Below are 56959 nucleotides of genomic sequence, written 5' to 3'. Positions count from 1 at the left end.
CCGGCCCGAACGCCGTGCCTAGCACCAGCTTGTGCCCACTGGCGGACTCGCCAACAAAAGTGCGCTCCTCCACCCATTTGACCCTTGCTTTCACTTGATACGTCCTTTCACCGCTCAAACGCACAACGTCCCGAAAATCCAAGACAGATTTTCGGGACGCCATTTCGTGGCCAAGGTGCTGGCGCTTGTCGCCGCAAGGGCAGTCCGCCCCGAGAAATCAGAACGGGATTTCGTCGTCCAGCTCGCGCGATGAACCACCGCCGCCGCCCTTGTTGGCGCCACCCCGATTGAAACTTTCGCCCGGGCCGGACTGGCCGAAATCGGAACCGCGGCTCGCACCGCCACCGGCATAGTTGCCGACCTGGCCGCCGCCCTCGCCCCGTGCGTCGAGCATCTGCAGCTCGCCGCGGAATTTCTGCAACACGACCTCAGTCGTATAGCGGTCATTGCCGGTCTGGTCCTGCCATTTGCGCGTCTGCAGCTGGCCCTCGACATAGACCTTCATGCCTTTCTTCAGATACTGCTCGGCCACCTTGGCGATCTGGTCGTTGAAAATCACGACATTGTGCCACTCGGTCTTTTCCTTGCGCTCTCCAGATGTCTTGTCGCGCCAGCTTTCCGACGTCGCGATGCGGATATTGACGACCGGGTCACCCGAATTCAGGCGGCGGATTTCAGGGTCCGCCCCGAGGTTGCCCACCAGAATGACCTTGTTGACGCTACCCGCCATGACACTTCTCCGCGCTCATCCGAAACCAAATTCCTTGTCGCTGCACCTTACAGGCTATGGATAATCCCTGCCTGCTGTGGCTGCCTTTTCCCACAAGGTTTTTTGTTCTCTTTTCGTTCTAGGTTAAAGGTCCTGCACTGTCAATAGATGTCAGTAACAAGTAGTGTCTTGGCGTCGAATTTTCCACGAACCATGAGATCGAGGCGAACTCAATGAAGATGGTCGAGCATGACGATCAGCCGCAAGAAGAATGGCGGACGGGAGTAAAGACCCGCATGCATGTCTCGGACTGCAACGGCGCAACTCAACTTTGCATATTTGAACAATGGGTCGAACCCGCGGTTGGCGCCCCGACACATTGGCACCCGGTCGAGGAAGTGCTTACCGTCATCGCTGGCAGGGCCGAGATGTGGATCGATGACGAGCATCTCGTCTTGACTGCCGGACAGTCGCTTGTTGTTGCCGCGCACAGGCAACATGGCTTCCGAAACGTCGGCTCCGAACTGCTTCATATCCATGCCGTGCTCGCGTCACCAGTTTTTGAGGCAACGTTTAACGGATCTCCAGACATGGTGAGACGCTGGCTTCCGACGCGTTTGTAAAATCTCGCCCGTCGTAAAAAACACCGCTTGTCTTAAAACGCGACTTGCCAAACCGATAAGTATCGACTTATGCTTCTGGAATGATCGAAGCAGAGATTTTTCGGGCACTGGCCGATCCAACGCGTCGCGCCGTCTATGAGCGGCTCGCCGACGGCGAGATGACGGTATCGGAACTCCGCGATGGCATGCCAGTTTCGCAGCCGGCGGTATCGCAGCATCTCGCGGTGCTGCGCGGTGCCGGCCTCGTGGTCGAACGCCGGGCCGGCCGCAATGCCTATTACCGCGTCGATCCGAAGGGGCTTGCGCCGCTGCTCGGCTGGATCGAACGCTACCGCGCGTTCTGGCCAGAGCGCATCGAAAGGCTCAAGACGGTTTTGAAGGACATGGACCAATGACCAGCCGAGGCAAAGAACGCGCGGAAATGGCGGCAGACAAGATCGAGTTCGAGTGCGAGCTGCCCGAACCGCCGGAAAAAGTGTGGCGGGCGCTGACAGTGCCGGACCTGCTCGCGGCCTGGATGATGCCAAACGACATTGAACCAAAGGTCGGCAACCGCTTTGCCTTTAAAGCGCCGGATGCGCCGATCGAGTGCGAAATCCTCGACGCGGATCCCGGACGGTTGCTGCGCTATTCCTGGCGGGAGCGGCCGGCGCCCGGCGATACGCGGGTGCCGCCCGACAGCCCGGTGGACAGCCCAATGAACGATAGCCCAGTGGACAGCATCGTCACCTTTACGCTCGACCGCACCGTTTCCGGCGGCACACATCTGCGCATCGTCCATGATGGTTTTGCTCGGGCAGCAGTGCCGGAGATCGCGATGGCAGGCGCCGGTTGCCGACTTTCGTTTGAAGCGCGTACTCCCAAGTACAAGCAGATCGCCGCAAACACCCCGCGCCTCTTTATGCGCGCGGCCTGAACGACGACAGTCAAAGGAGATAACGATGAGCGGCCTTGCCAATTTGGTGCCGATGGTGATCGAGCAATCGAGTCGCGGCGAACGTGCCTTCGATATATTTTCGCGGCTGCTGCGCGAGCGCATCGTCTTCATCAACGGGCCGATCGACGACGGCACCTCGGCGCTGGTCTGCGCCCAGCTTCTGTCGCTGGAATCCGACAATCCCGACAAGGAGGTCTCGCTCTACATCAACTCGCCGGGTGGCGTGGTGACCAGCGGTTTCGCCATCTACGATACGATGCAGTATATCAGCTGCCCGGTCTCCACCGTTTGTATGGGCTTCGCCGCCTCGATGGCCTCGTTTCTCCTGATGGCGGGCACGCCAGGGCGGCGTATCGCGCTACCCAACACCAGCATCGTGCTGCATCAGCCTCTCGGCGGTTTCCAAGGCCAAGCCTCCGATATCCAGCGCCATGCCGAGGGCATCCTTCGCACCAAGCGGCGCATGACCGATCTTTACGCCCATCATTGCGGCCGCACCTACGAAGAAGTGGAACGCACGCTCGACCGCGACTTTTTCATGACCGCCCAGGAGGCCAAGGATTGGGGACTCGTCGACCATGTTTTCGACACTCGCAAGCAGGCCGCATGAACGAGCCGGGCCGGCGGACGGAACCGAGGCGGTTGATCGCCCGCAATTTCAGCGCCATCGATCTGGTCTTGCCGCCATCACGGCACTATAGTGCGGCGATGACCGCCAGCCGTTCATCCAGCCTGTTATGCCTTGCTATCGCTACTGTGGCCGGCACCAACATGCTGGTGGACATGGCATTTGCCCAAGATAATTCGACGTCTTCGCAAAAGGGCGCCCTGCCCGGCGTGACCAGCGACTATCGCATCGCCGAGCCAGCGCCGCAGCCTGAGCCCGACGACGCGGTTCCAAGCAGCGGCAACGGCACGTTCAAGATCGGCGATACCGACGTTCGCATTTCCGGCAGCATAACCATCGATGTCGCTACCGGCGGGATCAGGCCCCCCAGCCGGTAAGTTCGCCTGGCATGCACCACAAATGTGCGCTTCAAACGAACAGCCCCGTCATTGCTTGTGCAATTGACGGGGCTTCTTGGATCTAAAATCCAAATTGCCGGGAGTGTACTGCCGGCTTTTTATTTCGGATGCTTCGCGGCGTTCAGCCGACGATCCGACTAGCAGTCTCTGATTGTTGTGGGGATCGGCAGGTCAACGTTGGCAGGTAGCGCAAAACGCCTGGCCTAGCCACTTATACCTGCCGCGGCTCCAGCGACACGTGGAGCCTCAAGGAACTGTCCGGTGGAGTCATGCCTCTGCTCTCCTTCTGTTCGTTGCGACTGTCGTCGTCGAAGCGCTCATCGCATAACCCGCGGCGTCTCGCAGGCTAGCCCCAGGCCGCGAGGCCATCGAAAGACGGCCGGCTTCGTTGACGTTTGGACTCTGCCCCCGTGACAGGTGGACGTCAACCTTGAATGGCCGATTACCGAAAAATGTGATCGCGAGACGCTTTGTGAACCCCGGGTGAACCCAGCCGCACGGGCAGCTTTTGTCAGGAGCGTGTTCGGCCTTTGTTCTTTCCGCTTGCCCGTTCGCGCGAAAGGCGGTTAAACGCTTTGGTCGAGAGTTGTGGCGTCTCTCGAAAAGGCGGCGAAATTACCTACATAGGGGATGGTCGGGAAAACCCGCCCATCCCACGAATTCCAGATTCTGAGGCGGCGACCGGCGATGGCCGACCATAAATATCTCTCCATTCGCGGGGCACGCGAACACAATCTGAAGAATGTCGATCTCGACCTGCCGCGTGACAGCCTGATCGTCATGACCGGCCTGTCGGGGTCAGGCAAGTCGTCGCTTGCCTTCGATACCATCTATGCCGAGGGCCAGCGCCGCTATGTCGAGAGCCTTTCGGCCTATGCACGACAATTCCTCGAAATGATGCAGAAGCCGGACGTCGACCAGATCGACGGCCTGTCGCCAGCCATCTCCATCGAGCAGAAGACCACCTCGAAGAATCCACGTTCGACTGTCGGCACCGTCACCGAGATCTACGATTATATGCGGCTTTTGTTCGCCCGCGTCGGTGTACCCTATTCGCCGGCCACCGGCCTGCCGATCGAGAGCCAGACGGTCTCGCAGATGGTCGACCGGGTGCTTGCAGTCGAGGAAGGCACCCGGCTGTTCATCCTGGCGCCGATGGTGCGCGGCCGCAAAGGCGAGTACCGCAAGGAACTGCTGGAGCTGCAGAAGAAGGGTTTTCAGCGCGTCAAGGTCGATGGCGTCTTCTACGAGATCGCCGACGTGCCGGCGCTGGACAAGAAGTACAAGCATGACATCGACGTTGTCGTCGACCGCATCGTCGTGCGCGGCGATCTGGCGACGCGGCTCGCCGATTCCATCGAGACCGCGCTGAAACTTGCAGACGGACTGGCGGTAGCGGAATTTGCCGACAGGCCGCTCGACGCCAGCCAGACCGGCGAGGATTCGGTCAACAAATCGAAGAACGAGACGCATGAACGCATGCTGTTCTCGGAAAAGTTCGCCTGCCCGGTATCCGGTTTCACCATTCCCGAGATCGAGCCCAGGCTATTCTCCTTCAACAATCCGTTCGGCGCCTGCCCGACCTGCGATGGGCTCGGCAGCCAACGCGCCATCGACGCCAGCCTGGTCGTGCCCGACGAGAATGTCTCGCTGCGCGCCGGCGCCGTCAGCCCTTGGGCGAAATCGACGTCGCCCTATTATGCGCAAACGCTGGAAGCGCTGGGCGTTGCCTACGGCTTCAAGCTCGGCGACAAGTTCAAGGATCTGAGCGAAGAGGCAAAGCAAGCCATCCTGCACGGCACCGGCGAGCGCGAAATCACCTTCCACTACGATGACGGCCTGCGCTCCTACAAGACGACCAAGACCTTCGAGGGCGTCATCCCCAACCTCGAGCGCCGCTGGAAGGAAACCGAATCCGCCTGGATGCGCGAGGAGATCGAGCGCTTCATGTCGGCCACGCCCTGCCCGGCCTGCCGCGGCTATCGGCTGAAGCCCGAGGCGCTCGCGGTCAAGATCGCCGGCAAGCACATTGGCGAGGTCACCGAGCTGTCGATCCGCAAGGCCGACCAGTGGTTCACCGATCTGCCCGCTTCGCTCAACGACAAGCAGAACGAGATTGCGGTGCGCGTGCTCAAGGAAATCCGCGAGCGGCTGCGCTTCCTCAACGATGTCGGGCTCGATTATCTGACGCTGTCGCGCAACTCCGGCACGCTGTCAGGCGGCGAGAGCCAGCGCATCCGTCTTGCCTCGCAGATCGGCTCCGGCCTGACCGGCGTACTTTACGTGCTGGACGAGCCGTCGATCGGTCTGCACCAGCGCGACAATGCCCGCCTGCTCGATACGCTGAAGCATCTGCGCGACATCGGCAACACAGTGATTGTCGTCGAGCATGACGAGGACGCCATCCTGCACGCCGACTATGTCGTCGATATCGGCCCGGCCGCCGGCATTCATGGCGGCCACATCATCGCTCAGGGCACGCCGCAGCAGATCATGGCGACGCCCGCTTCGATCACCGGCAAATATCTGTCGGGCGAGCTCGAAGTGGCGACGCCGGCAGTGCGGCGCGAGGCCAAGAAGAACCGCCGGCTGAAGGTCGTCGGCGCGCGCGGCAACAATCTGAAGAACGTCACCGCCGAAATCCCGCTCGGCACGTTTACCGCCGTCACCGGCGTGTCCGGCGGCGGCAAGTCGACCTTCCTGATCGAGACCCTGTTCAAGGCGGCGTCGCGCCGCATCATGGGCTCGCGCGAGCATCCGGCCGAGCACGACCGCATCGAGGGGCTGGAATTCCTCGACAAGGTCATCGACATCGACCAGTCGCCGATCGGGCGCACCCCGCGCTCCAACCCCGCCACCTATACCGGCGCCTTCACGCCGATCCGCGACTGGTTCGCCGGCTTGCCGGAGGCCAAGGCGCGCGGCTACCAGCCGGGCCGCTTCTCGTTCAACGTCAAGGGCGGCCGCTGCGAGGCCTGCCAGGGCGACGGCGTCATCAAAATCGAGATGCACTTCCTGCCCGACGTCTACGTCACCTGCGACGTCTGCCACGGCAAGCGTTACAACCGCGAAACACTGGACGTCCTTTTCAAGGGCAAGTCGATCGCCGACGTTCTCGACATGACGGTCGAGGAAGGCGTCGATTTCTTCGCCGCCGTGCCAGGCGTGCGCGACAAGCTGGAGACGCTGAAACGGGTCGGCCTCGGCTACATCCATGTTGGCCAGCAGGCAACGACCTTGTCGGGCGGCGAGGCGCAGCGCATCAAGCTTGCCAAGGAACTGTCGCGCAAGGCGACTGGCAAGACGCTCTACATTCTCGATGAGCCAACCACCGGCCTGCATTTCCACGACGTCGCCAAGTTGCTTGAAGTGCTGCACGAGCTGGTCGACCAGGGCAACACGGTCGTCGTCATCGAGCACAATCTAGAGGTGATCAAGACCGCTGACTGGGTTCTCGATCTTGGCCCCGAAGGTGGTGACGGCGGCGGCGAGCTGGTGGCGTCCGGCACGCCGGAGGACATCGTCCGCGAAAAACGCAGCTATACCGGGCAGTTCCTGAGGGAATTGCTGGAGCGGCGCCCCGGAGGCAAGCGCGAAGCGGCGGAGTGATGGCAAAGAACGGTCTCATCACGGTCCAAAGCCGCTTCGGCGTGACCGAAACCATCGATCGCCTGGTCGAAACTGTCGAACGTGCAGGATTGCTGGTCTTCGCCCGCATTGATCACGCCGCTGGTGCGCGCAGCGTCGAAACATCACTGCGTCCAACCCAGCTCCTGATTTTCGGCAATCCGAAAGGCGGTACGCCACTGATGCAGGACCGGCAGCTTGCCGGCATCGATCTGCCGGTCAAGGCACTGGCTTGGGAGGACGAGCAAGGCGAGGTCTGGCTCTCCTACAATGACGCGCACTGGCTCGCTGAGCGCCACGGCTTGGGCGACGCCAGTCGCAATGCCGTCGCTGCGATCGCCGACGGCATGGACAAGGTGATTGCGGCCGCTGCCGGCGCGGGCCAGTTTTGATGATGAGAGCCGCTCGGGCCGATGATCTCCCCACGGTGATTTCGCTCACCACCGACGCCTACGCGCCCTACACTGCCCTGTTCGGAGCGCCGCCGATCCCAGTCACCGAGGACTATGCGCCGCGCATCCAACGCGGCGAGGTCTGGCTTTTGGAGCAGAACGGACAGCCGGCCGGCTTGATCGTTCTCGAACGACATGCGGACCATACAATGATCTTCAGCGTTGCCGTTGCGCCAGCCTTTCAGGGCAAGGGTTTCGGCATCGGGCTGCTCGACTGGGCCGAGCAACAGACGCGCTTGTGGAGCTTGCCTGAGATCCGACTCTACACCAATGCCAGAATGGAACGGAACGTTTCGTTGTATAAGGCCTACGGCTTTCGCGAAACGGGTCGCCGGCCCAATCCATATCGGCCAGGATGGACGGTCGTCGACATGGCGAAAGCCGTCGAGACGACCGCCATCGCGTGATCCTTTTCTGCAAACCGGGAGGACGACCATGACTCAATCAGGAACAATCCGCGCCGGCATGGGCGGCTGGACCTTCGAGCCGTGGGACACGTCCTTCTACCCGGACAAATTGTCGAAGGCCAAGCAACTGCATTATGCCAGCCGGCAGGTGCCCACTATAGAGGTCAACGGCACCTATTATTCGAGCTTCAAGGAGCCGACCTTCGTCAAATGGGCCAACGAGGCGCCGGATGGTTTCGTCTATTCGCTGAAGGGCAACCGCTTCGTCACCAACCGCCGCGTGCTCGGCGAGGCCGGGGAATCGATCATGCGCTTCCTCGGGTCGGGCGTCGCGGCACTTGGCGACAAGCTCGGGCCGATCCTGTGGCAGTTCGCGCCGACCAAGAAATTCGACCCGGACGATTTCGAGGCCTTCCTCAAGCTGTTGCCGGAAAAGCAGGACGGCGTTGCGCTGCGCCACGCGGTCGAGGTGCGTAACGACAGCTTCGTCGTGCCGGAGTTCGCCGCCTTGGCGCGAAAGCACAAGGCCGCCATCGTCTATGCCGACCACGCCAAATATCCTGGGATTGCCGACGTTACCGGCGATTTCATCTATGCGCGGCTGCAGACCGGCAGCGACGACAATCCCGATTGCTACACGCCAAAGGCGCTCGACGAATGGGCGGCGCGCGCAAAAACCTGGGCGGAAGGCAAGGTGCCGGCCGACCTGTCGCGTGCCGATCCTTCAACCGACGCGCCGGTCAAGCCACGCGATGTGTTCGTCTACTTCATCACAGAGGGCAAGGTCCGCGCTCCATTCGGCGCCATCGCGCTGATGAAGCGGGTCGCAGGCTGACGCCCCGCTGTCGGTGGTCCGCGTGGCTTGGTCCTAAACTACCGGCTATGCGGCGCGTTCGTCCGGACGCCGATCAACCCTGACGATCTCGTTAAAGGCATCGAGATCGACATAGAAGACCTTGGTGATCTCCGCGATGAGTTCGTCGTGGTCATACCCCTGCGATTTCAGAATGTTGATGGCTGTCAGGATGTCGACGCGCTCCGTGAGCCGTCGTTTCTGGTAGTCCTCGACATAGCACTCCATTGACTGGCCCTGGCTCCCAAGCACCCGAAATGTTGGACGACAACAGATCGCTCGAAGGGAAGGGCTTGCGCGCAAGCGTGCCGACGCATCCGCGCCTTCCCCTGATCTGCCAAGTTGAAACTGGTACGGAAAGCGGCCGACTCACCAAGGCCAAGCAAAATCTAGCACGCAATCTGCAGCGCGCCAGAGTTGCAAAGTAATAGAATCAATAAGAATTCAGACGGTCAGGAATTTGCGGACGTCCGCCCGGTCGAGATCCTCGGCCGAGCCGGTATGAACGATCTGGCCACGGTCCATGATGTTGACCTCGTCGGCCAATTCCCGGCAGAAGTCGAGATACTGTTCGACCAGGAGCACGGCGATGCCGGCCTGGTCGCGCAGATAGCGGATGGCGCGGCCGATATCCTTGATGATCGACGGCTGGATGCCTTCGGTCGGCTCGTCGAGCACCAGCAGTTTAGGCCGCATCACCAGTGCCCTACCGATGGCAAGCTGCTGCTGCTGGCCGCCGGAAAGATCACCGCCTCGGCGCGCGAGCATCTGCTTCAGCACCGGAAACAATTCGAAGACGTGACCGGGAATGTTGCGGTCGGCGCGCTTCAGCGGCGCGAAGCCAGATTCGAGGTTTTCCCGCACCGTAAGCAGCGGAAATATCTCCCTGCCCTGCGGCACGAATGCGATGCCCGACCGGGCGCGATCATACGCCGCGCTCCGGTCGAGCGCCTTCCCCTCGAAGGCAACGCTTCCGCTCGTCAGCCGATGATGGCCGACGATCGATCTCATCAAACTGGTCTTGCCGACGCCGTTGCGACCGAGCACGCAGGTGATCTTGCCGGCGCGGGCTGTCAGCGAGACACCGCGCAGCGCCTGAGCGGCGCCGTAATGCAGCGTGGCATTGGAGACTTCGAGCATGGTCAGCGCTTTCTCCAACGCGTGAAGAACGAAAGGTCGAAATGATGGAACGGAACGCGCCAGACCATGATCATCTCCCCAGGTAGACTTCGACGACGCGCTCGTCGGCCGAAACGAAGTCGAGGCTGCCCTCGGAAAGCACCGAGCCTTCGTGCAGGCAGGTAACCTTGACGCCGAGCTCGCGCACGAAATGCATGTCGTGCTCGACGACGATGACCGAATGGTCGCGCGCGATATCCCTGAGCAGCCGCGCGGTTTCTTCGGTCTCGGCGTCGGTCATGCCGGCAACCGGTTCGTCGACCAGCAGCAGCAGCGGATCCTGCGCCAGAAGCATGCCGATCTCGAGCCATTGCTTTTGGCCGTGACTCAGATTGGCGGCGAGTTCGTCGCGCTTGTCGCCAAGCCGGATGATGCCGAGGATGTCGTCGATCTGCCGCACTTCCGCGGCCGAGCGACGATGGAACAGTGCCGGGAAGATCGAGCGCGGGCCATTCAGCGCCAGCATCAGATTGTCCTCGATCGTGTGGCTTTCGAAGACGGTCGGCTTCTGGAATTTACGGCCGATGCCCATCATGGCGATTTCGGCCTCGTCGTGTTTGGTCAGGTCGATCTCACCGTTGAAGAAAACCTCGCCCGCATCGGGCCGCGTCTTGCCGGTGACGATGTCCATCATCGTCGTCTTTCCGGCGCCGTTGGGGCCGATGATCGCCCGCATCTCGCCTTTGTCGAGCACCAGCGAAAGGTTGTTGATGGCGCGAAAGCCGTCAAAGGAAACCGAAACGCCGTCGAGATAGAGGATGGTGTTGCTCTTCGACATCAGACCATCACTCCGCCAGCTGCGGTTCGGCGCTGGAGGCCGACCAGTCGCCCGGCCTTCTCGCCGCCGAACGGTCGGTTTTCGGCGGCACCGGCGCATCGGGATCGATCCCGGCTTCCTCGGCAACCGAGGCCGCCCGCAACGCCTTGGCGTTGCCGCGCCAGGAATCCCACATGCCGATGATGCCCTTGGGCAGGAACAGCGTGACGGCGACAAACAGTCCGCCCAGCGCGAACAACCAGAATTCAGGCAGCACGCCGGTGAACCAGGATTTACCGGCATTGACCAAAAGCGCGCCGATGATCGGCCCGACGATGGTGCCGCGCCCGCCGACGGCCGCCCACACCACCACCTCGATCGAATTGGACGGCTCGAATTCGCCAGGGTTGATGATGCCGACCTGCGGTACGTAAAGCGCACCGGCGATGCCGGCCATCACCGCCGACACGGTGAAGGCGAACAGTTTGACGTTCTCCGCCCGCCAGCCGAGAAAGCGCGTGCGGCTTTCGGCGTCGCGCACCGCCATCAAAAGCTTGCCGTATTTGGAACCGACGATTGCCCAGGTGACGAAGACGGCAGACGCCAGCATGACGGCGCTAGCCGCGAACAGCGCCGAGCGTGTCATGTCGGCCTGCACGTTGAAGCCTAGAATATCCTTGAAGTCGGTCAGGCCGTTATTGCCGCCGAAACCCATGTCGTTTCGGAAAAAGGCAAGCAGCAGCGCATAGGTCATCGCTTGGGTGATGATCGACAGATAGACGCCGGTGACGCGACTGCGGAAGGCAAACCAGCCGAAGACGAAGGCGAGCAGGCCGGGTACTGCAAGCACCATGATTGCGGCAAACCAGAAATGGTCGAAACCGTACCAGAACCACGGCAGTTCCTTGTAGTTCAGGAACACCATGAAGTCCGGCAGCAGCGGATTGCCGTAGACGCCGCGCGAGCCGATCTGGCGCATCAGATACATGCCCATCGCATAGCCGCCGAGTGCGAAGAAGGCGCCGTGGCCGAGCGAGAGGATGCCGCAATAGCCCCAGACGAGATCGAGGGCCAAGGCGAGCAGCGCATAGCAGAGATATTTGCCGGTGAGCGCGACGATATAGGACGGCATGTAAAACGCACTTGTCGGCGAGACCGCAAGATTGAGCAGCGGCACGACGATTGCAACCGCCAGCAGGATGAAGATGATGATGGCGACGCGGCGGTCGGCGCCGGCGGCAAAGAAGCGTCCCGTGATCATGCTTCCACCGACCTGCCCTTGAGCGCGAACAGACCGCGCGGGCGTTTCTGGATGAACAGGATGATCAGCACCAGGACGACGATCTTGCCGAGCACCGCTCCGGCATAGGGTTCGAGGAATTTGTTGACAATGCCGAGCGAGAAGGCGCCGACCAGCGTGCCCCAGAGATTGCCGACGCCGCCGAAGACGACGACCATGAAGCTGTCGATGATGTAGCCGCGGCCGAGATTGGGCGAGACATTGTCGATCTGGCTGAGCGCGACACCGGCGATGCCGGCAATGCCGGACCCCAATGCAAAGGTCAGGGCATCGACCCACGGCGTCCTGATGCCCATAGAGGCGGCCATCCGGCGATTGGCGGTGACGGCACGCATCTGCAGCCCCCAGGGCGTGCGTTTCATCACGTAAAGCAACACCGCGAAGACGCCGAGCGCAAAAGCCAGGATCCAGAGCCGGTTCCAGGTGACCGAAAGCTGGCCGATCGCGAACGAACCTGACATCCAGGATGGGTTGCCGACCTCCTGGTTGGTCGGCCCGAAGATGGTGCGCACGGCCTGCTGCAGGATCAGCGAGACACCCCATGTCGCCAGCAGGGTCTCCAGCGGCCGGCCATAGAGGAAGCGGATCAGCCCGCGCTCGATGACAAGGCCGACGAGCGCCGCCACCAGGAAGGCGAGCGGCAGGGCGATGACCAGCGACCAGTCGAACAGGCCGGGAAAGGAATCGCGGATAACCTCCTGCACGACGAAGGTCGTGTAGGCGCCGAGCATGACCATCTCGCCATGCGCCATGTTGATGACGCCCATGACGCCGAAAGTGATGGCAAGGCCGATCGCCGCCAGCAGCAGCACCGACCCTAGCGATATGCCGTACCAGATGTTCTGGCCGGCATCCCACAGCGCCAGCGTCGAATTGATATTGGATATCGCCGCAGTCGCCCCGTCCTTCACAGCACCTTCGGAACTGGCCTCCACCGACGTGAGCAGCGACACCGCATCCCGATCGCCGCGCGCACCGATGAGCGCTATCGCCGCCAGTTTGTCGGCCTCCGGCCTGTCGGAAACGAGAACCGATGCGGCACGGGCCTGTTCGAGCAGCGCCTTGACGCTTGCCGCGCTCTCATTGGCGATCGCGGTGTCGAGCGGCTCGATGTTTGCCGCGTCCGGCGTCTTGAACATGGTGTCGGCGGCGGCAATGCGCACCGCCGGATCCTTAGAGCCCAGCGTCAGCGTGCCCAGCGCGTCGCGGATGACGCGGCGCAGCGTGTTGTTGACCTTGATCTTGGTGATGTCGGCCTTGGCTGCTTCGCCAGACTTTTCACCGGTGAGCACATCGAGCAGTTCGATGCTGTCGCCGCTCTCCTTGCCGACAAAGACTACTGAATCGGCCTTGCGGACGTAAAGGCTGCCCTCCGCAAGCGCGGCAAGCGGCCGTTCGACGGCTGTGTCGCCAGTTGCCGCAAGCTCGCGCACGATGGCTTCGATCGCTGAAAAATTGGAGGCGGTGGCGAGTTTGGCGACGACCGCGCGCAGATCGGATTCGCTGGCGTTCGACGGCAGCAGCATTCCCAGAAGGAGGAGCAGCATCAAGCCAATCGCGCGGATCAGGATCATCGGTTTCTGGTGGCTCTTGGAGGTTGAATGTCGCCTCCGGGCAGGCTGGAGGACGAGCCCGCCCGGAGGCTTTTGCGGTCTGGGAGGACAGACCGGGAGGATCAGTTGGTTCCCTTGCCGCCGCATTTGCCTGTGGCGACATTGAAGTTGCCGCAGGACAGAGGCGCGCGCCAATCGGAGATCAGGTCCTTGGAGTCAGGCAGGTAGTCGGACCACTCGTCGCCCATCACCAGGCCCGGCGTCTCCGAGACGGTTTCGAACTGGCCGTCGGCTTGGATTTCGCCGATCAGCACCGGCTTGGTGATGTGATGGTTCGGCATCATGGTCGAATAACCGCCGGTCAGGTTCGGCACCGAGACGCCGACCATGGCGTCGATGACCTTGTCCGGATCGGTGGTGCCGGCCTTCTCGACCGCCTTCACCCACATGTTGAAGCCGATATAGTGGGCTTCCATCGGATCGTTGGTGGTGCGCTTGTCGTTCTTGATGAACTTGTGCCAGTCGGCGATGAACTTCGCGTTCTCGGGCGTATCGACGCTTTCGAAATAGTTCCAGGCGGCGAGATGGCCGACCAGCGGCGCAGTGTCCAGACCGGCAAGCTCTTCCTCGCCGACCGAGAAGGCCATGACCGGGATGTCCTCGGCCTTGATGCCCTGGTTGCCGAGCTCCTTGTAGAACGGCACGTTGGCGTCGCCATTGACGGTCGAGACGACGGCGGTCTTCTTGCCGGCCGAGCCGAACTTCTTGATCGCCGAAACTTCGGTCTGCCAGTCGGAGAAGCCGAACGGCGTGTAGTTGACCATGATGTCTTCGGCGGCAACGCCCTTCGCCTTCAGATAGGCCTCGAGGATCTTGTTGGTGGTGCGTGGGTAGACGTAGTCGGTGCCTTCGAGCACCCAGCGCTTCACCGAACCGCCATCCTCGCTCATCAGATAGTCGACGGCCGGAATGGCCTGCTGGTTCGGCGCCGCACCGGTGTAGAACACGTTGCGCTCGCTTTCCTCACCCTCATACTGGACCGGGTAGAACAGGATGTTGTCGAGCTCGCTGAACACCGGCAGCACCGATTTGCGCGACACCGAGGTCCAGCAGCCGAACACCGCGGCGACCTTGTCCTTCGAGATCAGCTCGCGCGCCTTTTCGGCGAACAGCGGCCAGTTGGAAGCCGGATCGACGACCACCGCCTCGAGCTTCTTGCCGAGCAGGCCGCCCTTGGCATTCTGCTCTTCGATGAGCATCAGCATGGCGTCCTTCAGCGTTGTCTCCGAGATCGCCATGGTTCCCGACAGCGAATGGAGGATGCCGACCTTGATGGTGTCGTCGGCCGCCTTGGCGGGAACGCTCATCAGCAGGCTGGCGGTGACCACGCCGGCCGAAAACATTTTTGCTATTGTCGAGAAACTGCCCCTCATACTTTTAAACTCCCAAGCTGGTTAACTGCATCGGAACAGACCATGCAACGGCTGTGCCAATCACCGGAGCAAGGTCGGAGGATTTGAGATTTCCCAGCTCTGTCAGTCGGTTAATGTATTAGCTGCAGGAGATGAACCTCGCCTGCTATGTTCGAAACGAGAAAGGATCACCCATATCAGCCTAAGTTTTGCTCACATATAGGCCAATGCCTGAATTTTGAGCAGCATCATATGAGTGCTGGCGAGGATTGCAGCGCCGCGGCGAAATGGGCAAGTTTGAACCCCTTTAACGAGCGATCAAATGGCTTTCAGAGCTTCTTGCATTTTCACCGCCATGCTTCTGCTGGCGGCGACGACCGTAGCGCGCGCCGGCTTCAGCGACGGGAAGCTGCCGGACGGCTCCTATCATTGCGAAGTCTACCTGCTTGGCATGTTCCTCAGCCTCGGCGACATCACCATCAAGGGAAACGTCTATAGCGGTCCTGTGAGCTTCGGCATCGCGCCGCAGAGCTACAATTACCAGATGGATGCAGACGGCGTGATCACCTGGCTAGGTCCGCTGGGTGGCTATACCAGTGGCGGCAACTCGATCTCGCTTACGCAGGCGACGCTGGAAAGCGGAACCACCCCGTCCTTCGACATCATCATGAAGCAGCCAGACGGCGCCTTTACCGCCTCGACCTGCACGAAGCGTTGAAAAAAGTACGGAACCTGGCGAGGTTCCGTACTCCGAAGCACAAAGCCGCCTAGCTCTCCGCCGCCAGATCGAGCGCCAGCCGGGTCATATCGGTGAAAAGCCCCTGGCGTTCGGAATAGTCGGTCTGCTCGCCGGTTGCCACGTTGTCGACGACGGTCAGGATCGACAGCGCCCGAGCGCCGAAATCGGCCGCAATGCGGTAGAGTGCGCTGGTTTCCATGTCCACGGCGAGCGCGCCCTGTGCCTGTGCTTCGGCAAAGCGTTCGCGCCCCAGCGGATGATAGAAAATATCACTGCAAATGGTCAGCCCGGCCCGATGGTCGATGCCGAGTTCCGAAGCTCGGGCCAATGCCTGGGTCAACAATGCCGGATCGGGGCCGGCATCGGCACGATAGAGTCCAAAAACCTGGCCGCTCTCCGCATTTTCGCCACGCACCGATTGCGCGATCACCAGGCTGCGCAGCGCCATCTCGGCGGTCAGGCCACCGCAGGTACCAGTGCGGATCAGTGTTTTCGCACCATAGAAGTCCAGCAGCTCATGCACATAGACCAGGAACGAAGGGACGCCGATGCCGGTGGATTGGATGCTGACAGGTTTGCCGCGAAACAGCCCGGTAAAGCCGAGCGCGCCGCGGCGGCGGTTGACGCAGCACGGCGCTTCCAGAAAGGTTTCCGCCATCCATTCAGCGCGCTGCGGGTCGCCCGGCAGCAGCACCGTGCTTGCGTAGTCGCCTTTGCTAGCTTCGTTGTGTGGCGTCACGGCATGCTTTCCAAAACCCGTCGCCCGTTTCGCCTGCAATCATGGCAGTCTCACGACATTGCGCAAGCGGAGCGTTGGAAGGGTCAGGATTCCAGCATGTCCTTTACGATCGTGGCCAATTGCTTGAGCGAAAACGGCTTCGGCAAGAAGCCGAAATGCGCGTCGGCCGGCAAGTTCTTGGCGAACGCGTCTTCGGCATAGCCGGACACGAAGATAAACTTGATGTCGGGCTGCCGTTTGCGCAATTCGCCGAGCAGCGTCGGGCCGTCCATTTCCGGCATCACCACGTCCGACACCACGACGTCGACCTTGCCGCCGAGCGCTTCGTAGACCTCAAGCGCCTCGACGCCGGACGACGCCTCGTGGACGGTGTAGCCGCGCGATTTCAGCGCCCGCATGCCGCCCATGCGCACGGCGTCCTCGTCCTCGACCAGCAGCACCGTGGCCGAGCCCGACAGGTCCTTGGCTGAGTCGGCGATCTTGGCAGGTGCGGCCGGCGCCTCTCCAGCCTCGCCCGCCTTCCTTGCCTCCGCAATGTGCCGCGGCAGGAAGATACGGAACACGGATCCCTTGCCGACTTCGGAATCGCAGAAGATGAAGCCGCCTGTCTGCTTGATGATGCCATAGACCATGGACAGACCAAGGCCAGTTCCCTTGCCAACCTCCTTTGTCGTGAAGAAGGGCTCGAAGATCTTTTTCAGCACATCAGGCGCGATGCCGCTGCCGCTGTCCTCGACCTCGACCAGCACATAGTCGGCCGGTGTAAGTTCGCGATAGGAAAAGGTCTTGCATTCCCCGGCGCTGACGTTGCGGGTACGTACGGTGAGTTCGCCGCCGGCCGGCATCGCGTCGCGTGCATTGACCGCCAGATTGACCACCACTTGCTCGAACTGCCCGATATCGACCCTGACCGGCCACAGGTCGCGGCCATGGTCGATCTTGAGCTTGATGTCGTTGCCGACCAGCCGGGCAAGCAGCATCCTTAGATCGGCGAGCACGTCGGTCAGGTTGAGCACCTCCGGCCGCAGCGTCTGCTTGCGCGAGAAGGCCAGCAGCTGCCGCACCAGCGAGGCCGCCCGGTTGGCGTTCTGCTTGATGTTCATGATGTCCGGGAATGACGGATCGGACGGCCGGTGGTTGGTCAACAGCAGGTCCGAAGCCATGATGATGGCGGTCAGCACATTGTTGAAATCATGCGCGATGCCGCCGGCGAGTTGGCCGACCGCCTGCATTTTCTGGCTCTGCGCCATCTGGCCCTCGAGGGCCTTTTGCTCGGTGGTCTCCACGGCATAGACGATGGCCGATTCCTCGGCGCCCTCGCCGCCGGTGCCGTCAGCGACCGCATTGACGTAGAAGCGTATGTGGCGCTCCTCATTGCCGGGCAGCACCGTATCGATCGGCTCGATGTCAGCCTGTTGCTGACGTGCCTTTTCAAAGGCCGCGGCGAAAGCCGGCCGGTCGCGCTCGTGGATCACCGTATCCAGCCGCACACGCCGATCGACCGCGTCGCGATCGACGACCGAGGAAAACAGCGACAGGAACGGCGCATTGGTGCGCAGGATGCGGCCGGCATGATCGACGCCGGCTATCGCCATCGGCGTCGAGTTGAAGAACCGCGTGAAGCGTATTTCCGATGCACGGAGGTCGGCCGAAGCGTCCTCGCCTTGCGTCCGGTTGAGCACGATGGTGCGAGTCGGGCCGTTGAGCCCCTCTCGGCTGGCCGAGACACGATGCATGAAGCGCACCGGCAGCGCCTCGCCGGTCATCGTCGTCAGATCGAGGTCGATAACGGCATTGCGCGTGGTACCAGCGTCGGCCTTGACCGAACGGACCAGCGCCATGCCGTCGCCGGCGACGATCTCCGGCAGCGTGATGGCGCCGGGAGTGAAGCTGGCCAGGTCGATGCCCAGCCACTCCGCAAGGGTCGCGTTGATATAGGTGACGCGGCCTTCCTGGTCGGCCGAAAAGAAACCGGCCGGCGCGTGATCGAGGTGATCGATCGCCTTTTGCAGGTCGAGAAAGAACCGCTCCTGCTCGGCCCGTTCCTGCGAGATATCGGCAAGCTGCCAGGCAAGCATCGGCAGCCGCTGGCCTGGAACGCTGAACGCGCGGGCCCGGACGCGGTACCAGCGCGCGCCCGGTTCGGCGCCTGGCCGAATGGACTGCGCAAGCCGAAACTCGCCGTCGCCCGGCTGGCCGTCGCGCAGGCCGGACGCCAGCCGGTATATGGTCACCGAGGCCTCGGGAATGTCTGAAAGCAAACCTTCGACCGTCTTGATGTCGGCGGCCGACTCGGCACCCGTCATATCGGCATAGGTCCGGTTGGCGTAGATGATACGGCCTTTGGTGTCGGTGACCAGGAGACCTTGTGACATCGAATCGATGAAAGCTTTCGACAGTTCGTCGCTTGTCGAGCGCGGCGTGATATGCACGAAGCCGATCGCCGTGGCGAATAGAAAGCCGACACCGATCATCGCCAGCACGCCAAGCATGCCGAGCAGGAATGGATCGCCAAGTCGCTCGCGGAAAAGACCGAAGACGATCGCTGCCCCTGTCAGGACGACGATGAAAACGATGAGCCGGGTGACCGCGCCCGGTCGCGTGTTCTGGTCGACGATAGGTACCGGATAGAAATCGCCGCGCGCTTCCTTGGCCATGTGCCCCCTGCTCGTGAATTCCGGTGTCGGTTGAATCATATTCTCAGGGTCGGGAAAAGGCCCGGCGGCAGATGTCCGCTAAAAAGGCTCCCGGTTTCGAGCTGTTCACGAAGCGTGAAAGGCAACTTGCGGTGGCCTGCCGCAACAGTCTAGTGTCGCCTCTCTTCGAAAGCTGATTTTGGGGGAACCAATGCTGCAATGGCTGGATGGCGTGGCGGGTCCTGGTTATGCCGCAGCAATCCTATGGACGTTTGCAGTACTTGTCCTGCTGCTCATCATTCTTCTTATCATCAGGCTGGTCCGCAGCCTGACATTCGGAACATTCGTCGCCGGCGGCAGGAACCGCAAGACGCGGCTGGCTGTCATGGATGCCACAGCGGTCGACAGTCACCGGCGGCTGGTGCTGGTGCGCCGCGACGATATCGAGCACCTGCTCTTGATCGGTGGTCCGACCGACGTCGTCGTCGAGCGCGACATCAGGCTCTCGGCGCTGCGCCGCCCGGCATTGACCGGAGACAGCAGCCACCAGCCGGCAGCAAGGCCAGCTCAGACCACAGCCGCGCCGGCGAGGCAAGCGCCGCCGCAGCCGGCAAGCGCGGCCGCACCCCCTGTCCGAGCCCGCCAGACGGCGACGATGCCGGCAACAATGCCGGCGCCTACGCCGGCGCCGAAACCGGCATCGAACGTCACACCGTTGCCAAGTTATGGATCCGTCAATGCCAACGCCTCGCGGCATGCGCCGCAGCCGGCAAGACAGGACTCCCCGGCAAGATACGAGCCGCCGGCACAGCATGAGTCGATCGACGATGCGCTGATGAAGGAGCTGGAGGTTTCCCTCGACGAGCCACGCTTCAGCCAAACGGCGAGCAAGCCGGTGGCGAAGGTATCGCCCTCTCTCGACGACGAGATGACGAAGCTCCTCGGCGAGTTGTCCAATCAGAAAAGATAGGGCGATAGCGAACGGCCAATGAAAATGGCCGGAAAACCGGCCATTTCGAACGCTTTACCGATGCCGTGTTTTTCCCGCCGGCTCAGTCGTCGCGGTAGACCTTCTCGCGCCGCTCGTGGCGCTCCTGTGCCTCGATCGACAAGGTGGCGATCGGGCGCGCGTCGAGCCGCTTCAGCGCGATCGGCTCGCCCGTCTCCTCGCAGTAACCGTAAGTGCCTTCGTCAAGGCGCTGGAGGGCCGAATCGATCTTGGAGATGAGTTTTCGCTGGCGATCGCGGGCGCGAAGTTCGATGGCGCGGTCGGTTTCGGAGGAGGCGCGATCGGCGAGGTCAGGGTGGTTGGCGTTTTCCTGCTGCAGGATTTCGAGAGTTTCGCGCGCTTCGCGCAAGATGTCGTTCTTCCAGGTGACGAGCTTCATGCGAAAGTAGGATTTCTGCCGCTCGTTCATAAACGGCTCGTCTTCGGAGGGTACGTAATCGGCGGTAACGATGTCGTTCATTCGACTCACCCAACAAACCCCAAATTTGGCGCCTATATATTCGCGGACCGAAAACTGCACAAGCGCAATCGACGACAGTTTCACGCATTTGTTTATGTGGGACAAACCGACATTGGCGACATCATTCGCATGAACGGCACGCCCGAATTCGCGCATGATTCATTATGCTTGAGGGGGCATCGGCATTGCGCGCGAAGCGCTTCTGATGGCTAATTCCTGCGGCCGCATTTGACCGGTCGGTACCCGACATATCGGGGGTTTCGTGACCAAACTTTACCTGCTGAGGCATGCGAAGGCCGGCTGGGCGCTGCCTGGCGTGACTGACTTCGACCGCCCGCTCGATCCATCCGGCTTCGCCGACGCCGAAGCGATGGGCGTGCTGATGCGTTCCCGCAAATACGCACCGGCCCTCACCCTTTGCTCAAGCGCCAAGCGCGCCCGCCAGACGCTGGAAAGCTTGGCTGGCCATACCAACACGGGCCGGGTGCTGTTCTGTGACACCTTCTACAGCGACGATGCCGCGGCGTACCTCACTGCCATCCGGCAAAATGGCGGGCTGGATGCCTTGCTCGTCATCGGTCACAAGCCGATGATTGAGGATCTCGCCATGGCGCTGTCGGGCGACGGCAACGAGACCGCGCGGGCCATGCTGAACCACGGCTTCCCGACCTCCGCACTTGCCGTGGTCCGGTTCAACGGCGGACTTGCCGAGGCTGCGCCAGGCACCGGCTATCTCGAAGCCTTCCTGACGCCTGCGGATATCTGAGGCCATTTCAAAGCCGCGCATCAAAGCCTATATCGGAGCCTGACCGGCCCGAGAGAACAGATTTGGCATCATCGCTGACGACTTTTACCGACGAGGCCAAGATTGCCTTGGATACGTTGTCAGGCCGCGCTGCCGGGCTTTTCGCTCCGTCGCTGCGGCTTGGCGTGACCGGGCTGTCCCGCGCCGGCAAGACGGTGTTCATCTCGGCCCTTGTACACAATCTGGTCCATGGTGGACGCTTGCCGCTGTTTGAGGCACAAAAATCGGGGCGCATCGCCCGGGCTTTTCTCGAAGAGCAGCCGGACGACGCCGTACCACGCTTCCAGTACGAGGATCACATCGCGGCTCTTGTCGACGAGCGCGTCTGGCCGGATTCGACGCGTGCGATTTCCGAACTGAGGCTCACCATCGAATACGAATCGGCCTCTGGCTGGAGCCGCATGTTTTCCGCCGGCAAATTGTCGGTCGACATCGTCGATTATCCCGGCGAATGGCTGCTCGACCTGCCGCTGCTCGGCAAGTCCTACGCCGATTTTTCGCGTGAGGCCTTCGAGATGGCCGTGTTGCCGGTGCGTGTCGATCTTTCGCGGGAATGGCGGGCGCTCTCCAATCCGGTCGACCCCAACGCCGACGCCGACGAGATGACGGCGCGCCGTCTCGCCGAGAGCTTCGCGGCCTATCTCAAGGCCTGCAAGCTCGATGAGCGGGCGCTTTCGACCTTGCCGCCCGGCCGCTTTCTGATGCCCGGCCATCTTGAAGGCTCGCCCGCTCTCACCTTCGCGCCGCTGCCGAATCTGGACGGCCGGCGCTCCCGCTCGGGATCGCTGCAGGCTATGATGGAGCGGCGCTACGAGGCTTACAAGACGCATGTCGTTAAACCGTTCTTTCGCGAACACATCACGCGTCTCGACCGCCAGATCGTGCTCATCGACGCATTGCAGGCATTGAATGCCGGCCCCGGCGCGATGGCCGATCTGGAGCGCGCGGTCACCGAAATCCTGTCCTGTTTCCGGCCCGGCCGGGGCAACCTCCTGACCGACCTGTTTTCGAGGCGCATCGACCGCATATTGGTGGCCGCGACCAAGGCCGACCACCTGCACCACGAAAGCCACGACCGCCTGCAGGCCATCGTGCGGCGGCTAGCCGACCGCGCCGTGGCGCGGGCGAATTTCATCGGCGCCGACGTCGACGTCGTCGCCATGGCGGCCATGCGCGCGACCCGTGAAGGCACGGTCAAGCAGGGCCGCGAGACTTTGCCGGTCATTATCGGCACGCCATTGCGTGGCGAAAAAATCAACGGCGACACCTTTGACGGAAAGACCGAAACAGCCATATTTCCCGGTGACTTGCCGGAGAAAGTTGATGCGTTGTTCGACGTTTCCGAATCGGCCCGCCGGCAGAACAATGACGACCCCACGATCCGCTTCGTGCGCTTTCGCCCGCCGAAACTCGAGCGCACCGCCGAGGGCGTCACGCTGTCGCTGCCACATATCCGGCTCGACCGCGCGCTGCAGTTCCTGATCGGAGATCATCTCGCATGAGTGCGCCCCGCAGACCGGCGGCCTTTCGCATCGAGCCGGAGCCCCAGCAGAAGGAAGATTCGACGGCTCGCTATGCTGGGTCCGAGGCCGCGCCGGCGCGAAAGCCGCGTACCGTGAAGGCGGATCTAGCCGTGGTCACACCGGCGGAGATCGACGTCTTCGACGAGCCTGATATCGTCGCTGCCGAGCCGCCGCCGGCGATTGCGCCGAGAAAACGTTCGCTGCTTGGCAGCCTATTCTTCGGCGCGCTGGGCGTCCTGGTTTCGCTCGCCGTCGGCCTCTGGACCGACCAGCTGATTCGCGACCTGTTCGAGCGCGCCGAGTGGCTGGGCTGGCTGGCCGCCGGCATGGCCGCGATCGCCATCCTGGCGCTTCTGATCATCCTCGTGCGCGAATTCATGGCGATTGCCCGGCTTGCCGAGGTCGAAAAGTTGCAGAAGCGGGCGCTCGATGCGATTGCCCGTGACGATCCGAAGACCGCCCGAGCCGTGGTCGACGAGTTGTCGGTCTTTGTCTCGGCCAAGCCCGAAACCGCGGCCGGCAGGCGCTCGCTGGCCGAATTGCGCGGCGAGATCATTGACGGCGGCAATCTGGTGCGCCTGGCCGAGACCGAGATCCTTGGCCCGCTCGACGCCCGCGCGAAGGTGATGATCCTCGAAGCGGCAAAGCGTGTGTCCCTGGTGACCGCGGTCAGCCCGCGCGCGCTGGTCGACGTCGCCTTTGTCGTATTCGAAGCCGGCCGGCTGATTCGGCGGCTGTCGGAGCTCTATGGCGGCCGCCCGGGCACGCTTGGCTTCTTTCGCCTGGCGCGCAGCGTTCTTGCCCATCTCGCGGTCACCGGGTCGATCGCCGTCGGCGACAGTTTCGTCCAACAGATCGTCGGCCACGGCCTTGCCGCCCGGCTCTCGGCCAAGCTCGGCGAAGGCGTCGTCAACGGCATGATGACGGCGCGTATCGGCATTGCAGCGATGGAAACCGCAAGGCCCCTGCCCTTTAACGCTGTCAGGCGGCCCGGATTAGGCGATTTTCTCTCCGCGCTGACGTCCTTTGCAGCAAAGAAAGAGAAAGAAACATCCGTTTCCGGAACGTGACTATTGCCTTCGGGTGACAAAGCATTAACCAATCTTGTTCATGGTCGGAAGCGTCCAAACCAGCCTCTTTGTTGCCGGGTGTCGTCGATGAAAAGCGTTATTCTGTCCAGCGGGCTGCGCGTGGCGCTCGCGCTTGTCGCAACCGTCGGCATTGCCGGAAGGGCTACGGGGGCGGAACCGGACAAGCAGTTCTTTCGATCGGTCGAAGGCAAATGGGTCGGCCCCGGAGAAATCGTCGCCGGCAAATACAAGGGCACGAAATTCACCTGCAGCTTCACCGGCTCGACGCCTGACGGCAAAGTCGGCATGTCGCTCGACGGCGGCTGCCGGGTCGGCATGTTCACCCAGCAGATGTCGGCAACGATCGAGCACAAGGGCCGCCAGGGCTACAAGGGCAGCTTCATGGGCGGCGCCGCCGGGTCCGGCCTCGACATTATCGGTGGCAATGTCGTCGATGCGCACAAGGTGGTTTTCACCATCAATCGCAATCAGTTGCGCGGCGTTATGCAGGCGCTTGTCCCAGACGACAATTCGATGACGGTGACCGTTGCTGTGCGCGTCGACCAGCAACTGGTCCCGGTCATCGGCATGAAGTTGAAGCGGGTCGATGAGGTAGAAGTTGGCTCCATCGCTCCGAACTGAGCCTCCGGCATGAAAAAGGCGGCAGCCAAATGGTGCCGCCCTCTTTGACATGCAATGGGCGCTCAGCCTTTGATCGCCGCAGTCAGCTCGTCATAGGCCTTGCAGGCGTCAGCCGCTGTTGTGCCACCCGGAGACTTGGTTGTGACCGCTTGGACCTTGGCTGTGAGATCGGCTGCCTTGGCCGGATCCTTGGTAATCGCAGCCTGAAGCGCTGCAGTCATGTCCTGAGCCTTCTTGGTCAGCATCTCGGTCGTGCACTCCGGTGCCTTGGAACAGGCGGAGCCGGCAAGTGCCGCGATACCAACGGCAACCAGCAAAAACGTCTTCATGTCAGTCATCTCCTCAAAAAGGGCCGCGACTTGATCGTCGCTCACCCTCCACTGGCCGAAGCCGGGCGTCCTTAGCGCCGGATCGCTGGAACAAGCAACGCCCGGAGGCCCATTATCCTGTGCAGTGCGCCTGCAATATCGCTTCCACGACGCACCGGATTCGCACTGTTCGATCCGCTCCGAAGCCCCTATCTTGGCCGCTTGTTGCAAGAGAGCGGAACGGCAGGCATGGCGGCAGAGGCATCGAACAGCGATCTGATCCAGGTGGTGGCGCTGCTTGCCGCCGGCGTCGTTGCGGTGCCGATCTTCAGGCGCATGGGACTTGGCTCCATCCTCGGCTATTTGACGGCCGGCGTCGTGATCGGCCCGTTTGGGCTGCGCATCTTTTCCGAATCGGAAGCCATTCTTCATGTCGCCGAACTCGGCGTCGTCATGTTCCTGTTCATCATCGGACTGGAGATGCAGCCGTCACGGCTGTGGGGCCTGCGCCGCGAGATCTTCGGGCTTGGCGCGCTGCAGGTCGGCGTCTGCGCGGTCCTGCTGACCGGCGTCGGGCTGGCGGGAGGTTTTCCTATCGCGCAATCCTTCGTCGCCGGCGCCGGTTTCGTGCTCACCTCGACGGCCATCGTCATGCAATTGCTGGAAGAACGCGGCGAACTGGCCACGCCCAAGGGCCAGCGCATCGTTTCGGTCCTGCTTTTGGAAGACCTGGCCATCGTGCCGCTGCTGGCGCTGATCGCCTTCCTCGCGCCGGGCGGCGCCGATATGAGCCTGTCGGATCGGTTGACGGAGGTCGGTATCGGCCTTGCTGCGATCGTCGGGCTGGTGCTTGCAGGACGCTATCTGCTCAATCCGTTCTTCCGTATCCTGGCGGATGCGCGCGCCCGCGAGGTGATGACCGCAGCCGCCCTTCTGGTCGTTCTCGGATCGGCGCTCGCCATGCAGCTTTCCGGCCTGTCGATGGCGATGGGCGCCTTCCTGGCCGGCGTACTCTTGTCGGAATCGACCTTCCGCCACCAGCTGGAGGCCGACATCGAACCGTTCCGCGGCATTCTGCTCGGGCTGTTCTTCCTCGCCGTCGGCATGTCACTTGACCTGCATGTGGTCGTCGTCAACTGGCAGCTCATTGCCATCTATGTCGTCGCCTACATGATGATGAAGGCGATCGGCATCTATATCGTTGCCCGCGTCCTCAAAACCGGCCACCGGGAAGCGCTCGAGCGCGCGGTCTTCATGGCGCAAGGCGGCGAATTCGCCTTCGTCCTCTATTCTGCAGCGGCGGCAGTCGGGATCATCGATAGCCAGGCCAATGCGATGCTGACCGCTATCGTCATCATTTCCATGGTGCTGACGCCGTTGGCAATCATAGCCCTGCGGTATCTGACGCCGCGCGACGAGCAGTCGCTTGAAGGCATCGATGTCGCCAGCGGCCTAACCGGCAGCGTGCTGATCATCGGCTTTGGCCGGTTCGGCCAGATCGCCAGCCAGCCGCTTTTGTTGCGCGGCATCGACGTATCGATCATCGACAATGAGGTCGAAATGATCCAGGCGGCAGCCGATTTCGGCTTCAAGGTCTATTATGGCGACGGCACGCGGCTGGACATCCTGCGTGCCGCGGGAGCCGGGCGGGCACGCGCAGTGCTGATCTGCGTCGACAAGCCCGATGCCGCCGTCCGCATCGCCGAACTGATCAAGGCGGAATTTCCCTTGCTGACGGTGCTGGCGCGGGCCTTCGACCGCGGTACGGCGTTGCAGCTCATTCGTGCCGGCGTCGACTATCAGCTCCGCGAGACCTTCGAATCGGCGCTTGTCTTCGGCGGCTCGACACTGGAAGCCCTTGGCGTCGACCCAGAAGAGGTCGCCGAGGTCATCGAGGATGTCCGTCGCCGCGACGTTGCCCGTTTCGAACTTCAGCTGGCTGAAGGCATCCGCGCCGGGCGACGCTTTCTCAAAGGCAATATCGGCACCCCCATTCCGACGCCGCTCAGCACGCCACGGCGCGCGGGTCAGGCGCTCAACGACGAGACCGCCGGCGTGCTGCAGAAATCCGAACCGGCCGATTAAACCTTGGAATGACGCGAATGATGAACGAACTGGACGAGCGCGCTCTCTCCGTCACCAGATTCTGGCGCGACGCCGGGGAGGAGGCATGGTTCGAGAAGAACGACGCCTTTGATGCCGACTTCCGCACCCGGTTTTTCGATCTGCACTTCGCCGCCGCCGGCCGCGAATGCGACGGCTGGTCTGAACACGCCGAAGGTTCGCTGGCACTGATGATCCTCCTCGACCAGTTTCCGCGAAACTGCTTTCGCGGCACCGGCCACATGTACGCCACGGACCCGCTGGCGCGGCATTTCGCCGGGAAGGCAATCGCTGCCGGCCATGACCTGGCGCTCGACGAAGAGCTCCGCGTTTTTCTCTATCTGCCCTATGAGCATTCGGAGGACCTCGCCGATCAGCTCAAATCGGTGGAGCTTACCGCCGCCAAGGCTCCGTCCTACCTGAAATATGCGATCGAGCATCGCGACATCATTCAGCGCTTCGGCCGATTTCCGCACCGAAACAGGATGCTTGGCCGCGAGACGACACCGGACGAACAAATGTTCCTAGACGGAGGTGGGTTTTCCGGCTGATTTCGGGCACCGATGGCGGCAGCCTCAGGCCTTCCACCAATCCCGGCCTGACGGCAGCCGTTCAATGCCCGATGTGTCGACGGCGGCCAGCCGCTCCGACACGCTCTTGCCGGCGACCACAAGCTCCGGCGCAATTTCTGCCAGCGGTGCCAGCACGAAGGCGCGCTCCAGCATGCGCGGATGCGGCACCTCCAGCCCGGTCTCGTGGATAACGCGGTCGCCGAACACCAGAATGTCGATATCGATCAGGCGCGGACCCCAGCGCTCCTCGCGCACCCGCTTCAGTTTTCGCTCGGCGTCAAGGCAGAGATCCAGCAACTCTCGCGGTGCGAGCGCGGTCGAGATTTCGGCCGCCGCATTGAGGAAATCCGGCTGATCGAGCTTGCCCCAGGGCGGCGTGCGGTAGAGCGACGAAACGGCAACGACGCGCATGCTCTCATTGGCACCCAGAATGCCCAGTGCCGCAGCCATCGACCTCGCCGGATCACCGAGATTGCCGCCGAGACTGAGATAGACGGTATTATTCTGGCCAGACAACGGTCACCTCGACATGATCGAGCACACCCGGCACCGGGGCATTCGGCTTGCGCACGGTGATCTCGGCCTTTTTGATCTGCGGAAACCGCGCCGTCAGCGCCCTCGCCACTTCGAGCGCCAGCGCTTCGATCAGAAAGCGCCGCTCGCCTGTAATGATCTTCTCGATGACCGCAAAAGCGATGCCGTAATTGACGGTGTCCTCAATGGAATCCTCAACCAGCGCCCGCCCGGGATCCACCGTGAGTGCCGCATCGACATAAAAGCGCTGGCCGAGCGTCTCTTCTTCGTCCAGCACACCGTGCCGAGCGAAGAAGGCGCAGTTTTTCATGCGGATGACATACATGGCTCAGCTTTCCCCGATCTCACGCGCCAGCATAGCATCGGCAATGGCCAACACATCCACGTTGATTGCGACATCGTGGACGCGAAAAAGATGCGCGCCTTTGAGCCTCAGGATGACGCTGGTGGCCGCGGTTCCGGCGCCCCTTGCGGCTGCATCGCGGCCGGTGACGGTGCCGATAAAGCGCTTTCGCGACGTGCCGGCCATCAGTGGAAAACCTAACGCACGAAGCTCGGAAAACCGTGCCATCAGGTCAAGATTTTCCGCTGCCGTCTCCTTGGCGAAGCCGAAGCCCGGGTCGAGCACGATATGGTCGTCGGCAACACCGCTCCGTCGCGCAATTTCCAGCGACTTCCTGAGGAAGAAGAGCTGATCGGCAATCACGTCAGGCAGTTTCTGTCGATCCCGTCCCGTGTGCATGATGACAAGCCCGGCGCCGGTTTCGGCCGCGACGCGGGCAATGCCCGGTTCGCGCTGCAGGCCCCAGACGTCATTGACGATATGTGCGCCGGCCTGGACGGCGAGCCGGGCCGTATCCTCGCGATAGGTATCGACCGAGATCAGCGTTCCGCCAGACGTCGCGAGCGCCTCGATGACCGGCAATATGCGAGCCTGCTCTTCCTTTGCGGAGATCGCAGACGCCCCGGGACGTGTCGATTCTCCGCCGATGTCGATGACGGAGGCCCCCTCCCCGACCATGCGGCGCGCCTGGTCAACTGCTCTTTCAGGCGCATCGAACAGGCCGCCGTCGGAAAAACTGTCCGGCGTGATGTTGAGGATGCCGACGACCACGGCCTTGCCACCAATGTCGAGATGGCGTCCGTGGGCTAACTGCCATCGCCCTGTCATCATTGCCCATCAACCATGTCCGATCCCGCGGCGTGGCCGGGGATCAATTCCGTTGCGCCGGAGACGGCGGTAAAGCAAGGTGGGCAAAGAGGCAACACGATGAAACGATCCTTCCTTTGCGCCCTGATGCTCGCCCTGACCGCATTCCCGGCCAGCGCTGCAACTCTCGTCAAGACATATAGTTATTTCCCGATCGGCGGCAGGACGCTCGACGACATCGAGACCCAGCTGTCGAAACTCGGGCCTCAGGTGAAAAGCACCGGGTCGAGGCATCCAGGCGCTACCCAGATGGCGTTCACCACCCGCGTCAGCTATGCGCAAAAGCCGGGCTCGTGCTGGATTGCCGACGCTGTCGTCACCGTCAAGGTCAAGGTGATCCTTCCGCAGTGGCGCCGCCCGCGGAAAGCCGATGCAGGCGTCAGGCTGTTCTGGGATACGTTGTCCGCCGACATCAAGCGCCATGAGGAACGCCACGTCGAGATTGCCAAGAACCATGGCCGCGAACTCGAAGACGCCTTGAAGGCGAGCTACCCGGAAAAGACCTGCGAACTGGCCAAGGCCAAGGCCGCAAAAATAACGGCGGCCATGCTCGCCAAGCACGACCAGGAGCAGATGCGCTTCGATCGTGTGGAAAGCGTCAATTTCCAAAGCCGCATCCTGCGGCTCTTGAATTACCGCATCGAGCGCATTGAGAACGGCCGACTCGCTCCCGGCTGAACTCCGCGTCGTCGGACAAAGCCAATTTTGCCGAAACATGGTGCCAGCTTCGAAAAACTTTCGAGCCGCTGTCGAAATCGGCCTATAGCGAACGACATATATCGAGTTCGCAGGGCTCATCTCAAGGCACGAGAACACGGCCAATCTGTACACTCGACGCACTCCAGCGCCTCGCGGACGTGCACCCAAGCGTAATGGGATGAATGGATATGGACCAGGCTATCGACAAGCAAGCGATGGTGGAAACCAGCACGCCGCTGACCGAAACCGAGAAAAACGCCATCATCGGCGGCGTGCTCTTGTCGATGCTGCTGGCAGCGCTCGACCAGACCATCGTCGCGCCGGCGATGCCGACGATGGCACGTCTGCTCGGGCATGCCGAGTATCTGCCGTGGATCGTGACCGGCTATCTTCTGACCGCGACCGCCGTGGCGCCGCTCTACGGGAAGATCTCCGACATTTATGGTCGCCGGCCGACCGTCTATGCTGCAATCCTGATCTTTCTCGCCGGCTCGCTGGTCAGCGCCACCGCCCCCAACATGCTGGTCCTGGTTGTCGGCCGGGCGATCCAGGGCGCAGGCGGCGGCGGGCTGTTCGCCCTGACGCAGACCGTGATCGGCGACCTCGTGCCGCCGCGTGAGCGGGCTCGCTACGCCGCCTGGATCTCGGGCACCTGGGCCGTCGCCAGCATCGCCGGGCCGCTGCTCGGCGGCACCTTCGCCGAACATCTGCATTGGTCGCTGATCTTCTGGATCAACATTCCGCTCGGCCTGCTGGCGATGGCTATCATCAACAACCCGCTCAAGAAGCTGCCGATCGCCGCAAAACATCACCGCATCGACGGCCTCGGCGCGCTGCTTCTGGTCGCGGCCACCTCGCTGCTGCTGCTTGCCTTGAACTGGGGCGGCAGCGAGTATCCCTGGCTGTCGCCTGAAATCCTTGGACTGCTCGCCGGCTCAGCGGTGTTCTGGAGCGCATTCGCGCTGCGGCTGATGCGCGCGGCCGAACCGCTGATCTCGTTCGAAGTGCTCGGCAATCCGATCGTTCTCGCCGGCACGCTGTCGATGTTCCTGCTGCAGGCCGCCAATGTCGGTTTGTCGGTCTATCTGCCGGTCTACCTGCAATCGGTCGTCGGCCTGTCGGTCAGCGAATCGGGCACCGCGTTGCTTGGGCTGATGCTCGGCACGGTGGCCGGTGCGACCTTCAGCGCGCGAATGATCCCGCGCTTTTTCCACTATAAACGCATTGCCATGATCGGAACGGTTTTCTCGATCCTGTGCCTCGGCGTGCTCAGCCTGGTAGCCGGGCATGCCTCACTGTTGCTCGTCGAGGTGTTGACGACCTGCGTAGGCCTGGGCACAGGCACGACCTTTCCGGTTGCCACTGTCTCGGTCCAGAACGCCGTCGATCGTATGCACCTTGGCGTGGCGACCGGCGTTCTCACCTTCCTCCGCTCGCTGGGCAGTGCGCTTGGCGTCGCCATGCTTGGTGCCGTCGCCCTTGGCTACGGCCTGCCGCTGGCCAGCGAAGGCACGCAGCCGGCCGGCCATGTTGCCTCGGCCGTGCCGTTCGTGATGATCTTTCTTGCAGCGGCCGCAACCTTGCTGTTGTCGTTCATCACGCTCTGGCTGATGCCGGAAAAAACGCTTCGCGGCCATGCCGAGGCTGTGGCCCCAGCGTTGGCGGAGTAGACCGGCCCGACGAAAATACAGCGAGGTTCAGTCGACCACGCCGAGCTTCTTCTGCAAGCTGGTCGACGAGGTCGTATACTGGAACACAATGCGCTCGCCGGGGCTGACGATGCGCTTGGCTGCTTGCGCCATTAAGGCGACCTCATGGAAGCCCGACAGGATCAGCTTCAACTTGCCGGGATACCAGTTGATGTCGCCGACGGCGAAGATGCCAGGCACCGAAGTCTGGAATTTTTCGGTGTCGACCGGGATCAGGTTCTCGTGAAGGTTGAGGCCCCATTCGGCGATTGGGCCGAGCTTCATCGTCAGGCCGAAGAATGGCAGCATCCGCGTACACGGTACTTCGATATCGCCCTCCGGCCCCTTGATGATGGCGGACGCGAGCTGGCCGTCGGCACCGGTCAGGCCAGTCACCTGTCCAACCTGGAATTCCAGCTGCTTCATCTCCTGCATGGCATACATCTTGTTGACGCTGTCGGGCGCTGCACGGAATTCGGGCCGCCGGTGCACCAGTGTCACGCTCTTGGCCACCGGCTGCAGATTCAGCGTCCAGTCGAGCGCCGAATCGCCGCCGCCGACGATGACGAGGTCATGGCCGCGAAAGTCCTCCATCCGGCGCACCGAGTAGAACACACTCTTGCCTTCATAGGGTTCGATGCCCGGGATCGGCGGCCGCTTCGGCTGGAAAGAGCCGCCGCCAGCGGCGATCACGACGATTTTGGCTTCGAACACCTCGTTTTCGTCGGTAGTGACGCGGAAGCTGCCGTCCTCCAGTCTTTCCAGGCCCGAAACCATGCGGTTATAGGTGAATTCGGGCTTGAACGGCGCGATCTGCTCAAGCAGCTTGTCGACCAGACCTTGCGCCGAGATCGAGGGCCAGCCCGGAATGTCGTAGATCGGCTTTTCCGGGTAGAGTTCGGCGCATTGCCCGCCGGGCCGGTCGAGTATGTCGATCAGATGGCACTTCATGTCGAAGAGGCCGAGCTCGAATACCGCAAACAGGCCGACAGGCCCTGCCCCGACAATGAGTACGTCTGTCTTGATGATAGCGGTCATGAAGCATGCGCCTTTATGGGAAAACGGCGCGACACTGCATGACCATTGGTCCGCTGCCAAGCGGCAGCGGCAAAAATCGGCTTCAGCCCTGGCGGGCCGGCACGCGCACGACCAGCCCGTCGAGGGCGTCGCGCACCTTGATCTGGCATGACAGCCGCGAATTCGGCTGGACGTCGTAGGCGAAATCCAGCATGTCCTCTTCCATGGCTTCCGGCTCGCCGACCTCCGCCGTCCAGGCTTCGTCGACATAAACATGGCAGGTCGCGCAGGCGCAGGCGCCGCCGCATTCCGCTTCTATTCCCGGCACCGCATTGCGGATCGCATTTTCCATGACGGTTGAGCCGTTTTCGGCATCCACGTCAAAACGCGTGCCGTCATGGGCGATGAAGGTCAGCTTGGTCATTTGTCACCTGAAGGGAGTCTGAGCCGACATAATCACTCTGCCGGACAAGTCAACTGCGGCGCCAAAGCGCCGCTGTGTGGCGTTTCGGGAATAAGTGCTATCGGCTGATGGCGGCGACGAAGTCGCGCACTTCTTCGATCAGCGAGCCAAGCCGCTTCAGCGTGCCGGCGTCTTCGGGCCGGCATTCGATCGCACTGGCGCAATCGGCGATGGCGAAGGCGCCGACCCCGCGCGCCGAGCCTTTGAGCCCGTGTGCCAATAGCAGCCGCTGCCCGACATCCGCATCGACGATCTTGTCGCGCACCGACAGCGCCTGCTGCACGAACAGAGCCAGCACCTCCTGCTCGAGGCTCCGATCGCCCATCGTCTGGCGCGCAAGATGCCCCAGGTCGATCGGCCGCGCCCCGGCTGTCCCCGACACATCGCCGCCGGGCATCGAGAAGGCAATGCCGTTTTCGCCACGTATCACTTTGAGACTCCGTTCTTCGACCGCCGCAAAAACTAGGCGTATCCGGTGGACAACGGGTTAATGATTGGCCCGGAAAAATGTCGCGATAACGGCGCCGGAATCACGGCTGTGTTAACCTTATATTTAAAGTTTTACGTATCGGGCGGAATGCATGTTTTCTTTACCCGGCTGTGTCATTACGATACGACAGGTCCATTTTCAGCCTCCTGCGCGGGACACGCTAGGCAGAATCAATAAGCAGAACCATAGGTCCCGCCGCAGCTTGTACAGGGTAGCGAAGGCATGGCGAAGAAACCAACGACGACAAGAACGCTCGACAGCGACGTAGCCAGAGAACTCGAAAAGGCACTCGATATCGACCTGAGCGGCGATGCCGGCGGCGACTTCGACATGGCGGCATCCATGGAAGATCTGGAAGCGCAAATATCACAAGCCGCCGACGAGCTGGCGCGCGAAGGTCGCAGCCAGAACGAACCGCCTGCGCCGGACCAGACCCAGAACGCGGCACCAGCCGCCAATCAAAGCCAGAACGCAAATTCCGCGCCAAAGGCCAAGCCAGCTGAGTTGCGTCCTGTCGCAACGCGCAATGGCTCGCCGCCGGCAGCTTTCTCGCCGGCCAACGACGATCGTCAAAGAGACTATAAGACGCTCCTGCACACCCTCAATCGGCGCGCCTCGAACACGATCTATTGGGTCGTGGCTTTCGTGTCGCTGGCCTGGATCGCCGGTGCTGGCGGCCTTGCGAACCTGTTGTTCGGACCTGGCATCTGGAACATCCGCACCTTCGATCAGTTTTTCGCCCGTCCCGAGCTGATCGGCCTGGCGGTCGCGGCAATCGTGCCTGTCATCCTGTTCTGGGCATTCGCAGTGATGATTCGCCGCGCTCAGGAGATGCGCCTTGCCGCGCAGTCGATGACCGAGGTGGCCTTCCGTCTGGCCGAGCCGGAAAATCTTGCCCAGGATCGCGTCATGATGATCGGCCAAGCGGTTCGCCGCGAGGTGGCAGCCATGGGCGAAGGCATCGAACGCACGCTTGCGCGTGCCGTCGAGCTCGAAACGCTCGTTCACAGCGAGGTGAACCAGATCGAGCGCTCCTATTCAGAGAACGAGTCCCGCATCCGCTCGCTGGTCGATGGGCTGGGCAGCGAGCGCGAAGCGGTCGTCACCCATGCCGAGCGCGTGCGCGCCTCGATCACCGGCGCCCACGAGACACTGAAAGACGAGATCAACGCCGCCAGCGATATCATTCGCGACAGCATTCTCAATGCCTCGACCAAGCTGTCGATGACGATCAACGAATCCGGCGACACGCTGATCGACAGGATCAACGGAAGCTCGATGTCGATCTTCGATTCGGTGGAAGGCCGGCTCGAATCGATCACCGATCGGCTGTCGACGTCGGGCGAGGCCTTCGCCAGCCTGCTCGACACCCGCATCGCCAAGCTGACGGACACCACCGATGGCCTGACGCGGTCGCTGACCGACCTGCTCGACGACCGCACGAGCGGCATGGTGTCGCTGCTCGGCGGCGCCGCCCGCACACTCAATTCGGAATTCGAAGCCAGCCTCAACGGCATCGAGCGGACGCTTGCCGAACGTGGCCAGGCGCTGATCAGCGAGTTCCAGACACGCGCCGAGGCGCTCGACACCGGTACGCAGAAGCTCAACGCCGCGCTGGAGGCTCGCGCACGCCAGATCAACGAGACGCTGGTCGAGCGCGCGCGCGAAATCGCCCACACCTTCCAGGATAGCAAGGAGACGCTGTCGGCAATGATCGATCAGGGCAAGACCCAGATCGGTGCCGACATGGCCGACATCATTTCATCGACCTCGACCATGCTCGAAGCCCGCGCCGGCGATTTTGCCGGGCGCATGGAAGCGGCACGCCATGTCGTATCGCGTTCGTTCGACACGGACATCCAGCGGCTTGCCGATGCTCGCGCCGGCATAGAGGAAGCCGTCGAAAACCATAGCCGCAAGCTTTCCGAAAGCCGCGACCGGATGGCGGCGGCAATGCAGGCCGATCTGGCGAAGTTCGCCGAGGGTCGCGCCGAAATCGACGCAGCGGTGGCCAACCAGGTGCAGAAGCTTGCCGAAGGCCGCAGCCTTATCTCGCGCGCCCTTGAGGAGGATCTGCGCAAGGTCAACGAATCGCGCGCAGCGATCGACGCTTCGCTGGGCAGCCATCTCGAAAGCCTTGAAGAGGGTCGCAACAGGCTTGCCCAGGCCTTGAACGAAGACTCCGGAAAACTCGTGCAAGCTCGTACGATAATTGATGAAATGGTTGCCGGGCACGTCGGCAAGCTCGCCGAAGGCCGCAGCATCCTTTCGCGCGCGCTCGAGGCCGACCTCGGCAAGTTGGCAGAGAATCGCGCCGCCATCGACGGCCTCGTCGCCGGTCAGGTCGAAAAGATCGCCGAGGGTCGCGCCATACTCGCCAGTGCGCTGGAAGCCGACATCGCCGGCATCAATGGCCTCATCGAGGCGCATTCGGCGAAATTGGCGCAAGACCGCAGCGGCCTTTCCCAGTCACTCGATAACGACCTCTCCGACATCAGGAGTCTGATCGCTGATCATTCTGGCAGGCTCGCCGATGACCGCAGCCTGCTTTCGAAGACGCTTGAGGACGATCTTGCCAAGCTGGCCGAAAGCCGGTCGAGCATCGATGGGCTGGTTGCCGGCCAGGTCGAGAAGCTTGCGGAAGGCCGCGACATCCTCAAGCGCGCGCTTGAATCGGACCTGAACGCGATCAAGGGCGTCATCGCCAGCCAGTCTGAAAAGCTGGCGGAAGACCGTGGCCAGTTGTCACGGGCGCTGGAGAGCGACCTGGAGGCTGTGCGGGGCGTTGTCTCCGATCACATGAACAAGCTTGCCGAAGACCGTTCGACCCTTTCGAAGGCGCTCGAAGACGATCTCGCCAAGTTGGCCGAAAGCCGCTCGAGCATCGATGTGATGGTTGCCGGCCAGGTCGAAAAGCTGGCAGAGGGCCGCGACATCCTCAAGCGTGCGCTCGAAGCCGATCTGAGCACTGTCAAGGGCGTCATCGCCGGCCAGTCCGAAAAGCTGGCGGAAGACCGTGGTCAGCTGTCGCGGGCACTGGAGACCGATCTCGAGACCGTGCGGGGCGTCGTCTCCGAACATATGAACAAGCTTACCGAAGAGCGTTCGGCCCTCTCGAAAGCGCTCGAGGACGATCTTGCCAGGCTGGCGGAGAGCCGTTCGAGCATCGACGGGCTGGTCGCCGGCCAGGTCGAGAAGCTGGCCGAGGGTCGCGACATCCTCAAGCGCGCCTTGGAAGATGATCTTGCCAAGCTGGCCGAAAGCCGCTCGAGCATCGACGGACTGGTTTCCGGCCAGGTCGAGAAACTGGCCGAAGGCCGCGATATCCTCAAGCGCGCCTTGGAGGCCGATCTCAACACGATCAGGGGCGCCATCGCCGATCAGTCGCAGCTATTGACCGATAATCGCGCGCAGTTTTCGCGTGCGCTAGAAGCCGATCTCGGCAACGTCAACAGCCTTGTCGCAACCCACGCAGAGAAGCTCGTCCAGGACCGCTCGACCCTGTCGAAGGCGCTCGAGGACGATCTCGCCAAGCTGGCCGAAAGCCGTTCGAGCATCGATGGGCTGGTTGCCGGCCAGGTCGAGAAACTGGCGGAAGGCCGCGACATCCTCAGGCGCGCGTTGGAAGCCGACCTGGAGAGGCTTGCAATGAGCCGCAGCGAGGTCGACGAGATCGTCGCCGGTCATGTCGGCAAGCTGAGCGAGGGCCGCGACATGCTGACCCGCGCATTGCAGGACGATCTCTCCAGGCTCGCCGAAACGCGCAAGGATGTCGACCGTTCGCTGTCCGGCCATATCGACCAGATCGCCGCCAGGAGCACCGACATCTCCGATGCAATCGCTGCCGACGTAGAAAAGATCGAGCAGGCGTTCAGCCGGCAGACAGGCATCATCGAGGAGCGCGCCAGCACCATGGAGCGGGCGCTGTCGACGGGTGTCGACAACGTTCGCAGTGTGCTCGAAAAAAGCGCGGTCTTCGTCGCCGGGGCGCTGCGCGAGAAGGTCCTGGAAGTCACCAGCGCGCTGCATGAGCAGGCGGGCGCGGCATTCAGCGATGCCGACCGCAAGATCGCCGAGCGCGCCGAGCAGACCTCCGCTGCCCTGCTCGCCAGGGCTGAGGACATCGCCCGCACCTTTGAAGAGGCGGATCGTCGCCTTGCCGCGCGCGCCGAGGATACGTCGAGCACACTGATTGCCCGCGTCGACGACACGTCGAACACCTTGCTCGCGCGCGCCCAGGAAACGGCCGATCAGCTGGCAGCCAGAGCAAGTGAGATTGCCGGCACCTTCGACGCGGCGGACCACAGGCTGGTCTCTCGCGCCATCGAAACGGCCCAGTCGCTGGCGGCACGTGCCGGCGACATCCTGCGCAATTTCGAAACGGCCGACGAGCGACTGGGCATGCGCATCGGCGAATCCGCCGAAGCGCTCGCGGCACGCGCGTCGGATCTGGGTCGCATTTTCGACGCCGCCGACCAGCAACTTATTTCGCGCATTGCCGAAGGCTCCGAGGCACTTTCGGCCCGTGCGTCCGAGATCGGCCGCATCTTCGAGGAGGCGGATCATCGCCTGGTATCCCGTATCGCCGACAGCAGCACCGCCATCGGCGAACATGCCGACACCATTGTCGGCGCCTTCACCAGCACCGAGCAGCGGGTTGCCGAGCGCGCTAGGCAGACTGGCCAGGAACTCGCCGTCCATGCCCGTGAAATCGAGCAGGTGCTTGCCGGTGCCGACGAACGCCTGGCATCGAGTGCGGCTGCCACAGCGGCCCGCGTCGAGGAGCAGGTCGCCGGCGTCGAGAACCGCCTCGCCTACTCCGCCGAGACAATGGGCCAAAGGCTCAACGAGCAGGTCGCGAACGCCGAGGCGCAGTTGGTCTCCCGTGCCAACACGATCGCCGAAACCTTCACCGCGGTCGGCCAGCATATCGGCCAGAGCACCAATGACGCTGCAAAGACCATCGGTGCCAATACTCGCGAGCTCAATACGATGCTTGCGGCACGTTCGGCTGAAATATCGAAAATCCTGGACGAGACGGCACGGCCTCTGGTCGAGCGCTTTGCCCAGGGCGGCTCCGAGCTGCAAAAGAGCATGGAGGAGGTCACAGAACGTGCGACCGAGAAGCTGCGCACTCAAAACGCCGCCCTCGTCGACGCCCTCGCCAGCCGTACGGCCGAAACCCTGTCGGCCGTGGAAGGCGCGCGCTCGACGCTTGCCGACAGCGTTGCCGACCTCATCGGCCGCATGACCACCTCCAGCTCGCAGCTCGGTCAATTGATCGAGCAGGCGGCGAGCAATCTCGGCCAGGTTGAAGAACGCCTGACCGGGAGCACGCAAAGCTTCGCGGCGACCACGGAAAAGACCGCGCAGACCTTCGCCAGTTCGGCGCGCCTGGTCGATTCGAACACGACGCGGCTCACCGAGCTGTCGTCCTCGACCTTGCGCGAGGTTGCTTCTATCGCCACCAAGTTCGACGAGCACAGCCGGTTGCTTTCCAGTGCCTCGGACCTGTTGAGCTCGGCCCAGAGCAATCTCGAGCACACGCTCGAAAGGCAATCGTCGCTGGAGGACCTCGCCGTCGGCCTTGTCAAGAAATCGGAAGATCTCGAAAGGGTCATGCGCTCGTTCGAGAATCTGGTCGGCCAAACGCTGCAGAACGCCGAAGGCAAGACGCTGGAATCCGCCGACAAGATCCGTACCGCGATTTCCGAAGTGGTCGATTCGGCCACCAAGCGCTTTGCCGATGCGACCGAAGAGATGCGGCGTACCGCCGGCTCGATCAAGAGCGAGCTCGACCTCACCCGCGCCGAGCTCAAGAAAGGCGTCATCGAGATGCCGGAAGAAGCAAAGGAATCGACCACGGCTATCCGCCGTGCCGTTTCAGAGCAGATCAACGCGCTGAAGGAACTTTCTGAAATCGTTGCGAAATCTGGCCGTAGCGCCGACAGTTCGGAACAGCGCAACCTGCGTCCGGCGCCGCAAGCGCCTGCCGCACGCGCCGCTGAGCCGCCACGTCGCCCGGCTCCGGCTCCAGAACAGCGCCGTCCCCCGCAGGCGCCTTCGGGCGAGGCGGCGCTGCGCGGCACGCTCGACCTCGAACGTCCCGCAGACCAAGCGCCACGCCAGCGCGACCCCAACGGCCGCACGCCGCAAGGCGGCTGGGTGCGCGACCTCCTGACCGGTGCATCGCGCGAAGACGACGCCAAGCCGGCGGTGCCCGCCGAAGCGCCGCGCCCTGCTCCCGCTGCTCGTTCGCCGCTTCATGTCGTGGAATCGCTGAACTCGCTCTCGGTCGATATCGCCCGCGCCATCGATCACGATGCCTCGATCGAGCTCTGGAACCGCTACCGGCGCGGCGAGCGCGACGTCTTCACGCGCCGACTTTACACGCTGAAGGGCCAGCAGACGTTCGACGAGATCCGCCGCAAATATCAGTCGGAGGCGGAATTCCGAGCTGCTGTCGATCGTTACTGCGACGATTTCGAAAAGCTGCTCAAGGACGTGTCGCGCAACGACCGCGACAACATCATGGCACAGACCTACCTGACCTCGGATACCGGCAAGGTCTACACGATGCTGGCACACGCCAGCGGCCGCCTTCACTAGAGCGGGCGATAGAGAATAAATGAAAAGGCGGGATTTCCCGCCTTTTTCATGCCGTACCGAATTCCATTGGCGCTGTAGAGTGCCGTGCCAGCAGTTCCGGCCGCGTCAGATCACAGTGTCGGTCCAGCGGACGATTTGCCCGGCCGCATCGCCGAACGCGGCATCGAGTGCGCCGACATAGGCCTGGTTGCCATTGCCCGAAACGGGCGCGATGGCGCTAAAGGTCTTCGAAGCGCGCACTTCACCGTTGCGGTCGTTCAACAGGCGCACGAACAGCTCGACCTCGGCATGTTCGCCGCCATCGACACGCACCTCGAACGAGCGGATCTCGACGATCACCTGATAGTCGATCGCCAGCCCCTCGCCTGGCTTGCCGACGCCGGTGAAGCTGCCCGAGCGCTGGAACGTCTCTGCCAGCCGCGCCTGTACGATCATCGGCAGCCGGTCGGCCCATTGCGCGCCCTTGAGATACTGGATCGATCGCGGTGATGGCTTGATGACGATGTTCTGGCTATCCAGCGCCTTGAGCGCCGAAGGCTGGGCGATGAGTATCTGGCGCCGGCTGCGGGCACGCGCTTCCAGCGACGGCGCCGAAAGCTCGAACGTATCCAGCGGCGCCGGTCTGCCGCCCGGCAAGGCCGCACAGCTTGCAAGCGAAAGCGCCAGCAACATCGCCCCGACCTTAGACCCACCCGATGTGATGCTGCCTGAACTGATCGACTTCAAACGCGATCCCCCCCGGATCGTGGAAACAATGCGCATCTGCCAGCTATGTTCTTGCGGTGGTCGGGGATCGAAGTCAACGGCGCACCCTGCCGTCGAACTGCCGGACCTCGCCCTCGCCGCCGGACAAGATCCTTTGTGGGTTGCGGCTGAGATCGGTTACCGCCTCTTCGATGCGGTTGATCGAACGGCGGCTGTCCTGGACCAGCGCTTCGACGTTTTGCAGCCCTTGTCCCGAGAACCGCGCCAGATTGTCGGTAATGGTACCGAGACGGGCGTTCAGCGTATCGGCGACCTGCTTGAACGATTTCAGCGTCGCTCTGGCGTCGGCTATGACGCCGTCGGCCTGGCCGGAGCCGAGCAGTTTGTCGACCTTGGCAAGGATACCGTCGACTCGCACCGAGGCATCGTTGAGGCGTCCTGCGAGTTGGTGCGCGTCTTTGATGGTTTCATCGATGTCATCGGCTCGGTTGGCGAACTTGTTGGTCACCTTGGCGATGTCGGCGGCAGCCTCGTTGGCGTTTTCGCTGGCCTTCTGGATATTGGCCAGCGCGGTGCGCACCTCAGCCGGATCGATGCCGTCGAGAACGCCGTCGACCTTGGCCAGCGTGCCTTGCGTCTTCTGGGCGAAGTCGTTGATCGAGCCGACCGCCGTGTCGACGTTCTTGATGACCGTGTCGAACTGCTTGCTGGTTTCCTTGAGATTGGCGGTGACTGTGTCGACATTGGCGACGATGCTCTTGATCTGGTCCTTGTCGACGGCGTTGAGTAGCCCTTCCGCCGCCTTCAGCGTGCCGTCGAGCTTGCCCGAAACACCCTTCAGTTCATCCGCCAGCGAGCTGACGCTGGCCAGGAACTTGTCGACGCCGTCCGCATTCCTGGCCAGTGCATCGGAGAAGGTCTGGACATTGTTGACGGTCTGCGTCAGCGGCCCGCGCACATCCTTGGTGAAGCCTTCGAGCTCCGAAAGGACCTTGTCGGCCCGGGTGAAGATGTTCTGCGCCGTCTGCAACAGGTTGGTGACCGCCGACGGGTTGGCAACGATCTCGGCGACGCGGCCTTCCTTTTCCGCCTCGTCGAGGAGTTTTGGCTCCTTGGGGTCGGCGCCCTTGAGCTCGATGTTGGCCTGGCCGGTGAGGCCGGCAAGCCCGATATCGGCCTGCGTCGACTTGGTGATAGGCGTATTCCGGTCTATTTCGGTGTCGGCGATAGCAGCAGTCGGATTGTCGACGTCGATATAGACACGGCGCACGTCGCCGACTTTGACGCCATTGAACAGCACGAAACTGCCACGGCCGAGCCCCGAAGCGGAGCCTGGAATGCGCACGCGCAGCACCGCCGTCTCGCCCCTTTCGCCGATAGCCGCCGTCCAATAGACGAAAGCGAAAGCCGCGAGGATCGCGGCCAGCGTGAAAATGCCGACAATGACGTAGTTGGCCCTGGTTTCCATTGCTCACTTATGGCTATGCGCGCGCCGCAAGATCAAGTTGCCGGGCGCGTTTTCCGCGGAAATAGGATTTTACCCAGGGTTCCTCGCTCCTGAGCATGTCGTCGATCGTGCCCTCGACCAGCACTTTCTTGTTGCCAAGCACCGCCACGCGGTCGCACGCGGTAAACAGCGTGTCGAGATCATGCGTGACCATATACACGGTCAAATCCATCGTATCGCGCAGCTTGACGACCAATTCGTCGAATTCAGCCGCACTAATTGGATCGAGGCCGGACGTCGGCTCGTCGAGGAAAACGATGTCCGGATCGAGCGCCAGGGCGCGCGCCAAGGCGGCACGCTTGATCATGCCGCCGGAGAGCTCGGAGGGGAATTTCTGCGCCGCCTCCGGCGGCAGTCCGACCAACTCCACCTTAAGCATGGCAAGTTCGTCCATCAGCTTCTTCGGCAAATCGAGATATTCACGCATCGGCACCTGGACATTTTCGAGGACCGTCAGCGCCGAAAAAAGAGCGCCATGCTGGAACAGCACGCCAAGCCGCATGTCGATGCGAAGGCGCTCCCTTTCGGTTGCCTTCTCGACGTCGACGCCGAACAGTTTGATTGTTCCCGATTGCTTGCGCGTCAAGCCAAGGATGGTGCGCAAGAGAACAGATTTGCCCGCACCGGAGGCACCAACAAAGCCGAGAATCTCCCCGCGCCAGATATCGAGCGACAATTTGTCGAGAACGACCTGGTCGGCGAACGATACGGTGATGTCGTGTGCTGACAGCACGATCTCGTCTTCTTTGGCCTTCGTCGCCACCTTGGTCGTGTTTGTGCCCGGCAGCTCCATCTCAGAACTCGATCGCTGCATAGAACATGGCGAAAAGCCCGTCGAGGATAATGACCACGAAGATCGACTTCACCACTGAGGCGGTGACATGCTGGCCGAGCGATTCGGCGCTGCCGCCAACCTTCATGCCCTCGACCGAGGCGATTATGCCGATGATCATGGCCATGAACGGCGCCTTGATCAGGCCCGCAAAGATGGTGCTGAGGTCGATTGCGACACGCAGCCGGTCGATGAACGCTGCCGGTGCAATATCAGAGTAGAGCCATGCAGCCAAAATGCCGCCGCCCAGTGCTGCAAAGTTGGCGATGATCGTCAGGCAAGGCAGCGCGACGACCAGCGCGACCAACCGCGGAAACACCAGCACGCCGATTGGATTAAGACCGATCACCTTCAGCGCATCGACCTCCTCGCGCATCTTCATCGAGCCGATCTCGGCGGTAATCGCGCTACCGGAGCGGCCGGCGATCATGATCGCCGTCATCAAAACGCCGAGCTCGCGCAGGATCAGCACGCCGACCAGGTCGACGACGAAGATGTCGGCGCCGAAATAACTGAGCTGATAGGCGCCTTGCTGGGCAACGATCGCACCGACGATGGCCGACATCAGCACCACCACCGGTATGGCGCCGACGCCCATGCGATCGATCTGGTTGAAGATCGCCGCCATATTGACGGCATGGCCACGGCCAAGCTTCATCTGAGAGCCGCGTATCGTGGCGCCGAGGATGTTCATTGCGGCCAGGAAATCGTCGCGCATCTCATAGACGCGACGGCCTACCGCCTCGAGCCCCCGAATGATGAAGTTGGGCGGCTTTGCCGGACCGGATCCGGGCTCGCGTCGAACCGCATCGCCGACGGCGCCAAGCAGGATCGAGGCAATCTCGCTTTGCCCCTGCATCTTGATCTCGACGCCCTTCTTTTCGAAGCTGCTCACCAGGCGATCGATCAGCCACGCCCCGGCAGTGTCCATCTTCTCGATCTGCGACAGATCGAGCGCCAGCGTCTGGAAGCCGCTGCGCTTCTCGATCTTGCGCATCTCGGCATCGACCAGCGCCACGGTGCGTGTCGTCCAGCTTCCCGAGAAAGCGCAGCCGAGAACGCCGCCCTCCTCGCCGATCGCGATGCGCGGCTGGTGGTCGGGCTCCTTGGCAGGGCCGCTTGCGTCGCGTTTGCGGATGGTCAACATGGCGTCCTGTTTAGCCTGACGGGGGCGAGCTGTCGATTTGCCGACATCCTCCTTGTGCACAGCCGGAGCAGAAAAATATGGCGCGTGTCATTTCGGTCGAGGCCGAGCGCTTTCCGATAGCCGGGACCTTTACCATTTCGCGCGGCTCGAAGACCGAAGCGGAGGTGATTTCCTGCGCCATCACCGAAAACGGCCGTACAGGACGCGGCGAATGCGTTCCTTACAAGCGCTATGGCGAGACCGTTGAGGGTGTGCGTGGCGCGATAGAGGCGATGCGCAGTGAGATCGCGCACGGCATCAGCCGCATCGCCCTGCTCGGTGCCATGCCTGCCGGCGCGGCACGCAACGCCATCGACTGCGCGCTCTGGGACCTGGAAGCGAAGATCAGCGGAACACCGGTGGCGCATACGATACGAACCGTTCCGTTACGACCGCTTGAGACGGCGTACACATTGTCGCTCGCCGAGCCGGAAGCGATGGCGGCGCAGGCCCGCGCCAACGCCCAGCGCCCGCTGCTCAAGGTCAAGATCGGCGGCGACAACGACATCGCCCGCATCCGCGCAGTGACGGCGGCGGCACCCGACAGCCGAATCATTCTTGATGCCAACGAAGGCTGGACGAACGACAACATCGTAGAAAACCTCGCCTTTGCCGCTGCGCAAGGTATCGCCTTGATCGAACAGCCGCTGCCGGCGGGACATGACGGTATTCTTCGCCACATCGCGCATCCGGTGCCGATCTGCGCCGACGAAAGCGTGCACGAGGCGAAGGATATTGGAGCGCTTGTCGGCCTCTACGACGCCATCAACATCAAGCTCGACAAATCCGGCGGCCTGACCGCAGCACTCGTGCTTCGCGACCGCGCCCGCGAACTGGGTCTTGGCGTTATGGTCGGCTGCATGGTCGGCACATCGCTTGCGATGGCGCCGGCCGTTCTGTTGGCGCAGGATGCCGATTTCGTCGATCTCGACGGTCCGTTGCTGCTAGCCCGCGACCGCATTCCCGGTCTCGTCTATCAAGGGTCGCTGGTGTCACCGCCCGAGCCGGCGCTGTGGGGCTGAACGCGCCGCAAGTCCGATCAGCGCCAGGCCCGTCAGGGCGATCGGGATCATGGCAAAGAAGCCGTTCGCGCCGAAGCGGTCGTAAAGAGGACCGGAAATGAGCGTCGCCACCGCCATGAAGAAGCCGTTGGAAAAATAGGCGATGCCTTGCGCCGCCCCGGTGCGTTCTTCCACGACCGTCTCACCGATCATCTTTTGCAGGCCGATCAGCACCAGCGCCACCGAAACCGCGTGCAGCGTCTGGATCGCGAAAAACCCGCCAACGCCAAGTCCAAGCGGCCAGATCAAAGGGAAGGCGATCCAGCGCACGATAGCGCCTGTCCCGGCAATCAGCATGATCGACACGATCGAGAAGGAGGCGAAAGCCCGAGTGAAGACGACGAACATGCATATCTCGGCGACGACGCCCCACCCCCAGAGCAGCCCAACAACCGAATCGCTGATGCCGATCGACTTCCAGTAGATCGACACGAAGCCGTAGAGAAACGCGTGGCTGGCGGTGATGACGCCGACCCCGGTCGAAAAATAAAGAAAATACGGGTTGAGGAGTTTTGATGCCGATTGCTGGATGTCGGCAGCCGAAAGCGGCGAGGCGCGGCGCGGGCGGCCGAGGCGCGGCGCAATCAGCCCGGCGGCTAGCGCGGCGCATAACGACACGAAGATGATCACCGGGACAGCCTGAGCACCGCTCGCCGACAAGATGAAACCGCCGGCGAGATTGGCACAGAGATAGGAGATCGAGCCCCATTTGCGCATGCCGGCGTAGTTCGAGCCGAAGCGGCGAACACCAGAAAGGGCGAGCGAATCGGCAATCGGCGAATGCGGCGTCCAAACGACCGTCAGCGCCAGGGATACGGCAAGTACCATTGCGTAGGTCGGCGGCAGGAGGTAGCCGGCGGACAGGATCAGCGATGCGGCGACCAGCGCAACATAGACATTGGCGCGATCGCTCGCTTTGTCTGCCAGCGCGGTAAGAAAAGGCGTCGTTGCCACACGCAGGAACATCGGCGCGGCGAGGATCACGGCTATCTGCTCGGCGTGGAATCCCTTGGCCTGCAGCCACAGGGGAAAATACGGCACATGCGTTCCGAGCGGCACGAAGAGCGTGAAGAAGATCAAGCTCATGCGCAGTTCGAAATGGCGTGGCTTGACGAGCTGTTCGGGCGAAAGCGGCGGCAGCGAGGACATTGACAGGCGATCCGTCGGCACGGCATTCAGCCGGGTCGGCCCACCACACCTGCCGCTGCATAACACGGCGAAAAAGTCGATGAAACCGCTGGACTAACCGATTGAAGCGAGGGGGGCCGGGTTTTGGTCAAGCCGCCTGGACTGCCCTGCCCTTGATGTCGATCGGCACGAGCACCTCGCCGCCGACCGGAGTCTCCGGCAGGACATGCGCCCAGTGCAGGATCTCCATCCGGCCGTCAAAATGCTCGACCACCGCCGTGCAGCTCTCCACCCAGTCGCCGGTGTTGATGTACTGCACGTCCTCGTAGCTTTCGATCGCGGCGTGGTGGATGTGCCCGCAGATGACGCCGTCGACGTGCGAGCGGCGCGCCTCCTCGGTCAGCACGGTCTGGAACGAGCCGATGAAATTCACCGCCTTCTTGACCTTGACCTTGGCCCAGGACGAGAACGACCAGTAAGGCAGGCCGAGCACCTGGCGCAGGCGGGTGATGACGCGGTTGACCAGCATCGCCGCGTCATAGGCGTAATCGCCGAGATAGGCGAGCCAGCGCGCATTGTGGACGACGGTGTCGAACTGGTCGCCATGAATGACAAGAAGGCGTTTGCCATCGGCGGTCTCGTGGATGGCGCGGTCGGCGACGACAATGCCGCCGAAATGCACGCCCTGGAACTGGCGCGCGAACTCGTCGTGATTGCCGGCGATGTAGGTGATGCTGGCGCCCTTGCGCGCCTTGCGCAGCAATTTCTGGACGACGTCATTGTGGCTCTGCGGCCAATGCCAGCTTCGTCTCAAGCGCCAGCCGTCGACGATGTCGCCGACGAGATAGATGATATCGGCATCGTGATGGCGCAGGAAATCGATCAGGAACTCGGCCTTCGCCGCTTTCGATCCGAGATGGACGTCGGAGATGAACATGCTGCGGAAAGTGCGGGGCTCTGCGCCGGACATCATTTGTCACCGTTGCTTTCGCGTGAGGCTATGCCCCGATTCATGCAACAACCGTATGACGGTTGCGATTGGTCCAGCCATCCGGATAGGTTGCCGCGGCAATCAGAGGAGAAAATCACCATGGATCTCGGCATTCGCGGCAAGAAGGCCATCGTCTGCGCTTCGAGCAAAGGCTTGGGACGCGGCTGCGCCATGGCACTGGCGGAGGCAGGCTGCGATCTGGTAGTCAATGGCCGCAGCGCCGACGTGCTGGCCAAAACCGCCGCTGAACTGCGGGAGAAATTCGGCGTCAAGGTGACCGAGATCGTCGGCGACATATCCAAGCCCGATGTCCAGAAGGCGCTGCTTGCCGCCTGCCCCGATCCCGACATCCTCGTCAACAACAATGGCGGTCCGCCGTTTCGCGATTTCCGCGCGCTCGACCGCGAAAAGATCCTCGAGGGCGTCACCCAGAACATGGTAACCCCTGTCGAACTGGTTCAGGCCGTGATCGACGGCATGGCGGCGCGCGGCTTCGGCCGCATCGTCAACATCACCTCGCTGTCCGTCTATGTGCCTATCCCCGGCCTCGACCTGTCGTCCGGCGCCCGCGCCGGCCTCACCTCGTTCCTCGCCGGCGTCGCGCGGACGGTGATCGACCGCAATGTGACGATCAACAACATGCTGCCGGGAAAACTCGACACCGACCGGCTGCGCGGCCCGCATGAACCCGGCAGTGTCGAGGATCCGGCGGCCGCTGCCGCGCGCAAGGCGCAAGCAGCAGCCAATGTTCCGGCCAAACGGCTCGGCACGCCGGAGGAGTTCGGCCAGATCTGCGCCTTCCTGTGCTCGGTCCATGCCGGCTACCTGACCGGGCAGAACATACCGGTCGACGGCGGCCTCTACGTCAGCGCGTTCTAGTGGTAGAATCCAACGCTTGGTTACCGTCTGGACGGCGGAAGAACGACCCTTTGCGGTTGTTGGGTTGCGAGCGCCGCATGATGCGATCTGACCTTTCCTGACATTCGCAGAAGGGAGAATTCCTTTGCCAATACATGCAACCTAGCGAGCGAATCCGATACCCGCGATCCCAATTCCCCCCACCAGGATCAGGCTCACGGCCCACACATTGTCGAGATTGAACCAGCTTTGTGAGATGAACTTGGGTCCGAGCCATCGATAGACGGCAATGGCGATAACACCGCCGCTTACAATCATCGCGGCCGTATGGACCACGGAGACGGCGGTGGCGGTGATCAGATTACCGGCCATGAGCGTGATAGCCGCCTGGTGTCCAACATCGAGATCGCCTGCCTGGCACAGGCCGAGATAAATCGGCACCAGCATTAGCCCGGCGCCATGCGCGGTGGCGGCCGCGAAAGACCACAAGGCCAATTGCGCCGGCGGGATACGGGCAAGAACACGCGGGTGGCGCCGGTTGATCAGGAGATAGATCCCGGCTGCGATCACAATCAACCCCGCCGCGATGCGAATCTGTCGTTCCCAGACGATGAGCGTCAGCATCGCGCCGAAGGGGAGCAGGATACCGATCATCGCCACGAAGTGGCCTATTGCCAAAAGGCCGAGCGCCCGAAACAATTCGCCGGCACGTCTGTCCAAAAGGCCGGCCGAAACGGCCAACGGCCAGCCCATGCCAGGATTGATGCCGTGATAAATGCCGCTGGCGACGACGGCCAGCCAGAGACCGGCCGTCGTCCACTCGCTCATCGCTTCATTGACCCGGGCAGTCGGTTACACCGACGGATAGCAGAACGAATCCGTCGAGCAATCGCCGCCTTCCAGACGAATCTGGTGCGAGCGATACCCCTCGGGGAACTCGACATAAAAGTCCTTGTCCAGGGTGATTCCACCGTTCTCGCCGACATTGGCCTTGACCATGGCTGCCGGAATACCATCGCGATAGAACTGATCGTCCCAAGTCGAATACAGGGAGTTGGTCCAGTAAACGCGTTTGCCGTCGCGGCTGATCTCGACCATTTGCGGTCCGCCCCTGTAGTCGCCGCCGCCGGGATGCTTGGTCTTGCGCGTGATGCCGCCAATATGGATGGACCCTGCAAGCTTAGGCTTCATCGGATCGGTCACATCGTATTGGCGCATCTCGCCGGTGCCCCAGCAGGATACGTAGAGGAATCGGTCATCGAGCGACAGGTCGATGTCGGTTACTAGCGGCGGCACCGCCTCGAAGCCCTGAAGCAACGGCGGCAGGTCATCCTTGGCGGCTGCCTCGGGCGGGATGGTCGCCGTCTTTTCGCAATGGAATTTGCCGCCCTCGCGCCACCAGGTCCAGATCGATCCCTCGAGGTTTGTCGTGTCGACGACCACTCCAAGGAAACCGTATTCCTTGACCGGGTCATGGGCGGGGCGGACTTCCAGCGCCATCTGGTGGTTGGCGCCCAGATCGATGGTCTGCACGTTCCTGCGTTCGCGCAAATTCCAGAAATGCACCCGGTGTCCATATTTGTTCGACAGGAGGTCTTCAGGCACGATGCCCTGCTCGAACTGGGGCGGAAGGGCCCACTCGCTCGACACCATGTAGTCGCGTGGCAGGTTCCACCAGAAATCATACTGCTTGTCCTGCGGCCCGCGATCGATCTCGTAGCGCCCGATGACGTCGAACGTCTGGCAATCCATGACAAAGATGCCGGGAGGTCCGTCGGTGCCGTCAGGGCCACCGCCCCCAAGCGTCGAGACATAAATACCTTCCGGACCGCAGTGAATCGTATGAGGCCTGGAATAGCCCGTCTTGGCAAACACTTCTTCTGGCTCGATGACCTTGTGGATCTTGGCCTTGGTCGGTCCGCCCTTGGTGTCGATGACGTAAATGCGCGAAGATCGAATACCGGGAATGATCAGAAAGCGGCGCTCGAGAAACGGGTGACCATTCAGCGGCGAAAGGGCCGAAGAGCACGCGTTCCAGCCGAAATGGTGAAACTCGTCGCCCTTGTTCGGCATTATCACGCTATGGACGACCTTGCCGTAGTCCTTCGACTTCGGGTTTACGTCAACTATGGCTAGTCCATCTGGCTGAGAGAAGTCGGGACTCAACATCAAAGTGTAGGCAAAATCTTCGGCTGGCGCCTGCATTGCGAGCTTGGCAGTCGCATGGAAAGTCGGGTCTGGCCGTACAGTCATTGTCGTCCTCCCTTGGCAGGTTAAGCAGTCCGACCGACAATCAGGGGCACGATCTGTGATGCGTTTGGATGTCCGCCGAAAACGTCGGGGCGCTTTGTTGTTCGCACGCTGTTTCGTGCGACTTTTCGAAGAATCTCACGGATTTTGGAGAACTGCAATCTCGACTTGTTTCGCCGCGAGGCCTCTGTGAGCGACGAGCGCCACAAGACATTCGAACTGGGCGGCGTACCTCGCCGCAGCACCCCGCCTATCGCCCCAACATCTCAATGGCAGACCGCACAGGAGGGCGGGGGTGCAAGCCGCAAGCTCGCCCTTGCGACATATCATCTCTCGAAAAGCCTCGGCTGCATGCTAAGAGACTCAAAACACCAAACGGACTGAACTGAGGAGGCGGCCGTCATGACAGGCGAAAGCAAGAAGGCGGCCCGATCCGACCTCGACGAAGCGGCGCTCTATTTCCATAAGCACCCCCGTCCCGGAAAGCTTGAAATCCAGGCGACGAAGCCGCTGGGCAATCAGCGCGACCTGGCGCTTGCCTATTCGCCGGGCGTCGCCGCCCCCTGCCTTGAAATCCGCGACGACCCGGCAACCGCCGCCGACTATACAGCCCGCGCCAATCTGGTCGGCGTTGTCACCAACGGTTCGGCGGTGCTGGGCCTCGGGAATATCGGTCCGCTCGCCTCCAAGCCGGTGATGGAAGGCAAGGCGGTGCTGTTCAAGAAGTTCGCCGGCATCGATGTCTTCGACATCGAGATCGACGCACCGGGCATCGAGCGCATGGTCGAAACGATCTCGGCGCTGGAACCAACCTTCGGCGGCATCAACCTGGAAGACATCAAGGCGCCCGAATGCTTCGAAGTCGAGGAGCAGTTGAAAGCCCGCATGGGCATACCAGTCTTCCATGACGACCAGCACGGCACCGCCATCATCGTCGCCGCCGCCGTGCTCAACGGGCTGGAATTCGCCGGCAAGTCCATCTCGGACATCAAGATCGTCACGTCGGGCGCTGGTGCTGCGGCGCTTGCCTGCCTCAACCTGCTGGTCTCGCTCGGCGCGCGGGTCGACAACATCTGGGTCACCGACCGGTTCGGCGTCGCCCACAAGGGCCGCGTCGAGGAGATGGACCGCTGGAAAGACCCTTATGTGAAGGACACCGAGGCGCGTACGCTGGCCGACGTTCTGCCCGGCGCCGACGTGTTTCTCGGCCTGTCTGCTGCCGGCGTGCTGAAGCCGGAATTGCTCCACCACATGGCGCCAAAGCCGCTGATCCTGGCGCTGGCCAATCCCAATCCCGAAATCATGCCGGAAGCAGCACGGGCGGCGCGGCCCGACGCGATGATCTGCACCGGCCGCTCCGATTTCCCCAATCAAGTCAATAACGTACTCTGTTTTCCTTACATCTTCCGTGGCGCGCTGGATTGCGGCGCAAGCGCCATCAACGAAGAGATGAAGATGGCTGCTGTGCGAGCGATTGCAGCGCTCGCCCGCGAAGAGCCGTCCGACGTTGCCGCGCGTGCCTATTCCGGCGAGACGCCGATCTTTGGTCCGGAGTTCCTGATCCCCTCGCCTTTCGATCCGCGGCTGATCCTGCGCATTGCCCCTGCTGTCGCCAAGGCAGCTTGCGAGACCGGCGTCGCGACCCGGCCGATCACCGATTTCGCCGCTTATATCGACAAGCTGAACCGCTTCGTCTTCCGCTCCGGCCTGGTCATGAAGCCGGTGTTCTCGATGGCCAAGACGTCGAGCGCCAAACGCGTCATCTATGCCGACGGCGAGGACGAGCGCGTGCTTCGCGCCGCCCAGGTCGTGCTCGAGGAAGGCATTGCCGAACCGATCCTGATCGGCCGCCCGCATGTCATCGAGGTGCGGCTGAAGCGCTACGGGCTGCGCATTAAGCCGGGCGTCGATTTCGGCTTGATCAACCCGGAAGACGATCCGCGTTACCGCCACTATGTCGACCTTTTGATCGAGCTTGCCGGCCGGCGTGGGGTGACGACGGAAGCCGCGCGCACCATGGTGCGCACCGACAATACGGTGATCGCGGCCCTTGCCCTGAAGCGCGGCGACGCCGACGCCATGGTCTGCGGGCTCGAAGGCCGTTTCGAGCGCCATTTGCGCAACGTGACGCTGATCATCGGGCCGCGCCCCGGCATTCGGGATCGCGACCTGTCGACGCTGTCCATGCTGATCTCGCAGCGCGGGATCATTTTCCTCACCGACACCCATGTCTCCGTCGATCCGACCGCCGAAGAAATTGCGGAAATGACCGTTTTGGCGGCCGAGGAAATTCAGCGTTTCGGCATTGAGCCCAAGGCAGCGCTGCTGTCGCATTCTGATTTCGGCTCCCGCGATTCGCCAAGCGCCATGAAGATGCGGCAGGCGGCGGCGATCCTGGCGCGCATCGCGCCCGACCTGCAATGCGACGGCGAGATGCATGCCGACTCGGCACTATCGGAGCAGCTGCGCCAACGCGTCTATCCGCATTCGCGGCTGAAGGGCGAAGCCAATCTGCTGGTGTTTCCCAATCTCGATTCGGCGAACATCACGCTGACCGCGCTGCGCACGATGATGGACGCGCTGCATGTCGGCCCGATCCTGCTCGGCACCGACAGCCCGGCGCACATATTGACACCGTCGGTCACCTCGCGCGGCGTCGTCAACATGACGGCACTGGCAGTGGTCGAAGCCGCGCATAAGGCGCAAGCCATCGTCGATCTGGGCTAGCGGTGGGCCTTCTCAGACTGGCTTGAACCGGAAATGCCCTGTCTGCCTGAAGGCAAACAAAGTGTCCTCTTCTCTGGCGCCGCCGCCGATGTTGTGAATAACCAGCCTTCTTGTCGGCACCACAGTGGAGTGATTGGACGACACGATGGCAATATGCGACAGATTGCCGGGCAGCATCTGGGCGACGAGATCCCCAGGCCGATAGTCGGCGGGGTCTTGGCTGACGGGCAAGGCAGCACCGCGCCGCTCGAAATAGACCGCAAGATTGGGCACACGGCGGTGGTCGATGTTGCGGTCGGGCGCCTTCAAGCCCCAAGCCTTCGGATAGGTGGCGAAATTGGCCCGCATGTCGTCATGCACCAATTCTTGCAGGTCGAGATCGAAGGCGCGGCGATAGGCACGGATCACGACATCCGTGCACACACCCCGCTCAGGCTCAACGTCACCGCCCGGATAGGCCAGGTGTGTATAGGTCGGATCGTAGAGCGTGGTGACGCCGATCTGCTCACGAGCGGCTTCGACCAATCTGGTGCCCCAATCCGGCGTGACGAGCTTTTCCTGCGCCATGGCGACCGGCATCGCCAGGCATAAAAGACCAAATTGCACCGCGGCTCGACGGGTAATCGAGGTCATCCCAAGCCTCCGGGCATTACTGAATCCAGGCATTCTTCTCGGCGAATACGCCTTTTTCGTGCAACGCCAGGATGTCGCGGTACTGGCTCTGTCCGACAAGGCCGTGGGGGGTGGTCGGCATGACAGCCCTCGTCGTGATCGCGCACAGGCGCAAGCCATCGCCGATTTGAGCCGAAGCCGGAATCGGCGGTATGCTAAACGAATGGTTAACCGCGAGCGCGGTAGTTCTGAATGACAGGCAGGTGGAGGTCCGGAGGGATGACGGGCGCACATTGCAAGCTGACGCGGGCAGCCGCGCTGCTCGGCGTCCTGCTACTGTGCGGCATTGCCGTCACTCAGTCGCAGGCCGCTTCGCGCCTCTGCCGCCAGCTTGAAGCCGATCTTGGCGCCGCTTCTCGTGGTGGCGGCGGCAAGCCGGGCCTGCTCAGGAAATACGACGACGCGATCGTCCGGCAGCGCCAGCAGATTTCAAAAGCCGTCAGCCAGTCCAGCAGCGCCGGCTGCGGCTTCTCGCTGTCTCGCCGCAACGCCAACGCATGCGCGGCACTCGACGCCACCATCGATCGCATGGCTGCCAATCTCGACGCCTTGCAGGCCAAGCGCAGTGAGCTTGCCGGCGGTGGTTCGCGACGCGATCGCGCGCGCATATTGGCCTCGCTTGACGCCAATGGCTGCCGCGATGATGCGGCGTCGACGCCCACACCGGACCGCGAAGCCAGCCGTGAAAACGGCAACCGAAGCCTGCTCGACCAGCTTCTGGGCAGTGAACCTGGTGCGCCCGACCAGCCCGAAGAGCTCGACCAGGCTGAAGAGCTAAGTCAGCCGCGCAACATCCGCAGCATCCTCAACAACGCCGACGAGTTGGGCCAGCCGCGACGCGAATTCCGCACCATGTGCGTGCGGACCTGCGACGGCTATTTCTTCCCGATGTCGAATGCTGCCTCGCTGGGCGATTTCGAGCGCGACCAGAAGAACTGCGAATCGAGCTGCCCCGGCACCGAGATGCAGGTTTTCTACACGCGCGGCATGAACGACGATTCGGCGTCGATGACGTCTTCAGTGACCGGCAGGCCTTATATCGAACTGTCGACGGCCTACCTTTACAAGCAATCCGACACGCCCCGGCCGCCGACCTGCGGCTGCAATGCCGTGCAGAATTTCCAGATCATCGCCGGCAACCCGCCAACCCCGGCACAATCCAAGGCGAGCGTGGAGACCACCCCGTTCATTCCGCTGCCGGTTGCCAAGCCTGATCCGGGCGCCGACCCGGAGACCTTGGCCAATTCGCAAGGCGGCCTCGACCGTGAGGCGGCCAGACGGCTTGCCGCCAAACCTGTGCCCTCGCCGACGTCGCTGCCGCCGCCGGAGCAGCGCAAGGTCAGGGTCGTCGGGCCAACGTTCCTTCCCGACCCAGCAGCGGCAACAGATCTGCAAGCTCCGGACCGGAAGACTGTCCCGTAAGCGCCAGCCTGAGCGGCATGAACAGGGCCTTGCCCTTGCGGCCGCTCGCCGCTCGGATCTTGCCCGTCCAGTCCTTCCAGACGGTGCCGTTCCAAGGCTCTTCCGGCAGCAGCTCGAATGCCTGGCGAAGAAAGTCGCGGTCCTCGTCGGAAAACTCCGCCGGCTCCTCTGGACCGTCTCGAAGCGTACGCCACCAGATCGCCGCATCGGCCAGTCTGTCGAGATTGCCGCGCACCGCCAGCCAGAAAGGCTCGGCCTGTTCGCCGGAGATGCCGAGCACGATCAGCCGGTCGCGCGCCTCTGAAAACGGCATGTGGTGCAGCAGCGTGCGGTTGAGCACGAAGAGCTCGTCTGAGTCGAATTTGGCGGCGGATTTCGATGTTGCAGCCGGATCGAAGCGCTCGGCTAGCTCGGCCATCGTTGGCACCGCTACGACGTTTTCCGAGGTACCGACGAGCACCGCCAGCGAAGCCACCGCCATCGGCTCGATGCCGCTCTCACGCAGGCTCTGGATGGACAGCGCGCCGGTGCGCTTCGAAAGTCCCTCGCCTGATGCCGTTGTCAGGAGATTGTGGTGGCCGAACGCCGGCGGCTCCGCGCCAAGTGCTTGGAACAGGGCTATCTGAACGCCCGTATTGGTGACGTGGTCGTCGCCGCGAATGACATGGCTGACGCCCATGTCGATGTCGTCGACAACCGAAGGTAATGTATAGAGGTAGGTGCCGTCCTCACGCCGCAGAACCGGGTCTGAAAGCGAGGCGAGGTCGACGGTTTCTTCGCCGCGCACCAGGTCGTTCCAGTGGATTTCGGTGCGCTCCGGCTGCAGCGGATCACTGGTGAAGTTGGGCAGCAGAAAGCGCCAGTGCGGCCGCCGCCCATCGGCCCCATATTCCGCCACCTGCTCAGCTGTCAGCGTCAACGCCTCACGGCCATAGACTGGCGGCAGGCCACGCGTGCGGCGCACCTTGCGCCTCAGGTCGAGCTCTTCGGGCGTCTCATAGCAAGCATAGACGAGGCGCGCCTCCTTCAGCTTCTCCAGTGCGGCATCGTAGATTTCCACGCGCCGCGACTGGTACTCCGTGGCGTCGGGGAAGATGCCCAGCCAATGCAGGTCATACAGGATAGCGTCGGAAAACTCCTGCGTCGAACGGGCAACGTCGGTGTCGTCGAAGCGCTGGATGAAGCGGCCTTTGTTCTTGATGGCGAACAGCCAATTGAACAAAGCGGTGCGCGCATTGCCGATATGGATGCGGCCGGTCGGTGACGGGGCGAAACGGACGGTAACTGTCATGAGCGGGGCGTACCGGATGGTTTTGCTGTTGACAAGACGCGCCCCCGCGCTCGGCGGCAGACATAGAACATGACAAAGGCGAAGAAAAGACTGCAGCGCCCCCCCGGGATAAACAACAGGGGCGCCGGTAACCTGAGAAAAAACAACCCTTTGTGCGATGTGTAAATAAACAATTGAT

Annotated in this window: 52 protein-coding genes (1 of these 52 cut by a window edge); 24 read left to right on the top strand and 28 right to left on the bottom strand. The window is 62.4% G+C overall.

The genetic code is table 11. The features are described 5' to 3' along the window. On the bottom strand, positions 1-94 hold the 5' portion of the coding sequence (locus NKJ35_RS05735) for an OsmC family protein (RefSeq protein WP_254817371.1). 332 nt of this gene lie to the left of the window's left edge; 94 of the gene's 426 nt are visible here — the first part of the coding sequence; the start codon lies at positions 92-94; its stop codon lies off the left edge, out of view. 123 nt (positions 95-217) lie between these two features. After that, positions 218-730: a single-stranded DNA-binding protein gene (locus NKJ35_RS05730; protein ID WP_023674867.1), complete on the bottom strand. Its 513-nt coding sequence runs from the start codon at positions 728-730 to the stop codon at positions 218-220. 212 nt (positions 731-942) lie between these two features. Between NKJ35_RS05730 and NKJ35_RS05725 the strand changes: the two genes are divergently transcribed. From NKJ35_RS05725 to NKJ35_RS05685, 9 genes are all read left to right on the top strand, one after another. Next, positions 943-1332 carry a cupin domain-containing protein gene (locus NKJ35_RS05725; RefSeq protein ID WP_352645588.1) on the top strand — a complete coding sequence of 130 codons (390 nt, stop codon included), beginning with the start codon at positions 943-945 and terminating at the stop codon, positions 1330-1332. 80 nt (positions 1333-1412) lie between these two features. Then, the gene (locus NKJ35_RS05720) at positions 1413-1727 is read left to right on the top strand and encodes an ArsR/SmtB family transcription factor (protein WP_254817372.1); all 315 of its coding nucleotides are present in this window, start codon (positions 1413-1415) and stop codon (positions 1725-1727) included. Continuing rightward, entirely contained in the window at positions 1724-2248 is a 525-nt protein-coding gene (locus NKJ35_RS05715) for an SRPBCC family protein (RefSeq protein WP_352645586.1), read from the top strand. The genes NKJ35_RS05720 and NKJ35_RS05715 overlap by 4 nt, the downstream gene beginning before the upstream one ends. Before the next feature lie 25 nt (positions 2249-2273). After that, positions 2274-2879 carry an ATP-dependent Clp protease proteolytic subunit gene (locus tag NKJ35_RS05710; RefSeq protein WP_254817374.1) on the top strand — a complete coding sequence of 202 codons (606 nt, stop codon included), beginning with the start codon at positions 2274-2276 and terminating at the stop codon, positions 2877-2879. A 98-nt stretch (positions 2880-2977) separates the two neighbouring features. Continuing rightward, positions 2978-3274, top strand: coding sequence for a hypothetical protein (locus NKJ35_RS05705; protein WP_352645843.1), 297 nt, complete (start codon positions 2978-2980; stop codon positions 3272-3274). A gap of 708 nt (positions 3275-3982) precedes the next feature. Then, complete coding sequence (gene uvrA, locus NKJ35_RS05700; protein WP_352645584.1) at positions 3983-6904, top strand: excinuclease ABC subunit UvrA; 2922 nt, start codon at positions 3983-3985, stop codon at positions 6902-6904. Next, positions 6904-7314: a DUF302 domain-containing protein gene (locus tag NKJ35_RS05695; RefSeq protein ID WP_352645582.1), complete on the top strand. Its 411-nt coding sequence runs from the start codon at positions 6904-6906 to the stop codon at positions 7312-7314. Before uvrA ends, NKJ35_RS05695 begins: the two co-directional genes overlap by 1 nt. Continuing rightward, the gene (locus NKJ35_RS05690) at positions 7311-7781 is read left to right on the top strand and encodes a GNAT family N-acetyltransferase (RefSeq protein ID WP_352645580.1); all 471 of its coding nucleotides are present in this window, start codon (positions 7311-7313) and stop codon (positions 7779-7781) included. Before NKJ35_RS05695 ends, NKJ35_RS05690 begins: the two co-directional genes overlap by 4 nt. Before the next feature lie 28 nt (positions 7782-7809). Continuing rightward, positions 7810-8616, top strand: coding sequence for a DUF72 domain-containing protein (locus tag NKJ35_RS05685; protein WP_352478977.1), 807 nt, complete (start codon positions 7810-7812; stop codon positions 8614-8616). Between the two features lie 45 nt (positions 8617-8661). Here the strand turns inward: NKJ35_RS05685 and NKJ35_RS05680 are convergent, their stop codons facing one another. The 6 genes from NKJ35_RS05680 to urtA form a co-directional block, all read right to left on the bottom strand. Further along, a complete protein-coding gene (locus tag NKJ35_RS05680) occupies positions 8662-8862 on the bottom strand; it encodes a hypothetical protein (protein ID WP_352507871.1) in 201 nt (66 codons plus the stop codon). Positions 8863-9078: 216 nt separating this feature from the next. Continuing rightward, positions 9079-9774, bottom strand: a complete 696-nt coding sequence (gene urtE / locus NKJ35_RS05675; RefSeq protein WP_352645577.1) for an urea ABC transporter ATP-binding subunit UrtE — start codon at positions 9772-9774, stop codon at positions 9079-9081. Between the two features lie 70 nt (positions 9775-9844). Continuing rightward, positions 9845-10591, bottom strand: coding sequence for an urea ABC transporter ATP-binding protein UrtD (gene urtD / locus NKJ35_RS05670; RefSeq protein WP_352645575.1), 747 nt, complete (start codon positions 10589-10591; stop codon positions 9845-9847). 7 nt (positions 10592-10598) lie between these two features. Then, positions 10599-11831, bottom strand: a complete 1233-nt coding sequence (gene urtC, locus NKJ35_RS05665; RefSeq protein ID WP_352645573.1) for an urea ABC transporter permease subunit UrtC — start codon at positions 11829-11831, stop codon at positions 10599-10601. After that, positions 11828-13444 (bottom strand): urea ABC transporter permease subunit UrtB, encoded by a 1617-nt coding sequence (gene urtB, locus NKJ35_RS05660; RefSeq protein ID WP_352645571.1) that lies wholly within the window; start codon positions 13442-13444, stop codon positions 11828-11830. The genes urtC and urtB overlap by 4 nt, the downstream gene beginning before the upstream one ends. A gap of 101 nt (positions 13445-13545) precedes the next feature. Then, positions 13546-14826 (bottom strand): urea ABC transporter substrate-binding protein, encoded by a 1281-nt coding sequence (gene urtA, locus NKJ35_RS05655; protein ID WP_502904618.1) that lies wholly within the window; start codon positions 14824-14826, stop codon positions 13546-13548. A 331-nt stretch (positions 14827-15157) separates the two neighbouring features. Here urtA and NKJ35_RS05650 point away from each other — a divergent pair, with 331 nt between their 5' ends. Further along, positions 15158-15553, top strand: a complete 396-nt coding sequence (locus NKJ35_RS05650; protein WP_023674851.1) for a hypothetical protein — start codon at positions 15158-15160, stop codon at positions 15551-15553. 49 nt (positions 15554-15602) lie between these two features. Here the strand turns inward: NKJ35_RS05650 and NKJ35_RS05645 are convergent, their stop codons facing one another. Together NKJ35_RS05645 and cckA are read right to left on the bottom strand one after the other, a co-directional pair. Further along, entirely contained in the window at positions 15603-16313 is a 711-nt protein-coding gene (locus tag NKJ35_RS05645; RefSeq protein ID WP_352645567.1) for a purine-nucleoside phosphorylase, read from the bottom strand. 83 nt (positions 16314-16396) lie between these two features. After that, entirely contained in the window at positions 16397-18970 is a 2574-nt protein-coding gene (gene cckA, locus NKJ35_RS05640; protein ID WP_352645565.1) for a cell cycle histidine kinase CckA, read from the bottom strand. 190 nt (positions 18971-19160) lie between these two features. On the opposite strand from cckA, the gene NKJ35_RS05635 reads away from it, so the two are divergent. After that, the gene (locus NKJ35_RS05635; protein ID WP_352645563.1) at positions 19161-19919 is read left to right on the top strand and encodes a hypothetical protein; all 759 of its coding nucleotides are present in this window, start codon (positions 19161-19163) and stop codon (positions 19917-19919) included. An 82-nt stretch (positions 19920-20001) separates the two neighbouring features. On the opposite strand, the gene dksA is transcribed toward NKJ35_RS05635, so the two are convergent. Beyond that, the gene (dksA, locus tag NKJ35_RS05630; protein ID WP_023674847.1) at positions 20002-20418 is read right to left on the bottom strand and encodes an RNA polymerase-binding protein DksA; all 417 of its coding nucleotides are present in this window, start codon (positions 20416-20418) and stop codon (positions 20002-20004) included. Positions 20419-20680: 262 nt separating this feature from the next. On the opposite strand from dksA, the gene NKJ35_RS05625 reads away from it, so the two are divergent. The 4 genes from NKJ35_RS05625 (at position 20681) to NKJ35_RS05610 (ending at position 24458) form a co-directional block, all read left to right on the top strand. Then, positions 20681-21184, top strand: coding sequence for a SixA phosphatase family protein (locus NKJ35_RS05625; RefSeq protein WP_352645562.1), 504 nt, complete (start codon positions 20681-20683; stop codon positions 21182-21184). Positions 21185-21246: 62 nt separating this feature from the next. After that, entirely contained in the window at positions 21247-22725 is a 1479-nt protein-coding gene (locus tag NKJ35_RS05620) for a YcjX family GTP-binding protein (RefSeq protein ID WP_352645560.1), read from the top strand. Further along, the gene (locus tag NKJ35_RS05615) at positions 22722-23816 is read left to right on the top strand and encodes a YcjF family protein (RefSeq protein ID WP_352645558.1); all 1095 of its coding nucleotides are present in this window, start codon (positions 22722-22724) and stop codon (positions 23814-23816) included. The genes NKJ35_RS05620 and NKJ35_RS05615 overlap by 4 nt, the downstream gene beginning before the upstream one ends. A gap of 87 nt (positions 23817-23903) precedes the next feature. Next, positions 23904-24458, top strand: coding sequence for a hypothetical protein (locus NKJ35_RS05610; RefSeq protein ID WP_352645556.1), 555 nt, complete (start codon positions 23904-23906; stop codon positions 24456-24458). Positions 24459-24520: 62 nt separating this feature from the next. Here NKJ35_RS05610 and NKJ35_RS05605 read toward each other — a convergent pair whose 3' ends face one another. Beyond that, complete coding sequence (locus NKJ35_RS05605; protein ID WP_352645554.1) at positions 24521-24787, bottom strand: hypothetical protein; 267 nt, start codon at positions 24785-24787, stop codon at positions 24521-24523. Between the two features lie 228 nt (positions 24788-25015). Here NKJ35_RS05605 and NKJ35_RS05600 point away from each other — a divergent pair, with 228 nt between their 5' ends. Both NKJ35_RS05600 and NKJ35_RS05595 read left to right on the top strand, forming a co-directional pair. Further along, a complete protein-coding gene (locus NKJ35_RS05600; protein WP_352645552.1) occupies positions 25016-26851 on the top strand; it encodes a monovalent cation:proton antiporter-2 (CPA2) family protein in 1836 nt (611 codons plus the stop codon). A gap of 17 nt (positions 26852-26868) precedes the next feature. Next, positions 26869-27420, top strand: coding sequence for a DUF924 family protein (locus tag NKJ35_RS05595; RefSeq protein ID WP_502901872.1), 552 nt, complete (start codon positions 26869-26871; stop codon positions 27418-27420). Positions 27421-27444: 24 nt separating this feature from the next. On the opposite strand, the gene folK is transcribed toward NKJ35_RS05595, so the two are convergent. From folK to folP, 3 genes are read right to left on the bottom strand one after another with little or no spacing between them, the layout of a single operon-like run. Further along, entirely contained in the window at positions 27445-27957 is a 513-nt protein-coding gene (gene folK, locus NKJ35_RS05590; protein WP_352645550.1) for a 2-amino-4-hydroxy-6-hydroxymethyldihydropteridine diphosphokinase, read from the bottom strand. Next, entirely contained in the window at positions 27941-28300 is a 360-nt protein-coding gene (gene folB, locus NKJ35_RS05585) for a dihydroneopterin aldolase (protein WP_023674838.1), read from the bottom strand. The genes folK and folB overlap by 17 nt, the downstream gene beginning before the upstream one ends. 3 nt (positions 28301-28303) lie before the next feature. Then, positions 28304-29149, bottom strand: a complete 846-nt coding sequence (gene folP, locus NKJ35_RS05580; RefSeq protein WP_352645547.1) for a dihydropteroate synthase — start codon at positions 29147-29149, stop codon at positions 28304-28306. Positions 29150-29245: 96 nt separating this feature from the next. Here folP and NKJ35_RS05575 point away from each other — a divergent pair, with 96 nt between their 5' ends. Further along, positions 29246-29863 carry a DUF922 domain-containing Zn-dependent protease gene (locus tag NKJ35_RS05575; protein WP_352645545.1) on the top strand — a complete coding sequence of 206 codons (618 nt, stop codon included), beginning with the start codon at positions 29246-29248 and terminating at the stop codon, positions 29861-29863. A gap of 209 nt (positions 29864-30072) precedes the next feature. After that, on the top strand, positions 30073-31554 hold the full coding sequence (locus NKJ35_RS05570) for an MDR family MFS transporter (protein ID WP_352645543.1): 1482 nt from the start codon (positions 30073-30075) through the stop codon (positions 31552-31554). A 27-nt stretch (positions 31555-31581) separates the two neighbouring features. Here NKJ35_RS05570 and NKJ35_RS05565 read toward each other — a convergent pair whose 3' ends face one another. The 3 genes from NKJ35_RS05565 to NKJ35_RS05555 all read right to left on the bottom strand — a co-directional run bounded on the left by NKJ35_RS05565 (position 31582) and on the right by NKJ35_RS05555 (position 33479). Further along, complete coding sequence (locus NKJ35_RS05565) at positions 31582-32610, bottom strand: NAD(P)/FAD-dependent oxidoreductase (protein ID WP_254817396.1); 1029 nt, start codon at positions 32608-32610, stop codon at positions 31582-31584. Between the two features lie 82 nt (positions 32611-32692). Then, entirely contained in the window at positions 32693-33013 is a 321-nt protein-coding gene (locus NKJ35_RS05560; RefSeq protein WP_254817397.1) for a 2Fe-2S iron-sulfur cluster-binding protein, read from the bottom strand. Between the two features lie 97 nt (positions 33014-33110). Beyond that, entirely contained in the window at positions 33111-33479 is a 369-nt protein-coding gene (locus NKJ35_RS05555; protein ID WP_254817406.1) for an Hpt domain-containing protein, read from the bottom strand. A gap of 285 nt (positions 33480-33764) precedes the next feature. Between NKJ35_RS05555 and NKJ35_RS05550 the strand changes: the two genes are divergently transcribed. Beyond that, complete coding sequence (locus tag NKJ35_RS05550) at positions 33765-40151, top strand: apolipoprotein A-IV repeat region-like domain-containing protein (protein ID WP_352645541.1); 6387 nt, start codon at positions 33765-33767, stop codon at positions 40149-40151. Between the two features lie 105 nt (positions 40152-40256). Here the strand turns inward: NKJ35_RS05550 and NKJ35_RS05545 are convergent, their stop codons facing one another. From NKJ35_RS05545 to NKJ35_RS05530, 4 genes are all read right to left on the bottom strand, one after another. After that, entirely contained in the window at positions 40257-40823 is a 567-nt protein-coding gene (locus NKJ35_RS05545) for an ABC-type transport auxiliary lipoprotein family protein (RefSeq protein WP_352479047.1), read from the bottom strand. A 127-nt stretch (positions 40824-40950) separates the two neighbouring features. After that, positions 40951-42324, bottom strand: a complete 1374-nt coding sequence (locus tag NKJ35_RS05540; protein WP_352645539.1) for an MlaD family protein — start codon at positions 42322-42324, stop codon at positions 40951-40953. A gap of 13 nt (positions 42325-42337) precedes the next feature. Then, positions 42338-43156 carry an ABC transporter ATP-binding protein gene (locus NKJ35_RS05535; protein WP_352507853.1) on the bottom strand — a complete coding sequence of 273 codons (819 nt, stop codon included), beginning with the start codon at positions 43154-43156 and terminating at the stop codon, positions 42338-42340. Between the two features lies 1 nt (position 43157). Further along, a complete protein-coding gene (locus NKJ35_RS05530; RefSeq protein ID WP_352645537.1) occupies positions 43158-44342 on the bottom strand; it encodes an ABC transporter permease in 1185 nt (394 codons plus the stop codon). Positions 44343-44419: 77 nt separating this feature from the next. Here NKJ35_RS05530 and dgcA point away from each other — a divergent pair, with 77 nt between their 5' ends. Further along, positions 44420-45403, top strand: coding sequence for an N-acetyl-D-Glu racemase DgcA (gene dgcA / locus NKJ35_RS05525; RefSeq protein WP_352645536.1), 984 nt, complete (start codon positions 44420-44422; stop codon positions 45401-45403). Here dgcA and NKJ35_RS05520 read toward each other — a convergent pair. Together NKJ35_RS05520 and NKJ35_RS05515 are read right to left on the bottom strand one after the other, a co-directional pair. Then, complete coding sequence (locus NKJ35_RS05520; protein WP_352507850.1) at positions 45374-46591, bottom strand: MFS transporter; 1218 nt, start codon at positions 46589-46591, stop codon at positions 45374-45376. The two genes, dgcA and NKJ35_RS05520, sit on opposite strands and share 30 nt — an antisense overlap. 127 nt (positions 46592-46718) lie before the next feature. Then, a complete protein-coding gene (locus NKJ35_RS05515; RefSeq protein ID WP_352645534.1) occupies positions 46719-47540 on the bottom strand; it encodes a UDP-2,3-diacylglucosamine diphosphatase in 822 nt (273 codons plus the stop codon). 120 nt (positions 47541-47660) lie between these two features. Here NKJ35_RS05515 and NKJ35_RS05510 point away from each other — a divergent pair, with 120 nt between their 5' ends. Continuing rightward, positions 47661-48440 carry an SDR family oxidoreductase gene (locus NKJ35_RS05510; protein WP_352479000.1) on the top strand — a complete coding sequence of 260 codons (780 nt, stop codon included), beginning with the start codon at positions 47661-47663 and terminating at the stop codon, positions 48438-48440. A 141-nt stretch (positions 48441-48581) separates the two neighbouring features. Here NKJ35_RS05510 and NKJ35_RS05505 read toward each other — a convergent pair whose 3' ends face one another. Next, positions 48582-49247 (bottom strand): hypothetical protein, encoded by a 666-nt coding sequence (locus NKJ35_RS05505; RefSeq protein WP_352645532.1) that lies wholly within the window; start codon positions 49245-49247, stop codon positions 48582-48584. Positions 49248-49271: 24 nt separating this feature from the next. Continuing rightward, complete coding sequence (locus NKJ35_RS05500) at positions 49272-50672, bottom strand: selenium-binding protein SBP56-related protein (RefSeq protein ID WP_352645530.1); 1401 nt, start codon at positions 50670-50672, stop codon at positions 49272-49274. 399 nt (positions 50673-51071) lie between these two features. Between NKJ35_RS05500 and NKJ35_RS05495 the strand changes: the two genes are divergently transcribed. Further along, positions 51072-53396, top strand: a complete 2325-nt coding sequence (locus NKJ35_RS05495) for an NADP-dependent malic enzyme (protein ID WP_352645528.1) — start codon at positions 51072-51074, stop codon at positions 53394-53396. Positions 53397-53408: 12 nt separating this feature from the next. On the opposite strand, the gene NKJ35_RS05490 is transcribed toward NKJ35_RS05495, so the two are convergent. Then, entirely contained in the window at positions 53409-54029 is a 621-nt protein-coding gene (locus NKJ35_RS05490) for a DUF1287 domain-containing protein (protein WP_352645526.1), read from the bottom strand. Between the two features lie 258 nt (positions 54030-54287). On the opposite strand from NKJ35_RS05490, the gene NKJ35_RS05485 reads away from it, so the two are divergent. Then, a complete protein-coding gene (locus tag NKJ35_RS05485; protein WP_352645524.1) occupies positions 54288-55490 on the top strand; it encodes a DUF2865 domain-containing protein in 1203 nt (400 codons plus the stop codon). Here the strand turns inward: NKJ35_RS05485 and gltX are convergent. Beyond that, positions 55408-56781 carry a glutamate--tRNA ligase gene (gene gltX, locus NKJ35_RS05480; RefSeq protein ID WP_352645522.1) on the bottom strand — a complete coding sequence of 458 codons (1374 nt, stop codon included), beginning with the start codon at positions 56779-56781 and terminating at the stop codon, positions 55408-55410. The genes NKJ35_RS05485 and gltX overlap by 83 nt on opposite strands. Positions 56782-56959: the final 178 nt, after the last annotated feature.

Source organism: Mesorhizobium sp. M0136, assembly GCF_040322515.1.
Classification (GTDB): domain Bacteria; phylum Pseudomonadota; class Alphaproteobacteria; order Rhizobiales; family Rhizobiaceae; genus Mesorhizobium.
Note: the sequence above shows the minus strand (reverse complement) of the source record. Positions and strands in the feature narration are given on the sequence as shown.

Bases quoted from the DNA above. Each gene is read 5' to 3' on its own strand.
- urtD (WP_352645575.1), bottom strand. From the start codon at position 10,591: ATGTCGAAGAGCAACACCATCCTCTATCTCGACGGCGTTTCGGTTTCC.
- NKJ35_RS05560 (WP_254817397.1), bottom strand. From the start codon at position 33,013: ATGACCAAGCTGACCTTCATCGCCCATGACGGCACGCGTTTTGACGTG.
- NKJ35_RS05650 (WP_023674851.1), top strand. From the start codon at position 15,158: ATGGCTTTCAGAGCTTCTTGCATTTTCACCGCCATGCTTCTGCTGGCG.
- NKJ35_RS05500 (WP_352645530.1), bottom strand. From the start codon at position 50,672: ATGACTGTACGGCCAGACCCGACTTTCCATGCGACTGCCAAGCTCGCA.
- urtC (WP_352645573.1), bottom strand. From the start codon at position 11,831: ATGATCACGGGACGCTTCTTTGCCGCCGGCGCCGACCGCCGCGTCGCC.
- urtA (WP_502904618.1), bottom strand. From the start codon at position 14,826: ATGTTTTCGGCCGGCGTGGTCACCGCCAGCCTGCTGATGAGCGTTCCC.
- NKJ35_RS05615 (WP_352645558.1), top strand. From the start codon at position 22,722: ATGAGTGCGCCCCGCAGACCGGCGGCCTTTCGCATCGAGCCGGAGCCC.
- urtE (WP_352645577.1), bottom strand. From the start codon at position 9,774: ATGCTCGAAGTCTCCAATGCCACGCTGCATTACGGCGCCGCTCAGGCG.
- NKJ35_RS05635 (WP_352645563.1), top strand. From the start codon at position 19,161: ATGCTGCAATGGCTGGATGGCGTGGCGGGTCCTGGTTATGCCGCAGCA.
- NKJ35_RS05680 (WP_352507871.1), bottom strand. From the start codon at position 8,862: ATGGAGTGCTATGTCGAGGACTACCAGAAACGACGGCTCACGGAGCGC.
- NKJ35_RS05715 (WP_352645586.1), top strand. From the start codon at position 1,724: ATGACCAGCCGAGGCAAAGAACGCGCGGAAATGGCGGCAGACAAGATC.
- NKJ35_RS05610 (WP_352645556.1), top strand. From the start codon at position 23,904: ATGAAAAGCGTTATTCTGTCCAGCGGGCTGCGCGTGGCGCTCGCGCTT.
- NKJ35_RS05595 (WP_502901872.1), top strand. From the start codon at position 26,869: ATGATGAACGAACTGGACGAGCGCGCTCTCTCCGTCACCAGATTCTGG.
- NKJ35_RS05550 (WP_352645541.1), top strand. From the start codon at position 33,765: ATGGCGAAGAAACCAACGACGACAAGAACGCTCGACAGCGACGTAGCC.
- dgcA (WP_352645536.1), top strand. From the start codon at position 44,420: ATGGCGCGTGTCATTTCGGTCGAGGCCGAGCGCTTTCCGATAGCCGGG.
- folB (WP_023674838.1), bottom strand. From the start codon at position 28,300: ATGTATGTCATCCGCATGAAAAACTGCGCCTTCTTCGCTCGGCACGGT.
- NKJ35_RS05710 (WP_254817374.1), top strand. From the start codon at position 2,274: ATGAGCGGCCTTGCCAATTTGGTGCCGATGGTGATCGAGCAATCGAGT.
- NKJ35_RS05720 (WP_254817372.1), top strand. From the start codon at position 1,413: ATGATCGAAGCAGAGATTTTTCGGGCACTGGCCGATCCAACGCGTCGC.
- NKJ35_RS05705 (WP_352645843.1), top strand. From the start codon at position 2,978: ATGACCGCCAGCCGTTCATCCAGCCTGTTATGCCTTGCTATCGCTACT.
- folP (WP_352645547.1), bottom strand. From the start codon at position 29,149: ATGATGACAGGGCGATGGCAGTTAGCCCACGGACGCCATCTCGACATT.
- gltX (WP_352645522.1), bottom strand. From the start codon at position 56,781: ATGACAGTTACCGTCCGTTTCGCCCCGTCACCGACCGGCCGCATCCAT.
- NKJ35_RS05730 (WP_023674867.1), bottom strand. From the start codon at position 730: ATGGCGGGTAGCGTCAACAAGGTCATTCTGGTGGGCAACCTCGGGGCG.
- NKJ35_RS05570 (WP_352645543.1), top strand. From the start codon at position 30,073: ATGGACCAGGCTATCGACAAGCAAGCGATGGTGGAAACCAGCACGCCG.
- NKJ35_RS05575 (WP_352645545.1), top strand. From the start codon at position 29,246: ATGAAACGATCCTTCCTTTGCGCCCTGATGCTCGCCCTGACCGCATTC.
- NKJ35_RS05725 (WP_352645588.1), top strand. From the start codon at position 943: ATGAAGATGGTCGAGCATGACGATCAGCCGCAAGAAGAATGGCGGACG.
- NKJ35_RS05685 (WP_352478977.1), top strand. From the start codon at position 7,810: ATGACTCAATCAGGAACAATCCGCGCCGGCATGGGCGGCTGGACCTTC.
- NKJ35_RS05485 (WP_352645524.1), top strand. From the start codon at position 54,288: ATGACGGGCGCACATTGCAAGCTGACGCGGGCAGCCGCGCTGCTCGGC.
- NKJ35_RS05695 (WP_352645582.1), top strand. From the start codon at position 6,904: ATGGCAAAGAACGGTCTCATCACGGTCCAAAGCCGCTTCGGCGTGACC.
- NKJ35_RS05510 (WP_352479000.1), top strand. From the start codon at position 47,661: ATGGATCTCGGCATTCGCGGCAAGAAGGCCATCGTCTGCGCTTCGAGC.
- NKJ35_RS05605 (WP_352645554.1), bottom strand. From the start codon at position 24,787: ATGAAGACGTTTTTGCTGGTTGCCGTTGGTATCGCGGCACTTGCCGGC.
- NKJ35_RS05535 (WP_352507853.1), bottom strand. From the start codon at position 43,156: ATGGAGCTGCCGGGCACAAACACGACCAAGGTGGCGACGAAGGCCAAA.
- NKJ35_RS05540 (WP_352645539.1), bottom strand. From the start codon at position 42,324: ATGGAAACCAGGGCCAACTACGTCATTGTCGGCATTTTCACGCTGGCC.
- NKJ35_RS05600 (WP_352645552.1), top strand. From the start codon at position 25,016: ATGGCGGCAGAGGCATCGAACAGCGATCTGATCCAGGTGGTGGCGCTG.
- NKJ35_RS05505 (WP_352645532.1), bottom strand. From the start codon at position 49,247: ATGAGCGAGTGGACGACGGCCGGTCTCTGGCTGGCCGTCGTCGCCAGC.
- dksA (WP_023674847.1), bottom strand. From the start codon at position 20,418: ATGAACGACATCGTTACCGCCGATTACGTACCCTCCGAAGACGAGCCG.
- NKJ35_RS05565 (WP_254817396.1), bottom strand. From the start codon at position 32,610: ATGACCGCTATCATCAAGACAGACGTACTCATTGTCGGGGCAGGGCCT.
- NKJ35_RS05520 (WP_352507850.1), bottom strand. From the start codon at position 46,591: ATGTCCTCGCTGCCGCCGCTTTCGCCCGAACAGCTCGTCAAGCCACGC.
- cckA (WP_352645565.1), bottom strand. From the start codon at position 18,970: ATGGCCAAGGAAGCGCGCGGCGATTTCTATCCGGTACCTATCGTCGAC.
- NKJ35_RS05495 (WP_352645528.1), top strand. From the start codon at position 51,072: ATGACAGGCGAAAGCAAGAAGGCGGCCCGATCCGACCTCGACGAAGCG.
- uvrA (WP_352645584.1), top strand. From the start codon at position 3,983: ATGGCCGACCATAAATATCTCTCCATTCGCGGGGCACGCGAACACAAT.
- NKJ35_RS05545 (WP_352479047.1), bottom strand. From the start codon at position 40,823: ATGTTGCTGGCGCTTTCGCTTGCAAGCTGTGCGGCCTTGCCGGGCGGC.
- urtB (WP_352645571.1), bottom strand. From the start codon at position 13,444: ATGATCCTGATCCGCGCGATTGGCTTGATGCTGCTCCTCCTTCTGGGA.
- NKJ35_RS05490 (WP_352645526.1), bottom strand. From the start codon at position 54,029: ATGACCTCGATTACCCGTCGAGCCGCGGTGCAATTTGGTCTTTTATGC.
- NKJ35_RS05515 (WP_352645534.1), bottom strand. From the start codon at position 47,540: ATGTCCGGCGCAGAGCCCCGCACTTTCCGCAGCATGTTCATCTCCGAC.
- NKJ35_RS05530 (WP_352645537.1), bottom strand. From the start codon at position 44,342: ATGTTGACCATCCGCAAACGCGACGCAAGCGGCCCTGCCAAGGAGCCC.